We start from the raw sequence: 46102 nt of genomic DNA, 5'->3' as shown, positions 1-46102 counted from the left end.
GTTCGATAGCTGGAATGTATATCTATCGTTGCTAATTCAATTTTACTTAAAAAATATGAGGCAATTAAAATAATTTTTATTCGGGTAGATTCCTTAACTAGAAAGACTTTTGGTCTTGAGATAATATTAGGTCGAGGTCTATTCATTATTTTCTCAATTTAACTGCCCGAATTGTTCCTGGTAACGAGCCAACAAAGCTTCTAGTTCTAGAACCCGCTGCCGTTCTCTTTCTGCGCGTTGAGCTTCCTGCTCGGCGCGTTGGGCTTCCTGCTCGGCGCGTTGGGCTTCCTGCTCGGTAGGAGTCAGTATCCAATTGCCGTCTCGTCCGTACCAGCGCAGCCACAACCGCTCAATGCCTTGACAATTTCCTGCCCAAAGTCCCAATCCCAATTGTACTTCCTCTAGCCACAACTGCTGGTTTTCTAGTCTTAAAGGCTGATATTTTCCTGATTTTAAGGTAAATGCCTGCAATTGGTTGCTGTAGCGATCGAACACCACGTAGTAGGGAATGCCTAAAATTCGTTCGTAAACTTCCCACTTGGTGGGAGGTTGGTTGATTCCCCGCACGGTACGCCCTAAATCTTCTGCTTCCGTTCCAGGAGAGAGTAATTCGATGGCGATGAAGGGAACAATTTCTTCCTGCCAAATCACATAACTCAGGCGCAATTCCTCTCCTTGGTACAGCCGCGAGACTCCCAAAGCGGCAAACCAGTCTGGCCGCTTGTACCATTGGGGATGGTAGGGGTCGTAGTAGAGATTTAGATCGCTGGCGATAAATATTTGTTCGGCAGGATAGTTAGAAGGTCGAAAGGTCTGGCGCAATAATTCGGGTTGGAAGAGATGAAATTCGTCAGGCAAGCCAGGTTCCTCCAGGTTTTCGCTGGGGAGGTCGTACATGGTTGGTAACATTTCTTTGGGTGGAAGGGACGGCGTTCTCTGGTACATGGGGGGAATGTTGCTAGTTTGGTGTTTAGTTTAGCAAGACAATAGGGCATTCATGTCAATTTTAGACCCCTGAACGCCGCAAGCCTTGATGCACAATAAATCGGAACAGTCGTCAATTCCTCGTTCTCCATTGGTGAAAATGCCGATTCAAAAATGAACTACCCCACTGGGGGAGTCTTACCAAAATCCGCCCAGAGGAAGTTAGAGACTTTCGGGATTAATCCCCAATTCCCTGAGTTTAGCCGCCAATCGCTCGGCTTTTTCTTCGGCTTCCTCAGCTTTCTGTTGTGCTTCCTCAGCTTTCTGTTGTGCTTCCTCAGCTTTCTGTTGTGCTTCCTCAGCTTTCTGTTGTGCTTGCTCAGCTTTCTGTTGTGCTTGCTCAGCTTTCTGTTGTGCTTCCTCAGCCAACTCTCGCGGGGTTGGTAACAACATTCCATCTAAAGTTGCCCAGCGAATCCAGACGGTTGTTACCCCTCTATATTCTCCCTGCCAACGAACTAAAGCTAATCCCAAACGACCACTGATTAGCCATCCTTTCTCGTTGGGTTGCCGCGGTTCATATACACCATCAACCAAGACAAATTCGGCAAAATCTTCAGGGTTAAAAGGATCGTACCAGAAATATTCAGGGACTCGTAACTTATCTTGATAAATCTGTTTTTTCTCGGTTTTGTCTATTTGGTCGGTACTTTCTGAGAGTAGTTCAATCACTACATCGGGGGCTTTTCCCTCCTCCCAAGTAACCCAACTTTTTCGCTCCCCTTTTGGTACACTTAAGACGGCAAAAAAATCAGATCCTTTGAAGTCTTGATTTTTTAGTTGTGCTGTACTGAAATAGACAAACATATTGCCACTGGCATAACCATCTTCTCGTTGGTCTAGCCAAGGTGATATAGTGTCTATTAACAGATCCATCTGCCATTTATGCCTTTGAGTTTCCATGGGTACTCCATCATCGCAGGGAAGTTCATCTTGCGTGGGTAATGCAGTTAACTGCATCGGTTGACTAAGCGTCAGAGTTTCCATATTTATGTCCTATATTTTGGGTTTAGTTATTTAGATTTCCTAGATTTTTTGCCCTCTTTCAGGCAAATGTTACTTTAATTGACTGGCTATAGCAATTCTAAATGAGTCGTGAACAGGCAGGGGGCTTAAGCCCCTTGTTCAGCTACCTGTTGTCAATGGTTGAGGGTATTACTATATGTTACATCACAATTCTAGGCTAAGACTCATTTAAGTAGAAATCATCATCCAAGAGCTGCTCAATTGAAAAAGGACAGGTGATTGGATACTCATTTTCTAATGGTATGCGAACGCCAAATTTAGCTTTTTTTCCATCTCTAATTGCCAGCTGGCGAGCGTCTGGATAGACTGAGGAAACTGCTGTTGACAGATAGGGATTGAGAGATGGAGTATCTCGTAAGCTTTTTTGAACTCGCTGCCGGTGTTCGTTGATTGAATCATACCAACTGCCTGTCATAGTCTCAGGCGCATCGCCTTGTATCTTGAGCTTGAGTAAATGAGCCAACAACACCATTAAGTTACTTTCTAAGGCTCTTTTTTCTGACTTGCCCAAGTCTTGTAATTCCTCAATTAAGTGTTCAACGTCTAGTCGTTCAAATTGACGATCTTTTAATTGTTGAATTGTCTGCTCAATCCACAAGTCAAAATCAGAATCATATAAAATAGGGGACATTTCTAGCAGTTTTATTAATGATATACATTGGTCAACCTTAATATTAACAAATATTGTCCTTTTTGTCAATTAGCGATCACCTGATAATTTCCTTGTACTATTTATCTTCCTTAACCTTCCTTTTATTAACTGACTTCTACATCTCTTGCAGAACTATAAACTTCTATTCCTAAATTTTTAGCTATTTCCTGCGCCTTGAAATCTACCGTCAGTGAAATAACTATCTTGCAGTTGGATTCTTGTTGGTGTCGCTGCTGATAAAATTGTACTTTTACTTATAGAGGATTGGATTTCGCCAATTATCAACAGTCCATTTTTGATTAACAAATCCAATTCTATCTGGTCTGGCCTGCCAAAGACTTCGCCTTCGTCATCATATTCAGTAACATTAATCACCTGCACTCCGAAAGACTCTTCTAAAATTGCTTTCAGAGCATCGCCGAAAGATTCCTCCGAGTGCTTTCCCCATATCGCTCCCAAAGCACCAACACCACTGTCGTAATCGTCCCGCATTTCCCTATCTTGGGGAATTTCGGGTATTTCTTGGCGGATAATTGCTTTGATTTCTTCTTGTGTCATGACTTTTAGATCGCAGGCAGCATCTTTAATCCTATTATATCAAAGGCGATCGCGGCTCTCAGTGCCAGATATAGATGCCAAGTTTATCAAACATATCTTCTGCACTTTGACAACTTACCATCTCTTCTTCTCGGTCGGTCTTTTTAAAGGTTTCCTCGGTTATTTTGTTGGGAATGTTATATCATTTTTCAAAAGTAATGACAGACTTAGTTGATCATTTCAAAGCGCAATCCCTCTCGGAGAAAGGAATTGCACTTTCAGATGTTATAGCCATTTCAAATAAGTCTGATACAAGTAAAAAATAGGGTAAAATAAGGAGAAACAAGCAACCCATACAGAAAAATGTCCTATAGCCTAGACTTGAGAAAAAAAGTAATTGATTATGTAGAGAATGGAGGAAGCATAACCAAAGCCGCCGCTATATTTAATATAGGAAGAGCCACAATATATAGATGGCGTTCGTAGCGAAAAACTGGAAGCAACAAAGGTAAAACACCGTCAGAGAAAGCTGGACTGGAAAGCACTGTCAAAAGATGTCCAAGAAAATCCCGAGGCAAGATTAAGAGACAGAGCCGAGAAGTTTGGAGTGAGACCAGGTGCCATTTGCTATGCCTTAAAAAAAATGAAAGTTACCAGAAAAAAGAAGGAACTTCGTTATAGAGAAAGAAACCGAGAAGAAAGAATGAAATACTACAGAGTGCTGAGAGAATTGATTAAAATATATGGAAGTGAAAGCCTTGTATTTATTGATGAGTCAGGGTTTGAAGAATTTCAAGCCTGTTTTTATGCTTGGTCAAAAAAAGGGAAGAAAGTCTTTGGAGATAGACAAGGAAAACGAGGAAAAAGAGAGAACCTTGTCGCTGGGAGAAGAAAGGGAAAAAGACTTTATTGCACCGATGGTATTTACGAGAAGCCTGAATGCCGAAGGTTTTGAAGGGTGGTTATCTTTATATTTGTTGCCCTCTCTAACCATAACATCAGTATTAATTATGGATAATGCACCAATTCATCGGAAGACAGTCATTAAACAACTGGTAGAGGAAGCAGGTCATCAGGTCGTGTTTTTGCCAAAATACTCTCCTGATTTAAATGATATCGAACATGATTTTAGTGCATTAAAGAGGGCAAGAATGTATGCTCCTGTGGGGACACCCCTTGATGAAATTATTCGTACTTATTGTGTCGCCTAGTGTCTCGTTCTTATTTGAAATAACTATAGAAGCAATAAGACTCGCTTCCACAATTAAACTGGCTAATTCTAAAGATTCTCGCAAAGCCGCCGCGAGGAGGGGTTGTAGGGTGCTTTCCACTGGTTCATCAGGGAGGACAAAATCCGCTGGCAATTTCTCCCAGGTAATGGGGGGTAAAGTATCAGAGATGCGAGGTGCTAATGGGATTGTCATTTAGGCTCTCGTGTGATGGTGGTTATGGCGGTTTAGCTTGTTATAAGAGCAAATGAGTATTGCCATTGGCAGGATAGCACATAATTTGTAACCGTTCAGGGGGGGGTATATCAAGCAGCCAGTGGCATTGACTAGGTTAAACGCACCTTATTTGGTAATTACTGGAAAAACTAGGGTTGTCATTGTAGCACGGTGTTATGATTGAGCGGTGACTAATCGAGCCAGATTGCCACCGGAAAATCTTTTAATACAGTTATCCCTTGACTATTTGATTAATGATGAACAATCAACAAAATGGGGCTTTAAAAACCCAAAGTCAAGCAAATCTGCCAGTTTTTGCCCAACCGGCTTTTATCCCCTCCCCGACGCAGGAAGAAGAGGAACTGAACCTGCGTCAATTCTTTTCTGTCATCAAGCATCGCTGGTGGGTAATCGCTAGCATCACCCTAGGGGTGACGGGTGCGATCGCTGCTTATACTTTCTTAAAAACCCCTATCTATCAAGGTAAATTCCAGCTGCTCATCGGTCAACCCATTGAGGAAAATAAAAGTTCTTCCAGACTGGCAGCTCAAGATATTCTACCTCAGTTAGGTGGTGAAGACATCGATTATGATACCCAAATCGCCGTTTTAACCAGTCCTCAACTTCTTAACCCCATCCTTAGTAAAATAACCCCTAAGTATCCCGATTTTACCTACAGTGATTTAATTAGTGAAACTGGCAAATCTGATCTCGAAATTAGTCAATTAAAAGAGACGAAAGTTTTAGAAATTTCCTATCAAAATGAGGAACTGGAAAAAATTAAGTTGGTTTTAGACAATTTAGCTCGTCATTACCTAAACTATAGTTCTCAGGAACGCAAGACCGAAATTAATCAAGGCTTAGATTTTGTTAACGCTCAATTGCCTGTGCTGCGGGAACGAGTTAATTCTCTACAAAAACAAATGCAGCAATTCCGGCAGCAATACAATTTCCTCGATCCCGATAAAGAGGCGACTCGTTTATCACAACAGTTAACCAATACTGAACAAGATTATCGGGCAGCCCAAGTTGCCCTTAACGAAATTAACTCTCGCTATCAAGCTTTACAGCAACAGGTGGGATTAGCCCCTAATCAAGCAATTATCGCTACTTATCTCAGTGAATCTCCCGGTTATCAAGATTTGCTCAAGCAGCTGCAGGAAGTAGAAGTGGAATTGGCGAAACAATCGGCAGTTTTCGGGAAAGATAGCCCGATAATTGCCACCCTAGAGGAAAAAAGAGCCAATTTACTGCCCCTACTGCAAAAAGAGGCCCAGAGAACTCTAGGAGAAAAACTGCCCCAGACAGTGGGTAATTCCCCGGCTTTGGTATCTCAGAGCGCTCTGCGGGTAGAATTAACCCAACAATTGGTGGAAGCCGCTAACAGTCGCCAAACCCTAGAAATTAAGGTAGAATCCCTTGCCCGGGCCCTCGAACAACAGAAAGACTCGGTCAAAAATCTTGCGGCTTTGGCCCGTCGTTATACGGATTTACAGCGAGAATTGGAAATTGCCACCACCAGCCTTGACCGTTTTCTGGAGCAACAGCAAAAATTACAGCTACAGGTGGCACAACAGGTCGTGCCTTGGCAAATAATTTCCCCTCCAGAGGTAGGGGAAAACTCTGTTTCTCCTAAACCCGTGCGAAATCTGGCTTTAGGGGTTATCGGTGGTCTGTTACTAGGCCTAGGGGCGGCCTTTTTAGCTGAAAGATTAGACCCCGTTCACCACAGTGCAGATGAAATAAAAGAAGATACCAAACTACCCCTTTTGGGCGCAATTCCCTGGCAAAAAGACCTCGGTATGATCGAAAAAGTGATCACCGCGGCCCTACCTCAGTTAACAGTCGGCGATCGCAAAATTACTATCCCTAATACTACCCCGAAATCAGCCAACGAAAACCCCTCCTACTATAACTTCTCCCCCTTCTCGGAAGCTTTCCGCACTCTTAACACCAATATTCGCCTCCTCGGTTCCGATTCCCCCCTCAAGTCCCTCGTGATTAGTTCTGTATCACCGGGAGATGGTAAAACCACCATATCAATAAATATCGCTAAGGCTGCCGCTAGTATGGGAAAAAGAGTCTTACTGGTGGATGCCGACCTGCGACGACCCCAGGTTCACCTGCGACTTAATCTCGATAACGACCACGGCCTTAGTAATGTCATCGCCGAGAATCTCGATTGGAACGAGGCAATTCAATCCCTACCCCGCTACGAGAGTTTATCGATTCTTACCGCCGGTTCAATTCCCCCAGATCCAACCCGCTTGCTTTCTTCCCAGAGAATGCAGGAGATGATCTCGCAATTACAGCAAGACGACGTTTTCGATCTAATTATCTACGATCTACCACCGATCGCCGCTTTTGCCGATGGGAAAATTCTCGCCGCCATAGCCACTGGCCTAATTCTCGTCACTAAACTGGGCAAAACCGATCGCTTTGTGCTTAAAAATCTGCTCGAAGATCTGAGATTATCTCACATTTCTGTGTTAGGTTTAGTGGCTAATAATGTTAGTCGGAAAGACCACAATTATCGTTACTATGGCCATTACTACGGGAAGAGATAATTACAATAAAGATATATCCCCCCTTAATAAGGGGGGTTTCGATCCCCCCTTAATACCTCCTTAATAAGGGGGGTGTCTGATGGTTTTTAACACCTAACTACTTATTGATCGGTTATCAACTTTTAATTGATGTTAAATGCGGGTTTTAATCTGGTATCGCAATGATCTGCGGGTTCACGATCACGAGGCAATTTATCGAGCCATTCAAGAACAATTAGAGATAATTCCCTTTTATTGTTTTGATGAGCGTCAATTTGGTCTTACTTCCTACGGGTTTCCAAAAACTGGCAAGTTCCGAGCTAAATTTTTATTAGAAAGCGTAGCAGATTTGCGACAATCTCTGGAAAATTTAGGCGGTAATTTAATTATCCGACGGGGAAAACCAGAAGAACTTATCCCGCAATTAGTTCAAGAATTGCGGATAGCGAAGGTTTATTATCATCAAGAGGTAACAGCAGAGGAATTAGCGGTAGAAAAAGCTGTAAATAATGCTTTATCAAGGGTTCCCGTGCAGATAAAAACTTTTTGGACAGCCACTTTATACCATCCTGATGACTTACCTTTTACCCTTAATCACCTGCCGGAATTATTTACTAATTTTCGTAAACAAGTAGAACGTCATTGGCAAATAAGAACAACTTATCCCACGCCGAAAAAGTTGACAAAACTACCTAAAATAGATTTGGGAAACCTTCCTAGTTTAAACGATTTAGGCTTAACAGAACTAATTCTAGACCGAGGAGGTGTTTTGTCGTTTCAAGGGGGTGAAATGGCAGGAAAATCACGGGTTAAAGAATATATTTGGGATAGTGATTCCTTAAAAACCTATAAAGAAACCCGCAATGAAATGTTAGGGACTAATTATTCCTCAAAATTCTCAGCTTGGTTAAGTTTTGGCTGTCTTTCCCCCCGTTATATCTATGAGGAAGTACAAAAATATGAGCAAACAAGAGTAAAAAATGACTCTACCTATTGGCTAATTTTTGAATTATTATGGCGAGATTTTTTCCGATTTATTTGCAGTAAACACGGTAATAAAATCTTTTATAAATCTGGTTTGCAAGAACTTTATTTACCTTGGCTAGAAGATTGGGAAAGATTTAATCTCTGGTGTGAGGGAAAAACCGGTTATCCCCTTGTAGATGCTAATATGAGAGAATTAGCCGCTACAGGATTTATGTCAAATCGTGGCCGGCAAAATGTCGCTAGTTTTCTGACCAAAAATCTCGGTATTGATTGGTGTATGGGAGCAGAATGGTTCGAGTCATTATTAGTTGATTACGATGTCTGTAGTAATTGGGGTAATTGGAATTACACTGCTGGTGTTGGCAATGATGCGCGAGGATTTCGTTATTTTAATATCCCTAAACAGTCGAGAGATTATGATCCTAAAGGTGATTATTTACGTCACTGGTTGCCCGAATTAGCTCTAATAAAAGGCGATAAAATTCACGAACCTTATAAATTATCTCCAGAGGAACAAAAGCGTTATGGGGTGATTTTAGGGGTTAATTATCCTCGTGCCATTGTCGATTTTTTTCAATCGATCAAACACAACGAAAAAATTTATCTTCAGCATTTCAGTAATCAGTAATCAGTAATCAGTAATCAGTGGACTTCTACCTAATATTATCTCAAGACTAAAATTTTGTCTAGACAAGCAACTTACCCAAATAAAAATGATTTTAATGTCCCCAGATTTTTTCAGTTAAATTGAATTAGCAACGACAGATATATATTTCAGTACCGAACTACTAATTAGTACAGGTTATCAAAGCAAGCTCTGATTGGGTTATAATTTTTGCAGATGTCTAATCAACTGAAAACTCACATCTGATAACTGATAACTGATAACTGATAACTGATTAAGACATTTCTAACATTCTTTGAATCGGCAACAGTGCCTTAACTCTTAAATCTTCAGAAATAGTAATTTCTGGAGTTTTATCTCGCATACAGAGATACAATTTTTCGAGAGTGTTCAGTCTCATGTAGGGACACTCATTACAAGCACAGTTATTTAAAGCTGGTGCGGGTATAAATACTTTCTCTGGGGCGGATTTTTGCATCTGGTGAATAATCCCCGGTTCTGTGGCGACAATAAAGGTTTTTTCAGAACTTTTCAGAGAATAATTTAATAGTGCCGTCGTGGAACCAATATAATCGGCATGGCGTAAAACCGATGCTTCACACTCAGGATGGGCGATAATTTTTGCTTCTGGATGGGCAACTTTTAATTCTATTATCTTGCGTTCGGAAAAAGTTTCATGGACAATACAACTACCCTGCCAGAGAACTAAATCTCTACCAGTTTGCTGACTAACGTAACGGCCTAAATTGCGATCAGGAGCGAAGATAATCGGTTGATGGGCAGGGATTTGGTTAACTATTTTGACTGCGTTGGAACTGGTGCAGATAATATCACTCATGGCTTTAATTTCTGCACTGCAATTGATATAGGAAATCACGATATGATCGGGATATTGGGCTTTGAAACGAGCAAAATCTTGAGGATGACAACTATCAGCTAAAGAACATCCCGCATCTAAATCCGGCAGCAATACCAACTTATCTGGGTTTAAGATTTTAGCTGTTTCTGCCATGAAGTGAACCCCCGCAAATACGATCACATCTGCTGGCGTTCGGGCAGCCTGTTGGGATAAACCGAGAGAATCACCAATATAATCAGCTATATCCTGTATGTCAGAATTTTGATAGTAGTGAGCCAGAATAACGGCGTTTAATTCCCGTTTAAGCTCTTTAATTGCTGTAAATAGGTCATCAGGTAAGCTCGATCGATTTGCGGGTTGAACAGTTGTGAACACGGCGGCATTTATGGTTGTTTTTACCAAATACTAAATAGTCCCCTATATCATAGCAAATTTTTCTGAAGAGAGACCCCAAACAAAAAAAAGCTTGATGGAACAGCGATCAAACGACTGACAACCAAACCCCGATAATACCATTTTTCAAAAAGTAGGACTTACTTTTTGGAAAATGGTATCAGAGTTTATTGCTTTTGCACTGTCCCCCCTATCCTATCGAGAGATTCTTGGTCAAGGGTAAACCCTATTTTAGGGGTAATCACAATATCAGCTAAGAAAATTTCAGGCTTATTCCTATCAAATTTCTGGGGACACTTCGGCCGAACAAGATAAAATCAAGAAATCTTGGCAGGGTTCCGATTTGGTGCGCTCTCACTTGTATGCTCACGCTCTTTGCACTATTTGCCCGAATAAACCCGCTAAAACTGAGATTATCGCTAAAATCAAAGACTGTTGGTTAAATTCTGGAATTCACACCTATTTTACTTGAGTAGTTATTGGTCAACCTGGTCCGACGAGCGACACAAAAATCTGTCGGCAAACTTTAAGCAAATTCGATTTTACTTACCGTTTGTGGCTTAGTAAGGTTGAGAATTAGTGCGCTAATTTTAGAAGTAATAGAATGGGAGCAATCAGGGGAAGTAATTGACGTTATAATTAGCCATAGTTTTCCGTCAAAATTCGATTTTGTCTCTTTAAACCCTAATTAATCGGTTTTTAGAGCTAGTTTTGACTCTTGGTCTAATCTGCCTGTCTTCCTTGCTGTGACTGGCTTATAAATTTTTGGAGATGTCTAATATCTTGTTGACAATTTTTCCTCTATATCCTAGTCCTGTAAGTGCTATTTTGGGTCATGCCTAACGGCTAAAACAAAGCTTGTATTTTTTCAGGAGCAAATTCTTTCTGTGTGCGATAAGATTTACTCGCAAATCATTTCTGTTCTCCTTTTAGTGCTGAAAATCATTACGAACCTGTAGGCTATTTTCTTTGTTCCCAAAAAGCAGGACATCCTCGCGCTTTTGGCAAATTCAAGACTATTGAGCAGGGAAATTAACCGATAATTAATAACTTGTTGGGGTGCGTTAATTTAAGCAGCAACACACCCTAACTTTGTATTAATGCAAGAAATGACGAATGCCTGTTAAGACCATAATTAAACCTAACTCATTAGCGGCATTAATCGAATCCTGATCTTTTAAAGAACCTCCTGGTTGAACAATTGCCTCGATACCAAACTTGGCCGCCGTGCGAATAGAATCATCAAAAGGGAAAAAACCATCACTAGCTAAATAGCCACCTTTAGCCGCTTCTGCTGCTTGTTCAAGGGCAATTTTTACCGAACCAACGCGATTCATTTGCCCCGCACCAACACCTAAAGTAGTTTGATTTTTGGTCACTACAATAGCGTTAGATTTAACGTGCTTAGATACCTTCCAAGCAAACAGTAATTCCGCTAATTGTGCGGCAGTGGGTTGTTTTTCTGTCACCACGCGCCACTCCTCCGGGGTTTCCATCACATCATCGGCCGCTTGTACTAGAAAACCGCCAGCGATAACTTTTACTGTTTGTTTTTCTCCCGTGGTTAAGTCCGGCAGCAATAAAATCCGCACTTTTGACTTTTTAGCGAGTATATCCCGGGCTTGGGGGCTACAATCGGGGGCAACCACGCATTCTAGGAAGGTTTTCGTTAATTCTTTAGCGGTTGCTTCATCTATGGCTTGATTTAGGGCAACAATACCCCCAAAAGCCGAGATAGCATCGGCGTTAAAAGCTTTAGTATAAGCTTCCACTAAGCTACCACCGATCGCCACCCCACAGGGATTATTGTGTTTCAAGATAGCGGCGGCCGGTTTTTTACTGCCGAATTCGGCGATTAAACGGCGGGCTGCTTCCAAATCGACTAAATTGTTATAACTTAGTTCTTTTCCCTGTAATAAGGTCGCTTTTCCCCAACCGTGAGCCATTGTCCCGCTGCCGTACCAAGTGGCACTTTGGTGGGGATTTTCGCCGTAACGCAGGGTTTGTAGGGCATTTCCTGCCAAATGAAAGCGAGTCGTTTCCCCGTTTAAGCTGGCGAAATAGGCAGCGATCGCACCCTCGTAGGCATTGGTTAAAGCGAAGGTTTCCCCCGCCATTTTTTGACGGAATTCCAGGGAGATTTCGCCGTTATTTTGCCGTAATTGGCTTAAATACTGCTCGTAATACTTCGGGTTACTGATGACAGTCAAATGGGCGAAATTTTTAGCCGAGGCGCGTAACATCGCCGGACCACCGATATCGATTTGTTCGATCGCCTGAGCGGTGGTAACTTCAGGATTGGCGATCGTCTGTTCAAAGGGATAGAGATTAACCACCACCAAATCAAAAGGACGAATTTGATTAGCCTCCATTTCCGCTAAATCTGACTGCCAATCCCGTCTAGCCAAAATACCGCCATGGATGCGAGGATGGAGAGTTTTCACCCTTCCGCCCAAGATTTCAGGAGAACCTGTGTATTCTCCCACTTTAATCACGGGAATTCCCGCCGATTGCAGTGTTTTGGCGGTTCCTCCACTGCTAATAATTTCAAAATCAAATTCTTCTGTTAGCTGACGGGTAAAGTCAACTATTCCAGTTTTGTCAGTCACGCTGATCAGCGCTAAACGTCCCATAGTAGTGATCTATAAGCAACCATTTCAGTATATCTCAGTCCTAACCCGTTAAAAATTAAAAAAAAGTAGGTTAGTAAATAATCAGCTGCTTCTATATTTTCGTCTCTCAAATAGCAACTTATGCCAAGAAAAAAATTGCAACTCTTCCTGGAAAGATTTAGTCTGACTTGTTAAAAAATACAGGATTTTTCAGGGGGAACAAGTCCATCGAGATTGATGAAAATCTCTTGGCCACCGTTATCACTAAATGTTGTCAGATTACCATCATCTTTTCTTGTTCTTAAAATATTACCTAAGTACCTAAGCAAAATTAATTCCACAGATCTAACTACCTCTTGCCTCTTGCCTCTTGCCTCTTGCCTATCCTAACCAAGAAATTAATTTTGCACGACTACTTAATAACGTTTGTGATCAACTAATTGACTGAGAGTCACCACCTGATAACCTCGATCGTGTAATTTCGCTAATAAATTCTTCAGCACGATCGCCGTGTTTTCATCTCTTTCGGGAGACCCACCGTGAAGCACTAAAATCGCCCCGGGGAAAATAAATTGCGAGATATACCAAGTGGTAAATTGAGGGTGATTCGTTGCTTTTCCGGTATCTAAAGGGATCATGGAAGCGAGGGCAAATCGGGACTCATAGCCGGGGAATTTCCCCAAAAACGAGCGCATAGATTGATTATAGAAGGCTTGACCGGGACGATACCAGCGCGGTGCAAGACCGGCAAGACGACTTAAAATATCGTTAGCTTCCCGAAACTGACTAGCAAAAGCGTCGGCAGCCAGTTGACTGGTACGCAGATCTTGGGTGCCGTGATTAGCGATTTCGTGACCTTGGGCGATGAGGCTCTCAATCAAGGTGGAGTTAGGTTGTAGGTGTCCCGTGATCAGAAAAAAAGTCGCCTTGACGGCAGTTGCCGGGCTGGCTTTTTCTCGATTATGAGCGGCGATCGCTGCTAAAATGCGATCAGTGGATTTTCCTTCCGGATCGTTGGGAGTGGGTAGATCATCGATAGTAAGGGCGATAATTTTCTCTCCTGTCGGTTGATAGAAAATTGCCCCGGTCAAAAGTCGAGCGACGATCGAGATAATTAATTTGGCAATGCTCATTTGGGGGGTTAAGGGATGAGAGGAGAAGCAAAGATTAGCGATTACAGGCCAAAGATGATTTCTTTAGGAGATATTTCTGCATTTTGTTGAGTTTCTGCATAAGCCCCAAAACTGAGTCTAGCGACTCCTGGTAAAAATAAGGTGGTGGCCACGGATGACAACTACCAAACCTGTGAGCCTTTTCAAGGTAAAAATTAGACATATCCGCCCTTAGATTGGCTGATCATGGCTATTTACCACTGGTTCGGGGCTATCCTCGCCAATCCAAGCCCTGACTAACTCGTAGCAGAGACCGAGCAGAACCGGCCCGACGAACAAACCGATAATCCCGTAGGCGATCACTCCCCCAAACACCCCCAGCAGAATCACCACCATGGGAATGGGCAGACCGCGCCCCATTAAGATCGGTTTGAGGAAATTATCGATCAAGGTGGCCGGAATCATCCAGATGGTAAATAATAGGGCGGTGGGATGGGGTAGTGTTACCCAAGCGTGAATGAGCGCCCCCAAGACAATCAAACTGGGGCCAATTTGGAGAATGCCCAAAATTAGGGTGAGGAGAGTTAATAAACCGGCCGCAGGCGTTCCCACCGCCACTAAACCGATGCCGATCAAAAGACTCTGGATAATGGCAACACCGATAATACCGCGGCTAACATTGCGGACGGTGGAGGCGGTAAGACTGGCCAGCGCGATTCCTCGGCCTGGGGCGATCTTTTCTGCTAACCGGTTCATCAAGTGAGTCAGATTTTTAGCGGAGAGGGTGAGGGCTGCCGCAATCAGAATCGAGACGATAAATTTCAGCACCGTCAGACCGGTACTGGTAGCTAGGGAAAGGGAGATTTTCCCCAGTTCTTTTAATTGTGGCTCGAAGCGTTGAAGAAATTGACCCGTGTTATCCGATGCCTGCTGCCAGAGACCGGCAATCCTTTCGCCAATCAGCGGCCAGGTGGCCACATCGGCGGGGGGAGGGGGAATCACCGCCGCACCAGTATCGATATATTCGGCCAGCGTTCGCAGATTACCCGCCAGAACCGCTGCAATGCCACTCACCGGACCGATAATAATCCCTAGACAAAGTAGGGTGAGGAGAACCGCGGCCAGTTTCGCCCGGCCAGCGAGCAGCTTTTTTAACCAGAGAAAGATCGGATACCAAGCGATCGCTAGAATTGCTCCCCAGAGGATCATGGTTAGGAAGGGACGCAGCAGGGTAAAACCGGCAAATAACAACAGGCCGAGAAAAAACAGCCGGATGACGAGATCGATAATTTTAGCGTCATTTTTCATCAATAGCGATCGCCTTTTGGCTAGATGAGGACATTTCTGCAATTATGGCAGTTTTTCGTTATCGGTAGTGATTCGCTGGTAGTGGTGAGCCGTCTTGCTGATCTGGTGGGGATTGTGTAGAATGTTTTCTGATCAAAATAACTGCCCGATAAATCTTTAAAACTGATTCTTTCAGGGTAAATCTCCTGAGAAATATCTTTTTTTGGTCAGTGCAATGCTTACTTGCCATCGTCTTGATCGAGTAAAATCGACTAATTTAATCTGTTAACAAGGATGCAAGCAAATTTATTAGAAGTGCGCGCGGCAACCCGTCGATTTGGGGGATTAGTCGCCGTCGATGGGGTTTCCTTTCAGGTACAAAAAAACGAGATTTTTGGCTTAATTGGACCCAATGGGGCGGGAAAAACGACTTTATTTAATCTGATCACCGGTTTAATTCCCCTATCGAGTGGTGATTTAATTTATCAAGGCGACAGTCTGGCGAATTATCGTCCTCACCAGATCGCTCAGGCGGGAATTGCCCGTACTTTCCAGAATTTGCGCTTATTTGGCGAATTATCGGCTTTAGAAAATGTGGCGATCGCTGGTCACATTCACAATAGCTCCAATCTTTGGACGGGAATTTTGGGTTTACCAGTTTCGAGAAGGGAGGAAGAAAAAACCTACAAAAGAGCGGCGGAATTATTAGATTTAGTCGGATTAACCGACCAAAGCAATAGAAAAGCCTGTAATTTAGCCTATGGTGATCAAAGACGCTTGGAAATTGCCCGCGCTTTAGCTTTGCAACCCCAGTTATTACTGCTCGATGAACCGGCAGCCGGGATGAATCCCAGCGAAAAGGGGTCATTAAGTCAGCTAATTCGACAAATTCGCGATAATTTAGCTCTAACCGTCCTGTTAATCGAACATCATGTGCCTTTAGTGATGGGATTATGCGATCGCATTGCTGTGTTAGATTTCGGTAAGTTAATCGCTTTGGGAGATGCAGCTACAGTCAGGGAGAATCGCGCGGTGATTGAAGCTTATTTAGGGGATGAATAAGGATTTTAGATAATTACTCTTCAGGTTAATGGGAGATCAGTAGGTAGGGGTTAAAAATTATCAGACACCACCCTTATCAAGGGGGGACTAAGGGTAGGGTTGATTCATGAATCAACCCTACTATGAATCAACCCTAGGACTGAGGGGGGATCGAACCTAAAATCCATTTTTAATTTAATTATAACCAGCTACTTAACAATGATTATTTAATTACCAGAGATAGTCAAAAAAAGAGTTAAAGTTTCTCCCGATCAATATTTTGTCATAAGTACGGACGCACAATTATTTGTAGGATGGGTTAGCGGTAGCGTAACCCATGCTAACTCATCCAGTCGCTTAATTCCTTTAATCTTGTTAGCGCGTAACAACTCTCGACGCACCTCATAATCAGCAATTTCTGGAAGAATAACCCTAATACCTGCTTTAATTAGGGTTTGTAGCCAACAATTACAAGCTAGACTTTCAGGCGCTCGCTTAGGATTAGTAATTAAACCGATAATTCCCGTATCTAATAAAACTACTCTATTCACCAAGTTACTCCCTTTAAGTGAGCCGGAAATAAAGGACGCTCAGATAAACGATCTTGATCGAGTGCTTCGATTAAATATTCACCGGTTTCTTGTTGTTCTTGTTCATCTTCTTCATCAATCCAAGATTGAAGTAAATTAACCAGTTTGGTCTGTTTTTTTTGTTCTAAAATAGTATCTTTAAGTAGCTTGAGGACATAATCTTCTAGAGAAAGACCTTTCTCCGTCGCTTTTTGGCTGAGATATTGTTCGATTTCCGATGTTAAATTAAGAGTTAGTGGCATGGGCTTGACTTGAATCAATTTATCGTGTCTTTAACTATTATAAACAAAAAAGCGATCACCCTCTATCAATAGAGCGCAATTGCCCCTAATTTAAGACTTCAATTGTTGCTGAATTTGCCATTTTTCTATTAAAAACTAACTAGCAAAGTCAAATACTGGTGTTTCAATTACCCGTTTTGGTCGCTTATTTTCCCAGATAATTTCCTGCAAGCGTTCGACAGTTTCTGGTGCAAAAAAACGCTCTCCTGTTTCTACACAGACTCTAGCGGGGACATTTTCTATAATAAAAAAATTGCCATTGATTTCAAGGGTATAGGTAACTTCTTGTTCAATTAAGGTTTCTGGTCTAGAATTAGTTGACATCTGGTGTTCTCCTTGATTTAAAATCAATCCATAAATTTGGATCGGGTTCATATAGGGTAATAATTTTGAGCAAAGGGCGAGAGGGATAGCTACAATGAATGTGTAAGGCTCTATTAATTAGAGTAAATCCCAAAAGTAAACAGCTTGCACCATACTTATCAGCCGGATAATCTTCAATAATTTCGCTTTGTTCCATCGCCTCCCGTAATTCTTGAACACTGATCTGACGCAGGATACTTTGATTGACAGCGTGTTGAGAAAATTCCAATTGGTTTTGTCTAACTTTTTGACGAATTTCCTCAATCATTTCTGTCATAGCCGACTTTAATTTGAGCGTAAATATCCGTTGCTGTCATTTCGCCAAACAACTGATCTTTAATTTCTAAATAATTTAGAGGTTGGTATGCTGTTTCTCTTAGAAAGAAAGCCGCTTTAGCAATTCCCAATCTCTCTACGAGAGCTTTAACTCCCTCTTTTCTAATTTCCTCAATCTCAGGAATCGTTAAATCTGTTGGAACTTTCATAGTAATTTTTCTCAATTCAAGCGTCGAAATAGATTTTCAATTTTGCTTCATTCATCCACACTCCTACCATCATAACAAAAAAGCGATCGCCCTCTACAAATATAGCGTGATCGCATCTAATTCGAGACTATAGCTTTATTCGCCATTCGCTTCGCTTTCTTATAAATACTCAATCCCGCCCTGCATTTTGTCAGGACTCAGCCTTTAGGTTAGCCTGTACTGTAGAAGCAAGAGTTTTGTTATCTCGCATTACTCTGATCAACAATCTTAAGGCTTCGTTAACCGCATCAGCAGTGGGAAACATTTCTGCGACATCAGGCTCCAAGCGCACAGTGACTCCACCAAAGCTTTTTCTTCCAGAGCCTAACTTTCTAACTCGGAGGTGCTTCAAGTCATACTCTGTCCGTAAATCATCTTCCATTTCTGGCTCATCCCTCTTCATAAGCTTCTCGTTCGGTTTGCGTCACTTCCCTTGCACTAATGAGTCGAATTACATCTCCTCTTTCAGTATAGGATACAATTAACAATCGCCCTCGATCTGACTCGCCAACAATCAGATATCGTTCCTCGCTCTCAGAATGCTCTGGATCATCGAAAATTTTGTATCAGCAATTTTTTGTTATCATCACAAGTACGGGAGAGCCAATTTTGCTTCATTCATCCACACTCCTATCATTTTGACACAAAAAGCGATCGCCCTTTCAAAATATAGTGCGATCGCCCCTAATTCGAGATTTGAATTATTGCTTCTGCTCTCCTATAAATACTCAATCCAACCTCGCATTTCGTCAGGACTCAGCACTTCGTAAATCAAGACTAAACTACGAATGATTTCCCGCAGCGAACGAGTATTCTTTTTGCAAAAAGCAACCCCCCAATGAGCCGCATTTTGACTAGCCAGCCTCAGAAAATCCGTGTCATGGGTGACAATTACTCGTCCCTGCTGACAAGCAAACGCTAACTGAACCTCATCCGGTTGTCCAAGTAGTCCCATCTCACGAGTCACCGTCACATCAATCCCCTGACGGCGCAAAGCCAAAGCCACGTCTGGGTCAACATTTTCATCTAAGTGAAAACGAAGGCGCTCACTCACCACGTAACTCCTTCAGCTTTGCTTGCAACCGAGAAGGATAATTGCTTTGCAACGAGTCAGCAAATGCTTCATCCTCTCGCATACTTTGCTGGATTTCATCTTGATGGTCATAGTAGTATGCCATCGCTGCATAAACTGAGGCTAAAGGGAGGTGATATTTCCCAGCAATCAAATCTAGAGACTGTCCCATCCGTAGATATAAAGTGGCAATATCAGCAACCGTCATGCGAGTACCTGCAATACGAGGTTTTCCGCCTCTAATCCCTGGTGTAATGTCAATATACTGATTCAGAGTAATTTCCATTGATAACTATGAGATGACATACAAAGTCTAAATCAATTCCACAAGCTACTTTCAGATTCTAACACAAAGGAAAGTGTAAATCCTCAAAAAAAGCGATCGCACTTTATCGATAAAGTGCGATCGCTGCTAATTTAAGGCTAGATTGACCAGTTTTTCATTTTAATTTGCGCTTCAAGGCTGAACCAGCACCAAGAACACCAATGGTGAGTAAACCTAAGACTGAAGCAGGTTCGGGAACAGGCTTAGCCAAGCGAAGCTGTCCTACGGCAAAACCTACGCTACTGGAAACTGTGATTTTGTCAATCAAATCTCCGCCTGTGCCGTAGAAGCCAAAGTACTTGGCTCCCGCATTACCATTTACAGCTTGTGTCAGACTTGTCGTAGTGCCATCCTGAGCAGTTACAGTAATATCGAAGATGTCGAATGGATCTGGCTGCACATACAGGTCAAAAGCAGCAATACTAGCGGGCAGGTCAATCTCAATCGATGTTGCACTGTTGGAAAAATACACCTCTCCCGTGTAGCCGTTACTCCAGCTTCCCCAACCACTACCAATCTTTCGGTAATTTACACTTGGAGTGAAAGTTAAGTTACCTAAAGGCGAGGATAGAGTTGTAACATTTGTGAAAGTTGCTAAGCCAGGATCGGGAACAGTAACCATGTTAAAACCTAAATTGGTTAGCGTGTTCGTCCCCGGTGAAACCCATGAATTGCTATCATCCAAAGCGACAATGGCTGCATTGGCAGCAGTTGTATGGGCAAAGGTGACTCCTAGAGCTACAAAGGTAGCTCCAGCCGCCGCCATTGAAAATTTTTTCAGCACAGTCGAAGTTTTCATATTCAGAAACTTTCCTCAAAACAAATAAACAAATGTTCTGACTGCCCTTTAAAGGAGAAAATCTCGAATTAAGCGACATTGGCAAGGGAGAAAGATGGGTTTTTTCAAAATTGCCAATCACTAAATTTTAAGCTAGTTCCTCAATGACAAGACAGAGCAACAACGGGATTCTACCCCCTCCCGATTTTGTCAAGCCTAAACCAACAGAAATTTACAAAAATTTATAATTATTGTTACCCTTAAGAGTAGGGTAGTAAAAAAATCTTGGGTGCATCTCAATTTGGTCGAAATATCTATATTACAGAGCGCACGCAGTTCGATAAACTCACTGACCACAGTGCGCCCCTACCATTGGCGCAATAATATTATTGTAGGGGCGAATTGCATTCGCCCTCTTTGATCCCCCCTTAATCCAAGGGGGGTATCTGACAATTTTTAACCCCTACCTAATTAACAGCCGATCCCTAATCTCTCAATAACAGATATTCGCGAATCTCAAAAAAGTTATCCCAAGGAATATAGGGTTGATTTTCCGCTTGCAGATAATCGATTAAACGATCCCTAGCAAAAACTAGATCGGCCCTTCTAGCCATGGTAATATCGGTAACGGAATCACCGATCGCAATAGTTTCTACTCCTGAATATTTGGCCATAATCAAGGCTTTAGCCACTAATTCCGTCTCATTTTCCCAATCGGAGTGAACTTGCAGATATTCCCCTTGAGTATGAAGATTGACCCCATAAATTGCCGTTACCTTATCTAATAGTCCCTCGCGTTTTAAGACCGTTTCAATCATGCCTTGGATGCCACCGGAGATAATAATAAAAGGGATGGATTGCTCCTGTAAAAAAGCGAGGAATTCGGCTAATCCGGGGCGAATTGGCTTGCTTTCGGCATAGGCGAGAATATCGGCGTATTTTTGGCTCGGTATCGACTCTAAAAGTTGACGGACACCCTGGCGCAGACTGAGAGTGCGGGCGTACATTTGGGGTATAATTTGGGCCGATAAATCGGGGGCGAATTCTTTGAGCATACCCGCAAAAGTTTCCACGGCGGTGATAGTGCCATCAAAGTCACAGAAAACAATTTTACTCATGGGGTGACAAAATATCTGAAATTGGATATAATCGAAGGTTATGATTAATTTTACAGAGATTATCTGACTCTAGAGCTTCAACCCCCATGAAATCCTATCTCGCCGCCGCCATTCAAATGACCAGTCAGCCGGATTTAGAGAAAAATCTCGCTGCCGCTGAAGAGTTGATCGAACTTGCCGTGGGTAAAGGGGCGGAATTAATCGGTTTACCGGAGAATTTCGCTTTTATGGGGGCAGAAACCGATAAAATCGCCCAGGCCGAGACTATTGCTCTCAAAGCCGATAAATTCCTCCGCACCATGGCCCAACGGTTTCAAGTGACCATTTTAGGGGGTGGTTTTCCCGTGCCGGTGACGGGTATTCCCGATAAGGCTTATAATACGGCTATTTTAGTCGATGGCAACGGTGCGGAATTAGCCCGTTATCAAAAAGTCCATCTCTTTGATGTCAATGTCCCGGATGGTAACACCTATCAGGAATCGAGTACAGTCATGGCAGGGATCGATTTACCGCCGATTTATGGCTCCGATAGCTTGGGCAAAATTGGCCTCTCGATTTGCTATGATGTGCGTTTTCCCGAACTCTATCGCTATTTATCGCGGCAAGGAGCCGATGTTTTATTTGTACCTGCGGCGTTTACAGCTTTTACAGGGAAAGATCATTGGAAAGTTTTGTTACAAGCGCGAGCGATCGAGAATACTTGTTATATAATAGCTCCTGCTCAAACGGGGAATAATTACGCACGCCGTTACACCCACGGTCACGCTATGATTATCGATCCTTGGGGTGTGGTTTTAGCCGATGCGGGGGAAGAAGCGGGAGTGGCAATTGCCGAAATTAATCCCCAACGTCTGCAACAAGTGCGACGACAAATGCCTTCCCTGCAACATCGTGTTTTTGTTTAAAATTCGCTCTGAAAATTAGTTCCCAGGTACGGTTATCAATAGGGAACAGAGCCTCACTTCTGTGTTCTCCAAACACTTAAGTAGGTAGGCATTAAAAATTATCAGATGCCCCCCTTATTAAGGGGGGATCCCCCCTTAATCCCCCCTTATCAAGGGGGGTAGGGGGGATCGAACCTAAAATCCATTTTTAATTTAATTATAACCAACCACTTAATAATAACTTTTTAGCAAAATCGATCGCTTCCTGAAAAACTGTAACTTTGCCTTCAATTTGGGCAATTTGTACCTCGGTTAATAACTTACCAATAATCGGACTAGGTTTCAGGTGTAAATGGTTAATTAAATCATCGCCCCTTAATAAAGGTCGGGGATGGGCGATAATATTATGGGGATCGAGATAGGAAGTCAACAGAAAAGCGACGATATTTTTGTTAATCCCCATCGATAGAGCAAAAAGGGCAAAGATAGGAAATACTTTTCCCGTATTTAGATAAATAAAATACTGTTCCCGCAGACTTAAATTATCTGCCTCCTTGAGGGGAGGTAAACACTTAATCACCGTGATTACCGTGCGAATTTCCCCACGGGAATACTTGAGATCGATTAATTCTTTTTCCGCTTCTGCTAAAATATCCGATACCAATAGGGCTAATTTTGTCAACTGTAACTGAGAAGGGGAAAAGATAAATTTTTCCGGTGACAAAGATTCTAAAAATCCCGCTGCCGCTTCCACCCCCATAACTCGCTCCATTTTTGCGGGGGTAATCCGACGCAACCAGAGAGATAATAAGCCATCTTCCCAAGCACTTTTTAGCCATTTATTGCCACGGGAATTGAGCAAAAGGTAATTCAACTCGGATTGTACCCTTTCGGCGGCTACAAGGCGCAATAAAGGGGCAAGAGAACGAATAGTTGCACGGGTATGGGGTTCGATCTCAAAGTCCAATTGAGCCGCTTGTCGATAGGCCCTTAATAATCTTAGGGGATCATCTTGGAGATTTTCGCGGGAAATCATCCGCAGAGATTGGCAGCCTAAATCTTTTAATCCCCCTAAAGGATCGAAAATTTCTTGGGTTTGGAGATTATAAGCGAGAGCATTAACGGTGAAATCCCGTCTTTTTAGGTCTATTTCTAGAGATTCTCCCTCCTGTTGTGCGAAATCAAGCGTACCCTGCGGAAAAACGACGCGAGCAATTTGACGAACGGCATCTAAAACCACAAAACCGGCTTTATACTGATGGGCAATAGTTTGAGCAATTTCGATCGCTTTTTCGGGAACCACAAAATCTAGGTCAATATAGTCTTTCTGACGGTTTAATAAAGCGTCTCGCACAGCACCACCGACTAAATAAGCATTTTCTGGCAATTCTTGCCGATTAATCGCAAAAACTTCTTTAACTAAACTATCTAGGTTTTTTTGACAAGACATCGAGAAGATAAATTTACAAAAATATAATTTTGACCGGCCCCATTTGGAGAGAGACTAAGCTAGATTAACGGAAAAGACCTATAGAGTTAAACTTATGTGTATTTGTGTTAACTGCTATTTTGTTGATCGCTGTCTCACCTATCATGCCGTAGAAACACAACATCAGGAACGTCATCTCACCGAGACACCGGACTTTGAAGCGAAGAACCCTTCTATTAACGTTAACATTCGCACCAAAGAAGATTATATCGAAATGGAATGGGATGTGGTGGGTTGCGAAAGCTTTTTACGCGAAACTGGTAAATGGTCTAGTTTGCGACCGGGTGAACCAATTCCCACCTAAAATACCTGAACTTCCCCCATACATATATACTACAAGAGCCAAAAACCCTTATCCAGCAATGGATACAACCTTTGAATTTTCTTGATGTACCCGTGGAATGGTGGTCATGTATATAGAAAAAGTTCCTAACCGTTGTGTCTGGAGTGGTTTTTATCAATGAGCATTGCTTAAAAGCAAATAATTCATAATTTAAGTAGGTAGGCGTTAAAAGTTATCAGATCCCCCCGCCTATCGGCACCCCCCTTATCAAGGGGGGCAGGGGGGATCGAACCTAAAATCCATTTTTAATTTAATTATAACCAGCTACTTAAGAGCGAGGTATTTATGGGTAAAGAAGAAGAACTACTTGAACAATGGCGAGAACTGACTCCGGAAAAGCAACAAAAAGTTTTACAATTTGTTCAAATACTTAAGTCTAAGTCAGAAACAACAGCACCACAATCTAATTTTATTCCCCAAACACCATTAAGCAAAAAGTTATGGGAAATCCGACATCGGGCGATCGCAGCTGGATTGCAACTGCTCAATGAAGATGAAATAGAACAAGAACTTGCTGCACGTCGAGGAGGGTGCAGTGAGTCATAAGAAAGCCTACATAGACTCTGGCGTACTCATTACTGCTTTCCAAGGCATCCAATCAGCCAGTATCAAAGCCTATCAAATTCTCAACGATGAAAATCGGCAGTTTGCCTCAAGTCGATTTGTTCAGTTAGAAGTATTACCTAAAGCAACTTTTAACAAGCAACAAGAAGAAATAGAATTTTACGAAACATTTTTTCTGGCTGTTAATTACTGGGCAACTGACTTAGAAAAAATTATACAGAATGCTCATGAAATTGCTGGCACTTACGGTTTAGCGGCGATGGATGCACTTCATGTTGCTGCTGCGCTGCAAATTCAAGCTGATGAACTAATCACCACCGAAAAGCAAACCAAACCAATGCACCGAGTCAGGGAAATTCAGATTGTTTCAATAGACATCTCTTTTGCATGAGTAGAAAACGGGTTTCTCGGAGAAACCCGTTTTCTGTGCGTTAACTAAGAGTAAGGAGACCAGGGACCGATGACGGTTTCTCCTCGCTTCTCTTTTTCTGCTAATTCCAGGTTTAAGGTTAATAGTTTCTCTAAGATGTCGTCGTCAGCTTGGAAGTGATAGGCTTCCATCACTAGCTTGTCTAATTTCTGATGGAGTTGATACAGTTGGCTACTGGGTTCGTTAAAGAATTGGTTATATAGTTTAGTGATTCCCCATTGTTTTTTCTCCATCTGTTGGCTGCGGTATTCGTGTAATTCCCCGGCGGTTTGACGGATTTTTTCGACAAGTTCCTGTGAAGGTGTCTGGGGAAAGGGGAAGGTTTCAAAACAGGTGTTATGAGTGTAGGCTGTTGTGTGACCCAGGGTAGATTTTTGAGATTGCATCCAAGTTCGGTGAATGTTAGATAAAAGAATACCTAAGATATAATAATCATCGGAAGCAACTACTACGGATTTATCTCCAGGAAGCCAGTTAAGGGGTGCTGGAATAAAAACCGCCCATTTAGAGACTCGTGGAACAGCAAAGTAGCATGAAATGGAAGTAATTGCTGTTCTCATTGCTGGTCTTTTTTCACCATATTTCCACCAGTTTAGTTTAGTAACTTCTCGTCTATTTTGCTCTCTTTCTGGCTTAACATTTACTTTAATATGCTCAAAAGGTAGTTTATATTCACTAGCATCCTCTAAACTCATATTATTGAAATCAATAATCCAGCGGCTAGGTTTTCCATGAGGATTGTCAGTTAAATCACCAGCAGAGGATGATAATTTTAAAACCTCTTTATTCTTAAGAGCATTTTCGATCCATTTTTCCGCTTGCTCACTCTTAATATAAAATCCCTTACCAACTGGTATCACTCCTTGAAAACTAATATTTTTGTTGGCTAATAGTCTAACTGCTTTTGAAACATCTACTGTCGTCGTCAAAGAAGAATTAATCTGAGAAACTGGATGATTATCTAAATAATAACTTACCGGTTCAATTTTACTCCAATTGACAATACTAACATGAACAGTAGCCTCACCAGACCAAGGCTGAGTAGAAATCGCCTCATGAATGCGTCCACCATTGTGAGTAATATAATCCAACGCTGCTACACGACTTTTTCCTTGACTAATAGAATTAGTTCCGACTAAACCCGCTCTTCCTTTCTCATCTAATTGATTATGTGCTAGACGAAACCAATAGGAACAAAAATCAACCGAGTCTTTAACCTCAGAAAACCTCGCAAACACTCTATTAACATAATCATCACTGAGATTTAATCTCATGTGTTTCCCTCCCAAAAATGGAGGATTGCCGATAATTGCGTCTGCTTTTTGCCAATCCGTAAACAAAGCATCAGCACAGATAATATTACTATCCAAAGTATCCAAAGGTAAAGAAGCTTCCGTCAAATTAAACTTATCAATCGCCACCTTCCGGGCAATCATTAAAGTCACCCGCGCTAATTCTACAGCAAAAGGATTAATATCCATACCATAAAACTGTTTAGGCGTAACAAAACTAATCTGTAACTGCTCACTAGCAGAACGACGACGTTCAGCAATCTTTTCAATTAATAACTGTTCAATGCGCTTTAATTCTTGATAGGCGACATAGAGAAAATTACCCGAACCGCAAGCAGGATCTAATACCTTATACTGCTGTAATTCTAACTGAAGTGTATTTAACTCCCCAATCGTCCCAGCTTGCTCAATTCTTTCCTCCCAGTAACGGCTAATAGTTGGGCGAACAATTTTCATAATATCCGCTTCTGAGGTAAAGTGCATCCCGTAGGTGTGGCGTTCTTCAGCATTAGCTGTCCCTTCAAAAATATTACCAAAAATTGCCGGACGGATCTTACTCCAATCCTGACGCGCCGCCACATCCAGAAACTCTAATTCTTTCTGATTTAATTCAATTGGATGAATTATACTAAACAGTCCCCCATTAAAATAATCCACTCCCTGATACTTACCAACGGGGGTAATTCCGGGTTGGTTCATCTGTTGAAATAATCCTCCCAAAACATCATAAGAATTGCCACCATTTAGACATTCTTGTACACAAGAAATAAATAAATCTCTTGGTAACAATCCTCGATCCTCGGCAAACATTGCCAAGACACACTGTAAAATAAATCGCTGCGCCGTCAACTGATCAAAACCGCTTTTCTGACTGCGTTTTTTTAACAGTTGAAACAACTCACCCATCCGCCGCGCTGCCGTTTCTGTAATCTCGACTTGATTATTCTGAAAGATAGGGGTACGATTCCCTGCTTCCATAAAATTGAAGGCACTCACCCGATTTTTCAAATCGTTGAGATTGACTCGATCTACTGGTTCATCTATTTGAAGATCAAAATCAAAAATCCAGAACTGATCAAAATTACATAATAAGACATAGCGAGGGCGATTAGGAACCAATCGACTCCAGTATTCAAAAGCTTGGGGATAGTGTTTATTTAAATCTTCTCCTCGCTTTTTCATTTCAATTAAAACACGAGGTTTCCAAACTAAATCAGCAAATCCCGTTTTACCTTTCTTGCTACCTTTAGTAATCGCCTCCTCATAAGTTGCACCCGCTTCTAACGCACCTTTATGACCAAAAGCTCGAAAGAAACGGTCTAGGAAAATCTGAGCTTCTTTCCTTTCTTTGCCAGTAATATGCTGTTGACAAAAATCAATAAATTCCTGTAAGCTTTCAAGAGTAGTAGTCATCTTTTGCCTTTCCATTGGAGTAGGGTGGGCGTTGTAGTGCGATCACCATCTTACACAATAATTCATCATTCATAATTCCCCCCTCCCTTCTCCTGTCTCCTGTCTCCTGTCTCCCGTCTCCTCAGCTTAACGGGTTACTCCATCCACCACCGGACGGATATCGCTGCCCTCAAAATAGCCGGGGTTGCCTGTCCAGTTGAAATCCGACACGCGGATGTTGAGTATTCCCAACTGCAGCACTGGGTTATAGCGCAAAATTAAACTATAGGTGCGACGACTCCATTCGAGAAAATATTCTGTACTGATTTCCTTAGCTTGATCGATACTATAAATGCTCTGAAAACCCACACGGATCGGACCATATACCTGTTGAGTTATACCATAGGACATTGTTTGTTGATCAACAAAGCGATCAAAGAAAAAGGGTGATTGTCCGTTAACTAAACCCTGACTAAAACTAATATTAAACCCGGTATAGTCGAAAAAATTGCGGGAAAAACGCCCAAACTGCCCTAATAATCCCACGGTTCCCGTGACGGAGTTTTGCGTCTCTCCATTGGTGTAATAACCGGTGACACCGGTGACACCGGTGACAATAGCAATATAGGGTTGAACGGGAAGAGGAGAAAATCTTAACCCTTGGTCGGGGGTCGGTGGTAAAGTGGGAGCAGACCAGAGTAAAAAACTGCGATTGAGGGAGACAGCGCCCTGAAAACGGCTTAAATTAGTAACATTATCCGTTGCATTGGCCGCTAAGAGATTACTGCGATCGGTGGGTGCGTTGATATTCTGAACAGAAGCTTGATAACTGAGTCTAATATCCGTATTCGGGATGACAATCACCGGTGAGGTCAAAATTGCCCCAAAACTGCTATTAACCGTCTGAAACCCTAAAGAACCGTTAAAGAGACGATCGCGATAATTGTACTCCACATTGAGCAGATAGGGATCCTGCAACTGTCCGATCGTCTGTTGAAAGCGAATTTTAGAACGAACACTATTTTCGATCTGTTCCAAATCTAAATTAGAAAAAGAAGCTGTCGCCTGAAAAAACGAGCGCTCCCCGAAATTAGTGGCAAAATTCCCCAATAAACCAAAAGCTTTCGGACTAAGGGGCGAAACTTCCCCACCTCCGGGGTTAGCTGAGGGAAAAGCATCGGGATTAAGGACTTTTTGAATTAAATATTGCGGTGTCAACTCAAAAATAGTCTTCGGTGTCTCCACTAAAGTTAGGGGACTTTCTACGAAAAATCCGCCCCGATCCTCCCCATCATAGCCCGGGGCAATTAAAAAAGGACGACGACGACGGCGATCAAACGTAAGACTATTAATAAAAGTCGGTGCCACTACCCGTTGATCGAAAACCAACTGGGAATTACTCATCCTTAACTCATCGGTAAAGGGGCCGGTACTGCGAAAAGTTGCGGAATTAGCCCGAACTTCCAATTCAGGAGGGGAAAAAGGGTCATTCGTCAGACGCACATTAGTGGCATTCCACACCTTACCATCAAAATTCAAGCGCTCGGCCTGAAAACGGACACGATTAATCGTTCCCCCCGATGGACTACTAATATTCTGTCGATCGCGCCGACTGGGATCCTGTCCCCCGACGACAAATTGAAAACCCTCTCCCGTGGTGATTCTCTGCAAGGGTTGATTTAATGCCAAACGATCGGTTAGGGTTGCAAAAGAACTACCGGCCCCCACATCCGTGGGCAGCGTTTGCCCTAAATCCCTAGCGGTGCTGGGTTGAAAAATCTCCCCATTAGCATTAAATACCACACCGCTATCCTGGACGAAATAATATTCAAAGCGATCGCCGCGCAGGATTTGATCTCCCCGGGTTAGGATCACCTGGCCCTCCGCTACCGCTAACTTTTCGGGAAGATTAATCTGTAAGCGATCGGCCGTTAGTACACTTTGGGCAAAACGCAGGGTGACATTACCTCTAGCGGTGATAATCTGCCGATTTTGGTCAAATTCCTGCTCATCGGCCACTAATTCTAGGGGTCTTTCCCCTTCTGGATTAGCGGACTGATCTAGGCTGTTATTGAGGGAAATCAAGTATTCTTGGCCGGTTTTTTCGCCTTTTTTCCGCACTAATAGCCGAGTTGAGCCATTTTTCTGGTTAAGAGCTTTTTGATTTAATCCTGAAACTATCTCGGTTTCGGGATGAATGGTGACACCAACGGCTGCGGGGGGTGGAGAATTCTGAACAGAAAGGGGTTTTCCTAAAGCTGCCGCGTCACCCGCACTGCTAGGTAAAGGTTCTAAGGGAATACCCTCATCGGGAACCAAGGGTTTTACCTCGACGGTTTCCGCAGGAGGAGTGACGGTGAGGGGAATAGAAACGCTCTCTTCTGAAGGCTTTTTTGCTTCTAGAGGTGCTGGGGTGACAGGGAGGGGAACTACAGACGTGGGACTATTTTCAGAAACTTGGCGCTCCTCCGTTTCGGGGTCGGCTACAGTATTAATTAGGGCAGGTGGTTCAACAGCTAAGAGAAAAAAAGACATGACTGCACGAGTCGGCGATCGAAATAGAGGACGAGCGAACCTCAATGATACTACCACGATCATTATTTCTAGGGAGACAGGGAAAGTTCGATAACTTGTTCCCTGTGTATCTACCCTAGAACCAGTTTGATAATTGTCTTCTACTCAAAGTCTTTGCGTCCGGGGTTACGAGTAGGATCGCCAGAAAGGAAGCCAAAGATAAAAAGTAAGACAAAGAAGGAAACAACGATATAAACGGCGATTTTTAGGGTTAACATTACTAAGACGTTCTCCTTAGACTAGATTAATGCAATAACAGGGTTAGCATACCTTGACCTACTTTACCCTATTTGAGTGATCCCTGAACAGAGAAAAGCGATCAATCTTCAGTTATCAGCCTACTGTTTACTGTTTACTGATCACTGAAAAGACGACTAAATAGCCTATTTTTAGCCAATTTATGAATAATATCGGTAAATTATATGTGGTGGGAACGCCGATCGGCAATTTAGACGATCTGACTTTCCGCTCCTTGGCAACTCTCAAAAAAGTCTCTCTAATTGCTGCCGAAGATACCAGACACACGGGCAAATTATTACAGCATTTTGATATTCCAACCCCTCAAATTAGTTACCATGAACATAATCGCCTTTCCCGTCTCGATGAGTTATTAAATATTCTCAGCCAAGGTGAGGATATCGCTTTAGTTACTGATGCGGGAATGCCGGGGATTTCTGACCCAGGTTATGAGTTAATTAAAGCTTGTATAGAAGCTCAGATCGAAGTGGTTCCCATCCCCGGAGTAACGGCGGTAATTACTGCTTTAGCGGTGTCGGGATTACCCACGGAAAGATTCTGTTTTGAAGGATTTCTTCCGGGTAAGGAAAAGCTGAAACAAGAGCGCTTAGAGGGTTTAAAAACCGAAACAAGAACGATGGTTTTTTATGAAGCACCTCACAAACTTATTAAGACTTTGGAGGATTTACGCGAAACTTTCGGACCCACGAGAAAGATAGTTTTAGGTCGGGAATTAACCAAGCTTTACGAAGAAATTTGGCGAGGAACTATCGCTGAGGCGATTAATTTATATCGGGAGAATAAAACTCCTAAAGGGGAATTTACAATCGTAGTTATGGGCAACGATCAGGCCGGTACTATCCAATTATCCGACGAGGAATTAAAACGGGAATTAAAACAAATTATCGAAGGAGGAGTTAATCGATCGCAAGCCAGCAGACAATTAGCACAAGTTACTAATTTATCCCGCAGTCGTTTATACAAATTAGCCCTAGAAATTTGATGATTATCAATTTTTATTCCCACCGCTAAACCTCGATTACTTAGCCGATTGAAGTAACAAAATTCCCCCGGCAGTTAATCCTAAAATGTTGGGCAACCAAGCGGCCATCAACGGGGTTAAAACTCCGCCAATGCCTAAGGAACTGGTGACAAAAGATAGGAGATAATAGGAGAAAATTAGAACAATACAAATACCGAAACTGGTGGCTTTATTAGAATTTTGGGGACGCAATCCCAAGGCTGCCCCAATCATCCCAAAAACTAAACAAACAAAGGGTAAAGATATTTTCTGCTCGATTTGAACCTGCAATTTTCTAATTTTAGTGGGATTGCCGCTTAATTGCAGTATTTCTAGGTATTCCCGCGCTTGTCTCAGGGTCATTTCCGAACCATCTCGCGCCCGAAAAGCTAAATCTAAAGGGGTACGCGGTAGGGCTAATTGTTGATGTTGAAAGCGGACAATATTACGATAGGAACCATTAGGATCAATTAGATAAATTGTACCGTTATAAAAATCCCAGATATTTTTTTCAATATTCCAAGAAGCTGATTCTGAGGTAATAATTTGATTAACTTCCTGCTGGCTGCGATCGAGAATGGTTAAACCTAGCATCTCTTGACCGTTAAATCTTTCGGCATAAAATAACCTTCTTAATACCGTTTGCGGTTCCCCTCCATCCGGCCGCCGCACTTTGCCGTATTCAGGATAAATAATATTATCTTCAATAAAAGATTTGCGATTTGGTCGTAGGGCTTTGGTCATGGTAGCATTAGCTTCATAACTGGCAGCTGGAGCCACATAATCGTTAAAAACGTAGGTTAATCCCGTCACTATTAAACTTAGCACAATGGCCGGAATTATTAGGCGATAAACACTAATTCCAATACTTTTCAAAGCAATTAATTCGCTATCACTGGCTAAACGACTGTAGGCCATTAAAGCCGCTAAAAGTATCGACATGGGAAAGGCTAAAACGATAAACTCTGGCATTTTTAATAAGAGAATTTTTAAGGCCAAAGCAAAAGGTAAACCCGATTCAGTAATCCGTCGCACTAAATCAAATAAAGTACCGATCGCCACTCCCAAAGAAGTGAATAAACCCATACCAAATAAAAAGGGCAATAATAACTCGACAAAAATATAGCGGTCTAAGATGCTAAATCCGGGTATTCTACTTAAATTTCCTTGCCAATTGCTAACTTTCATGATATAATGCAGCGATTTTTTTTATTAATAACAATTATCGGAAAAAATTATCACCCAAATAATACTGACGCACCAGAGGATTATTATAAAGTTCTTCGCCACTTCCCGCCGCTAAAATCTGCCCTTCGCGCATAATATAAGCCCGATTAGTGATAGCCAAAGTTTCTCGCACATTGTGATCAGTAATTAAAATTCCCATCTGACGATCCCTTAAACCAGCGATCATCGCTTGAATCTCGGACACAGCGATCGGATCCACCCCGGCGAAAGGTTCATCTAATAATAAAAATCTCGGTCCGTTGACTCCCACCGCTAAAGCGCGAGCTAATTCTGTCCTTCTTCTTTCTCCTCCGGAAACGTAGGCTCCTTTAGTGCGAACAATCTTATCGAGGCGAAATTCTTTTAATAAATCATAGAGACGATTTGCCCGTTGGGAAAAGGGAACCCCCGACTGTTCTAGGGCTAACTGAATATTTTCTGATACAGTTAAATAACGAAAAATACTGGCCTGCTGCGTCAGATAGCCAATACCCAGACGCGCCCTTTGATTAAGAGGTAATTTGGTAATTTCTTTTTGATCGAGCCAAACGCGTCCTAGATTCGGTTTAATTAATCCCGTGGCAATATAAAAAGTCGTGGTTTTCCCCGCACCATTTGGTCCTAATAAACCGACAATTTCCCCCGGGGCAACAGTAATACTCACCCGGTTAACTACGAGCCTTTTACCGTAGGATTTATGGATATTTTCTAATACTAAAGTCATCTTTATCCGGTGTTGGGAATTATGAATTATGAATTATGAATTATGAATTAGGAAGTGGGAAGTGGGGGGAGTGGGAATTATGAATTATGAATTATGAATTATGAAGTGGGGAAATTGAACTAAAACCCCAAAACCCCAAAACCCCAACCCCCAACACCTAAAACCTGTCTCCTGTCTCGGAGTCTCCTGATTCCTGACTCCCCATCACTGCGGGTTAATAATTGGGGCAGCGGGGAGGGAAGGGGAAGGTATGGGCGCGGGTGTCGGGGAAGCAGCCGGTTGGGGGGAAGTTTCGTTATCTTTGACTAAATAAATTGACTCCACCTGCTGACTGGTTTGGGGAGTAGCGATAAATCTGCCCTCATCGACTAGATAAGTCATCGTTTCGGCGCGGATACTGTTGCCTTCCTGCAAAACGTAAACGTTACCCGTCATCACTAAACGACGTTCGCGGCTAAAATACTGAGCTTGGGCGGAAGTGGCCTGCATTTTGCGGGCAGGATAGAACACTTGTACGTTACCCCGAGCAGTAATTACCCCCGTTTTTGAGTTCGCCTCCTGAATATCCGATCGCACTGTCATGGCATTACCAGGTACAATATTCTGCTGTGCTTTGACTAGGGGAGAATTGCCCAATCCCACCATTAAGCCAGCAGAAACGAGGGAAACTAGCCATCCTCTGATTTTTGTGTATCTTGCTCTCATAGAAATGTCACCTATAAATAGAGTATTTTATCCCCCCTTTATCCCCCCTTTATCCCCCCTTAATAAGGGGGGTGCTGACAATTTTAACACCCACCTACTTAGAGGTAATTGTATTGACTAACTAATCTGGCTGTTTAGACAAGGGGATGACTTTTGAGAATTTTCGGCAGAGAACAGATAGATCGATCGAGGTGGGGATGAGGATGTTCCTGATTGCTTTTCATCGCTTCTAGCACTGCCGGTAAAGCTTGGGGATCGAGATTCTGTAAAAAGTTTAATAGATCCAAACTCTCCCCCACCAAGTGCGTCACGTTGATCCCCTCGTAATCGGGTTGATAGTGTTGTAAACGTCTAACCCCTTCTCCCAAAAGAATTACCGCCCCGCGCCAGTTATTATTTTCTAGATGGTAACAAGCGACAGCAATCTGCAAAATGCCTTGATAAAAGGTTTTTTCAGGCTCTGCGGACTCCATCCACAAAGCCTCTAGGGTATCATGACAAGCATAGAATTGCTGCCGATTAAATTCGTCGATTCCTTGCCCAAAAGCGCTGGCTGTCATTACCCTATACTAATGCCCCTTCATCGATTCGCGGACTTCTTGGATATAGTCGAGGGAAATTACCTGTTCTTCCCCAGCAAACTCGTTATCGGGGGTAATAAACAGCATACAGTGACATTCTTTCCGTTCCCGCATCGGCACACAGGGACAATTCCAGAAAGTATTTTTTACCTCCGCTTCTTTGTCTTCGTAGTGACGACAGGGACATAAAGGAGCGCCTAATTCGTCCTTATGACGGGCTAATCCCTCAATTACTACCGCTGTCACCGAGAGATCGCTACAGAAGTAAGTATCTGTGCGTCTAGCGTACTGTTCGGCAAAATTCTTCATCGCCTCAAGACTCTTATCTGTGTCCGTGATCTGACTCATAGTTATCTGATCCCCTTAGCTTTCTACAAAAAAACTTTTTACTATCCTATCTCGATCCGCTTCCCCTTGGCTGAGGGGAATTTTTAGAATCTCTTTTGATTTTGCGACCGATCCCCTTGTTAATCTAATACGATAAAAAGACTCTCTTTGGCCAAAAGCTCGACTTTTTGGCCGGCAAATGGGAATTATGGGGGCAAAGTTTCTCAAAACCTGTCCTTGATTCCTGCAATCCCCGTACCCTATCACTACCAGAACATGATTTTATCTTTCTTAGAGACAAATAAAATTTCTGACGATAACACGCCTTGGTGGCTGAAAATTACCTCCCTTTATCCCCACTGTATTTACTATTTTGGTCCCTTTGCCTCCTTTGAGGAAGCACAAGAGCATCAGGGGGGTTATCTCCAAGATCTAGAGTCCGAAGGAGCGCAAGGAATCAGTCTTTCGATCGAGCGGAGTAATCCCCATTATTTGACCGTTTTTGACGATGGAAATCAGCATCTAGCTAAAACTTTTGCTTCCCATGCTCGAACCTTTTCTCGGTTTATTTCTTAAGTCTCCCTGTCCTCTTTGTCAACGGCAGAGCGATCAAGAGCTTTGCCGTGATTGTGGGCGACAATTACAGTCCTATCGTCAGAATAACCCGCTTTTTCTCTGGCGTGGTTCTATTCCCCTGTTTATCTGGGGACGCTACGAAGGTAAATTAAAACAGGCGATCGCTAAAATGAAATATGATCGCCATCCCGCTCTCGGCTCTTTGCTAGGCAGTTGCATGGGGGAAACTTGGCTGCTTCGTCCTCCCCTCACCGATAAACGTTTGACGGTGATTCCTATCCCTCTCCACCCGGAAAGGTTAAGGGAAAGGGGTTTTAATCAAGCAGAAGTCATTGGCGAGGGTTTTTGTCGTTTAACCGGTTATCATCTGGCTAGTCGCGGATTAATTCGGATTAAGAACACGGCAGCTTTATTTAGTCTGGCAGCCGAGGCGAGAAAAAAGACGATGCAAGCGGCTTTTCAACTGGGGAAAAATTTACCGAAATCAGTGCCGATTCTCTTAATCGATGATATTTATACCACGGGAACCACGATCGAGGAAGCTGTGCAGGTTTTACGCACAGAGGGATATCGGGTAGTCGGTGCGATCGCTCTTGCCAGTTCCAAAATTAGCTAAAATGCCCAGACGGAATCGGTCTAGGCATTTAGGGTTAAATTAAATTAAGTGCGTTTGATCTTGTCGTATTGACTGATGAAAATCAAACCGATAGTGGCAGGGATCAGGACGATAACCGCACCTAAAACAAGGCTCCAGAGAAAGTTAGCTAAAGAGGGTGTCATGATAGATAAATCCTTTGTCATATTTTCAAAGACTTAGTTTTTTATCTTATCACCTTGGGCGAGAAGACCCCCAGTTCCACAGTCAGATAAATGCGATCGCAAGTTTTATATGTATCTAAGCACAATTAATTACACATCTAAGCCACTACTCCGTCAGACTTCTGCGGTGATGAGCAAACAGAGAACTGAAAACTCAGCTCTCTTATTCTTTGTGTGATAAGTTTAACTTATATAGTAGCGATCGGTCTTTGTGTCCTCTGTGTCTCTGTGGTTCATTCCACTCACTTGCTCGTAAGACTGTATCTTAGAATACATTTTACCCACCAAACTTAAGAGAGCCAAAACTCAAATCCGATCCCTAATAGCTGTATCCCGTCTCCTGTCTCCTGTCTCCTGTCTCCTGTCTCGACTAGGAAATTAATTTTGCACGACTACTTATGTCTTCAATCCCTCAAAATAAAATCTCCCTTGACTTCTCAAGGAGATAGGGATGTTTGACAATAGGTGATAGTTACAAAAGTTCACACTAGATTGGCAAAGATTGTTATGGCTACTGACGATCGCAAACGGCGCATTCTCGATCATCTCTCCAGAAGTACCACTGGTGCTGACTATATTCCCCAAAAACCGCTGCCAATTGTGGAAACTCCTCCGGTGGCAGCGGAACCTGTGGCAGCGCCGCCTCCAGTAACTCCTTCACCGGAATTAACTGCTAAAGAGCGCAAAAGAAAGATAATGTCCCATCTTTCCATGAGTAGTCAAGATTTTGGCGAAATTACTAGCACTACCCCCGAAGAAAAGCGTAAACGCCAAATTAACGACCATCTGCGCCAAAGCCAAGGATAAATAGTAAGGAGTGAGAATTTGCAACTAGGCATCTTCTAGACTGTTCTCACTCCCTTATTTTCTGCTGTCGATGGGAATAGTGACAGTTGTTGCAAATCAGTTCCTCGCTCTGGCAACAAGGGAATGTTAAAGTTAGTAATGAGCGCTTCGGTGATCGGATGACGCAATTTTTCTGTGGAACCCACATGATAAAAATGCTGTTTAGTATAGATATAAAACTTATCAGCACTCCAATTTTTTTTAATTAAAGGATTGCTTCTAAACTGATTACTGTGCCAAGTAGACAAAATAAACCGACAAGAAATATCCTTTAAAATAGTCACCAAACAATCTTCATCCTCTTCAGACCAAGAGTTAAAATAATCGACGTGTCTCCCTAAATAAGGAGGATCGAGATAGATCAAGTCTGTTTTTTGCCAATCAGATAAAGTCTCTCGAAAGTCAGCCACTTGAAAATTATAATCAGTTTTAATAAGAATATTTTCTAGGGCAATAACTTGATTGACTATTTTGGTAATATATGCTTGAGAAAATCGTTCTGATTTATGACAGTAAGGTACGTTAAACTGTCCCTTACGATTGAATCTCATCACGCCATTAAAACAGGAGCGATTGAGAAATAAAAAATCTAGAGAATTAGGAGCTTGATTAAATCTTTCTCGTACTTGATAATAATAACTTTCTCCCTGCTCCTTAAGAACTTGACCATTTTCTTGCAAAAAAAGCTTCACAGTTTTACTGGTAATAACTTGATTTTTTAGATTATTATAAAACTGGATAATATGAGTATTTGTGTCCGCAAGTAAAGCCTTTTTGGGATTAATATTAAAAGCCACCACCCCTGATCCAGCAAAGGGTTCTATCCAACGCCCAAAGCTAAGATCAGACACAATATTTTTAATATCTTTCACCAATTTAGTTTTAATTCCTTGACACTTAATCGGTGGCACAAGTGGCGTTAACTTCACTAAACACTCTCCTCATCAATAGTAATCTCTATCCACAGCAAACTTAGCTCCTGTTGGCTCGTGAATAAGGGTCAAATCAGGGTAAAAATTTTGTTGAGATACTAACTCTATCTTTAATTGGTTACATCTAGCAAAATTATCAAATATGGGAAAAAGAAGCAATTCTAGGATTTTGGAGATGATTTTCGTATCAATAGATATAGTATATAATTCTAGGCAGTTTAAATTCAGTACAGCTTATCCCAGAAACCATGAGACCTTGTTAGAACACATGAACTAAAAAAATCTCTCGTCACCATTCTTGTCAGAATTATGAGAATTACGTTACATTTAGTTAAGATTTAATTGGCTGCGGGGATTAATATCGAAAAAATAACGTAAAATCCTTGACAAAAACAGCTAAATGAGTTAAGCAAAAATCTTTATCCTAGAACCACTAAACAAACATGAAACTATCCTGGAAAACGATTTTACTGTGGACATTGCCCGCCCTCGTGGTCGGTTTTTTCCTCTGGCAAGGCACTTTTGCCACCGCCACCAGTAATATCGGCAATAACACCGCCACTACCCGGATGACCTACGGACGCTTTCTAGAATACCTAGACAGTGGTAGGGTTGTTAGCGTCGATCTCTACGAAGGGGGCAGAACTGCGATCGTACAGGCCCTAGATCCAGAACTAGAAAACCGAGTACAACGCCTACGGGTCGATTTACCGGCCAATTCCCCGGATTTGATCGCCCGTTTACGCGATTCTAAAATTAGTTTCGATGCTCACCCGATGCGGAATGACGGTGCTTGGTGGGGATTCCTCGGTAATCTACTTTTCCCCTTTTTGCTGATTGCCGCTCTCTTTTTCCTGTTCCGCCGTTCTAATAATATCCCAGGCGGTCCGGGTCAAGCGATGAGTTTTGGTAAATCAAAAGCCCGTTTCCAGATGGAAGCGAAAACCGGCATCACCTTTGATGATGTGGCGGGAATTGACGAAGCGAAGGAAGAATTACAGGAAGTCGTCACTTTCCTCAAACAACCGGAGAAATTTACCGCCGTCGGTGCCAAAATCCCCAAAGGAGTCCTGTTAGTTGGCCCTCCGGGTACGGGTAAAACCCTGTTGGCTAAAGCGATCGCCGGTGAAGCGGGTGTACCTTTCTTCAGCATTTCCGGTTCGGAATTTGTGGAAATGTTCGTCGGTGTCGGTGCTTCTCGCGTGCGCGATTTGTTCAAAAAAGCCAAGGAAAATGCTCCCTGTTTAATATTTATCGATGAAATTGACGCGGTAGGTCGTCAACGGGGTGCCGGTATCGGTGGTGGTAACGATGAACGGGAACAAACCCTGAACCAATTATTGACAGAAATGGACGGTTTCGAGGGGAATACGGGAATTATCATCATTGCCGCCACTAACCGCCCCGATGTTCTCGATTCCGCTCTCATGCGTCCGGGCCGTTTTGATCGCCAAGTAACCGTCGATGCACCCGATTTTAAAGGTCGTTTAGAGATTTTAGACGTTCACGCCCGCAATAAAAAGCTGGCCAACGACGTTTCCATCGAAGCGATCGCCCGTCGCACCCCGGGGTTCAGTGGAGCAGATTTAGCCAATTTACTGAACGAAGCGGCAATTTTAACCGCCCGTCGTCGTAAAGATGCCATTACCCTCCTGGAGATAGATGACGCGGTAGATCGCGTTATCGCCGGTATGGAAGGCACTCCTTTAGTCGATAGCAAGAGCAAGCGCTTAATCGCTTACCATGAAGTGGGCCATGCGATCGTGGGTACGCTCTTAAAAGATCACGATCCCGTCCAGAAAGTGACTCTGATTCCCCGGGGACAGGCCCAGGGTTTAACTTGGTTCACTCCCAACGAAGAACAGGGTTTAACCACGAAAGCGCAGTTAATGGCCCGGATTTCCGGTGCTTTAGGTGGTCGGGCAGCCGAGGAAGAAATCTTCGGCTATGATGAGGTGACTACCGGTGCCGGTGGCGATTTACAGCAAGTTTCTGATATGGCCCGTCAGATGGTGACTCGTTTCGGGATGAGCGATTTGGGTCCTTTGTCCCTAGAAAGTCAAGGGGGTGAAGTGTTCCTCGGTGGCGGTTTGATGACTCGTTCCGAGTATTCTGAGAAGGTCGCTACTCGCATCGATGATCAGGTGCGATCAATCGTGGAACACTGCCATGAAATTTCTCGGCAAATTGTCCGCGATCATCGCGAAGTGATCGATCGAGTGGTGGATCTGCTGATCGAAAAAGAAACGATCAATGGGGAAGAATTCCGGCAAATTGTGGCTGAATACGCCTACGTTCCCGAAAAAGAACAGTTTGTACCACAGTTATAGGTTGATTTCAATCCATAGGCGATCGGGTGGGTTAAAGCTCACCCGATTTTTTTATCCTAGGAATTTAGTTATCATCATCGTCATCGTCTTTATTCTGGTCATTATCACCGTCTTTTTGCTGCTTTTCCCCGTCTTTATCGCTATCTTCGTCTTTTTGGGGGGATTCCACCGCAGGAGAGCCATTTTTCGGTTCTTCGCCTTGTTTTCCTCCCTGACAAGCGCCTAAAACCGTAGTCAAGGTTAACAGAATCAGCAAAACTAAGGATTTGATTTTCATGGTCTTTCTCCCCACTCGATCGATAAATATAACAATTTTAAGACTTTTGGGCGGTGGATAGCTTGGCCAATGCCAAGAAAGTACATTCCCAGACTAAACGGGGTTGAACGTAGGCTAACAGCTGCCGGCGGGTTTTTTCCAAGATTTCTAAAATCGATCGCTCTCGTCGTCGTTGCCAATCCTCATACTGAAGATAACTCACATACCATAATTGGGTTTCCGTGTCAAGAGTTTGGGCGATAATTTTGGCTAATTCCAGTGCTTGGGAAAGTTTTAGGGGAAATTTGCCGGAAGATCGCGGTAAATCTTGGGGGAGACTGTCGAGAAATTCTAAAGCGGCGATCGCTTCTCCGGGGCTACCTTGGGCTAAACCGAGAATTGCCGGATAATTGAGAACGCGAGCTTGTCCGTTAGAGCGCAGGACTTGAGCGAGATTTTCTTCCGAAAGACGCTGAAAAGGGATCTGTTGACAGCGAGAAACGAGAGTCGGTAGTAAAGAGGAGGGACTGGGAGCAATCAGGATTAAAGTGGCTTTTCCCGGTTCCTCAAGCGTTTTTAAGAGCGCATTTGCCGCCGATTCCGTCATGGTGTCTGCTTCCTCGATCACCACCACAGAGCGGGCCGATTCCAGGGGAGGACGACTTAAAAAGTTAGTAATCTCGCGAATTTGTTCGATGCGGATTTGCGGGGGAGCTTTACGCTTGAGATTGCTTTCCTGTGCTTCTTTTGCGGTGAGCAGTTTGCCTTGGTGTTGATAAGTGGGTTCAATCCAGAGTAAATCGGGATGATTGCCCCCTAAAAAGCGTTTCAGGATTAATTCCCTTGTTTCCGGCGATCGATCTCTAGTTAACAAGTCTTGACAGAAACATTTTGCTGCTAGATTGCGTCCAATCCCCTTAGCGCCGGCGAATAAGTAAGCGGGAGCGATCGAATTGACTTCAAGCGCTCTTTGTAGTAGTTCAATGGCCTGATTTTGACCGATTAACCTTGACCAATTTATCATCTTTTCCCTGCCATGGCTCGCTATTGCTGTTCCTATTTTGTCGGGATTTCTCCTCATCAGACCGGGTTTTTATACGATGATATATTAAGTTTGGGTGAATTTGAAATCATCAAGCGCCGGACCGATGTCTTGCTTTTATCGGAAGTTCCTAACGATGCTTTCTTTCCCCAGTTAGTGAAAGTGGAATTGTTTATTCATCCTCCCACTAGCTCGGAACTTCAGATCGATTTATTGGTAAAAAATCATGAATTGCCCCTGAGAACTAATAATCGTTGTCGGCGATTTTTTGAATCTATTCACCAGATTATTACCAACAATTATCAAGGTCAATCCCTGACCAGAATTACCGCTTAACCGGATTTGTTCCTGTCTCCGTCAACTGACAAAGACAGGGACAAAATGCCATCTTGGCTCTCTTGGGTAACGAACCACAAAGACACAGAGGACACAGAGATTGATCGCTCCTGTATCAGTTAAACTTATCGCACAAAGAATAAGAGAGTCGCTCTTTTTGGTGCTTGATAGATTGATCGAGAAAAAATCGGTAATTGCTTTAGTTTTTGCCTTCCTGCGTCGATTTGAGCGGAGGAAATTGACGACGTAAAAGCAAGGAATTACTCACTACCATAACCGAACTAAAAGCCATCAAAGCTGCTGCTAGGGCCGGACTGAAAGCTAGACCCCAATGGGGTAGTAATAAGCCACCGGCAATGGGAATAGCAAGGGTATTATAGCCCAAAGCCCAAAAAAGATTTTGTCGGATTTTTTGCCATGTGGCCAGACTTAAATGCAGAGATTGCACCACATCCTCCAGGCGATCGCTAATTAAAACGATCCCAGCCGTTTCCATGGCCACTTCCGTGCCACCGGCCAGAGCAATACCGATGTTAGCCTGTCCTAGTGCAGGAGCGTCATTGATACCATCCCCGACCATAGCGACGATTTTGCCTTCTTTTGTCTGTAAGTCAGCAATTAAGGCGGATTTTTCGGCGGGAGCAACTTGGGCATAAAATTGACTAATACCTAAACTATTAGCGATCGCTGTCACCACTTCTTGGCGATCACCACTGAGTAAAATCACCTCTAAACCGAGTTTTTGCAACTGATTAACGGTTGTTTGAGCATCGGGACGCAATCGGTCCTGAAAAGCGATCGCGCCGAGTAATTGTTCTTCCATCCCCAGATAAATCACCGTTTTACCCGCTTGTAAAAGCTCTTGAATCCCCCAGATAGTTTCATCGATTTTAATGCCGTTCTGTGCCAACCATTGCCGATTTCCCAGAACAATTTTCGACCCCTGCACCCTTGCAGAAACTCCCAATCCGGCCACAGTTTGAAAATCTTCCCCCGTCAGGTTAGTAGGAGGAGTAACCGCGTCTAAAATCGCCCGAGCAAGAGGATGATTAGTACCACTCTCCACTACTGCCGCTAATTGCTGAATTTCCAGGGGATTAAGCTCAGAAAAACTCAAACAATCGGTAATTTCTGGATGACCTTGGCTAAGGGTTCCCGTTTTGTCAAAAACCACCGTTTGCAGTCGCGAGACGGTTTCCAAAACATCACCCCCTTTAATTAAAATACCCCGTTCGGCTGCTAAACTGGTTCCCACCAGTAGGGCCGTCGGTGTGGCTAAACCGAGAGCGCAGGGACAAGCGACCACAAGCACAGAAATCGCTAATTTTAGGGACAAAAGTAGGGGAGAAGTGGGTTGAATCATCTCGTGGTGTCCTGTGGTTGACCCTAACACCTCTGGAAAGAGCCTAGTTCCCCAAAAATACCAAAAGAGCAGCACAATTAGGGCAATTATCATCACTCCGTAGGCAAAATAACCCGCTACCCGGTCCGCTATCTTCTGTACCGGGGCCTTGCGAGTTTGGGCTGATTCCACAGCTGCGATAATCTTAGCTAGGGTGGTATCGGTCCCCACCTGACGAGTTTGTACGGCGATCGCACCGGAGAGATTGAAACTGCCAGCAATGACTAGATCTCCCATTTCCTTGACCACCGGCAGCGATTCCCCCGTCAATAAAGCTTCATCTACCGTGGTTCTTCCCTGAATAATCTCCCCATCCACGGGAATTTTTTCCCCGGGTAAGACGCGCACCCATTCCCCGACGCGCAGCTGTTCCACCGGAATCGCCACGCCCACACGGTCATCTGTACTACCAATCAGGTGAGCCACTGCCGGTTGTAGGGAGGTAAGCGCTTCTAGGTCTGCGGCTGCACGATGACGGGAATGCGCTTCTAGAGTCCGTCCGAGGAGAATAAACCCTAACAGCATGACCGGTTCATCGAAAAAGCACTCTAGACCGAGATTAGGGAAGATAAGAGCCAAACAACTGGCTATATAGGCGCTACCTGTGCCTAAACTAACGAGAGTGTTCATATTTGGCATCCCGTGCCGTAATCCGCGCCAACCATCGATGAAAATATCGCGGCCGGGGAATAAAATGGCTAGGGTGGCTAAAGTCCAGTGAAAAGCAATACTTTGAAAGATGGGGATTTCTGGTCCCCCGATGTGGTGTAAGTGACCAATCAGGGAAAAAACCAGTAAACAACAAGCGATCGCTAATCGGTATAATTGTTGTTGCCGTTCTTTTTGTTGGTTTTGCAGCCGTTGATTTTGTTGAGAAAGGGGAGTCGATGAGCTGCGCGGTTGGGTGGGGAATCCAATCGCGGTTAATTTTGCGGCTAACTGCTCTGGTGCGATCGCATCCGGTTGGTATTCAATCACGGCAATTTCCGTGATTAGGTTAACTTGGGCCGATTTTACCCCTTGATTTTGGCTGAGTTGTCGTTCTACGGCACTCACACAGCCGGCGCATTTCATGCCTTTTACGTCTAGAGTAGCGGTTTTTAGTCCAGTTTCGGCGGCTAGGATCATAGAAAAAGTAGGCAAGGATGGTCTTTACTTCTATCCTAGAAATTCTCGGCCGATTTTTAAACTATTTTGGCGTGTAGGGTTACAGATAGATGAAATTTTAGCGCGATCGCCGATCTTGTAGGGTGCGTTAATGAAATGTAACGCACCTTATCTAATGTTCAAAATTCGTGCGTTACGCTGACGCTAACACACCCTACTGGACTGACACAGCTAAAATAGGGCAATAGATAGGCTCAAATGAGGACATCAATCATGGGAAGATGTAGGCGAGATAAAGTTTATCTGACAGTCGCACAACGAGAAAACTTTGAACAAATCAGTGGGGGAGGGTTCATAACAGAGTACGCTAATCGCCATAACAAGCTTATCGTAATATTATACGGAAAACTTCTTGCGATTACTCCATTTGAGCGTAATATACGGAAAGATTCTTAAAAAAATGTAGTGGATTGTTTCAGCTAAAATAGGGCAATAGATTTCGGCTTAAAGTCTTAGATTATAGAATTTATAGCATTTTTCTAATACACCAAATTAGCTGAAACAGTCCAGTAGATATGTTGCGATCTGCGGAAAACTTCTGTACAATACTCAGTTAGTCCGAAGCTTCATACAACTATCCAATAACCAAAGGTAAGCAAAATGGCTGATACATATCCATTGTCAAATCCAGGTAGTGAACTGAATCCCGGTCCCGATGGCAACAAAGTCCAGTTTAACGTTAGCGATGGAACTCCTGGGAAAATCACATTCTGCCTAAGTTCGGCTAATAACATCACATGGTGGAAAGGAGTCAAGGTCTTTGGTGACGATTCATGGAACGCGATCGGATTAATAGAAACCCAGGATTCCTCCCACGGGCCAGTCTGCATTACACTTGATGTTGGCCAATTTCAAGAAGAAAAATCGCGTCTTGAGTTTTGGAAGGCCAAGTTTGCTGGCGCTCACACTGACATGATTCACTACTCATTCAACCCATTCCAGTATGCAGGCAAGCAACTTAGTTTTATCTGGAAGACTGACTAAAAAGGGCTGCGCTCGCTCCGCATATCGTTTGAACAGTGCGATCGCAATCGCCGTAGGGTGCGTTCCCTAATGCAGTGTGATCGCCGATCTTGTAGGGTGCGTTAATGAAATGTAACGCACCTTATCTAATGTTCAAAATTCGTGCGTTACGCTGACGCTAACACACCCTACTGGACTGTTTCAGCCTCGCCCGTAGGTTGGGTTGACGCAAGGAAACCCAACATCAATCAACTCATAACAGAGTGCGATGCCGAAGGCACTGCGTAGCAGCACGCCGATCTTGTAGGGTGCGTTAATGAAATGTAACGGTGCGATTCGTTTCTGGGGGAATAAATAGCCTAGAGTAGCCTGTAGGTTGAACTTCGGCCGTGAGCTTTTGCCGAACGGTTGACGCAAGGAAACCCAACCATATCAAGTTTGCTGTGAGGTTCCGCTGTTGCTACAATTTGATCCCACATCCATAAT

General features: G+C 43.2%; 51 protein-coding genes and 1 pseudogene. 17 read left to right on the top strand and 35 right to left on the bottom strand.

All coding sequences use genetic code 11. The features are described 5' to 3' along the window. Nucleotides 1-153: 153 nt before the first annotated feature. The 4 genes from IM473_RS08340 to IM473_RS08325 form a co-directional block, all read right to left on the bottom strand. Nucleotides 154-945, bottom strand: a complete 792-nt coding sequence (locus IM473_RS08340; RefSeq protein ID WP_287658423.1) for a Uma2 family endonuclease — start codon at nucleotides 943-945, stop codon at nucleotides 154-156. Between the two features lie 201 nt (nucleotides 946-1146). Next, complete coding sequence (locus tag IM473_RS08335; RefSeq protein ID WP_287658422.1) at nucleotides 1147-1971, bottom strand: Uma2 family endonuclease; 825 nt, start codon at nucleotides 1969-1971, stop codon at nucleotides 1147-1149. A 196-nt stretch (nucleotides 1972-2167) separates the two neighbouring features. Next, on the bottom strand, nucleotides 2168-2641 hold the full coding sequence (locus IM473_RS08330) for a DUF29 domain-containing protein (protein WP_287658420.1): 474 nt from the start codon (nucleotides 2639-2641) through the stop codon (nucleotides 2168-2170). A 177-nt stretch (nucleotides 2642-2818) separates the two neighbouring features. Then, a complete protein-coding gene (locus tag IM473_RS08325; RefSeq protein ID WP_287658418.1) occupies nucleotides 2819-3220 on the bottom strand; it encodes a DUF3782 domain-containing protein in 402 nt (133 codons plus the stop codon). 342 nt (nucleotides 3221-3562) lie between these two features. On the opposite strand from IM473_RS08325, the gene IM473_RS08320 reads away from it, so the two are divergent. The 3 genes from IM473_RS08320 to IM473_RS08310 are packed head-to-tail and all read left to right on the top strand — an operon-like array spanning nucleotide 3563 to nucleotide 4410. After that, the gene (locus IM473_RS08320) at nucleotides 3563-3685 is read left to right on the top strand and encodes an IS630 transposase-related protein (RefSeq protein WP_287658417.1); all 123 of its coding nucleotides are present in this window, start codon (nucleotides 3563-3565) and stop codon (nucleotides 3683-3685) included. Continuing rightward, a complete protein-coding gene (locus IM473_RS22695; RefSeq protein WP_407069712.1) occupies nucleotides 3669-4154 on the top strand; it encodes an IS630 transposase-related protein in 486 nt (161 codons plus the stop codon). The genes IM473_RS08320 and IM473_RS22695 overlap by 17 nt, the downstream gene beginning before the upstream one ends. Beyond that, on the top strand, nucleotides 4036-4410 hold the full coding sequence (locus IM473_RS08310; RefSeq protein ID WP_407069711.1) for a transposase: 375 nt from the start codon (nucleotides 4036-4038) through the stop codon (nucleotides 4408-4410). The genes IM473_RS22695 and IM473_RS08310 overlap by 119 nt, the downstream gene beginning before the upstream one ends. On the opposite strand, the pseudogene IM473_RS08305 reads toward IM473_RS08310, so the two are convergent. Next, nucleotides 4375-4623 (bottom strand): annotated as a pseudogene (locus IM473_RS08305) (hypothetical protein); the annotation flags it as partial. The gene IM473_RS08310 and the pseudogene IM473_RS08305 sit on opposite strands and share 36 nt — an antisense overlap. A gap of 275 nt (nucleotides 4624-4898) precedes the next feature. Here IM473_RS08305 and IM473_RS08300 point away from each other — a divergent pair. Next, nucleotides 4899-7211, top strand: a complete 2313-nt coding sequence (locus IM473_RS08300) for a GumC family protein (protein WP_287658413.1) — start codon at nucleotides 4899-4901, stop codon at nucleotides 7209-7211. Between the two features lie 136 nt (nucleotides 7212-7347). After that, entirely contained in the window at nucleotides 7348-8805 is a 1458-nt protein-coding gene (locus IM473_RS08295) for a DASH family cryptochrome (RefSeq protein WP_287658412.1), read from the top strand. A 271-nt stretch (nucleotides 8806-9076) separates the two neighbouring features. On the opposite strand, the gene nadA is transcribed toward IM473_RS08295, so the two are convergent. The 4 genes from nadA to IM473_RS08275 form a co-directional block, all read right to left on the bottom strand. Next, nucleotides 9077-10036 carry a quinolinate synthase NadA gene (gene nadA / locus IM473_RS08290; protein WP_287658411.1) on the bottom strand — a complete coding sequence of 320 codons (960 nt, stop codon included), beginning with the start codon at nucleotides 10034-10036 and terminating at the stop codon, nucleotides 9077-9079. 1115 nt (nucleotides 10037-11151) lie between these two features. Continuing rightward, nucleotides 11152-12687 (bottom strand): bifunctional phosphoribosylaminoimidazolecarboxamide formyltransferase/IMP cyclohydrolase, encoded by a 1536-nt coding sequence (gene purH, locus IM473_RS08285; RefSeq protein ID WP_287658410.1) that lies wholly within the window; start codon nucleotides 12685-12687, stop codon nucleotides 11152-11154. Between the two features lie 395 nt (nucleotides 12688-13082). Continuing rightward, a complete protein-coding gene (locus IM473_RS08280; RefSeq protein WP_287658408.1) occupies nucleotides 13083-13799 on the bottom strand; it encodes a polysaccharide deacetylase family protein in 717 nt (238 codons plus the stop codon). Nucleotides 13800-14009: 210 nt separating this feature from the next. Next, complete coding sequence (locus tag IM473_RS08275; RefSeq protein ID WP_287658407.1) at nucleotides 14010-15086, bottom strand: AI-2E family transporter; 1077 nt, start codon at nucleotides 15084-15086, stop codon at nucleotides 14010-14012. A gap of 273 nt (nucleotides 15087-15359) precedes the next feature. On the opposite strand from IM473_RS08275, the gene IM473_RS08270 reads away from it, so the two are divergent. Further along, nucleotides 15360-16127: an ABC transporter ATP-binding protein gene (locus IM473_RS08270; protein ID WP_287658406.1), complete on the top strand. Its 768-nt coding sequence runs from the start codon at nucleotides 15360-15362 to the stop codon at nucleotides 16125-16127. Nucleotides 16128-16378: 251 nt separating this feature from the next. Here the strand turns inward: IM473_RS08270 and IM473_RS08265 are convergent, their stop codons facing one another. The 11 genes from IM473_RS08265 to IM473_RS08215 form a co-directional block, all read right to left on the bottom strand. Beyond that, a complete protein-coding gene (locus tag IM473_RS08265; protein ID WP_002803028.1) occupies nucleotides 16379-16657 on the bottom strand; it encodes a hypothetical protein in 279 nt (92 codons plus the stop codon). After that, nucleotides 16654-16938: a hypothetical protein gene (locus IM473_RS08260; protein WP_287658405.1), complete on the bottom strand. Its 285-nt coding sequence runs from the start codon at nucleotides 16936-16938 to the stop codon at nucleotides 16654-16656. The genes IM473_RS08265 and IM473_RS08260 overlap by 4 nt, the downstream gene beginning before the upstream one ends. Before the next feature lie 135 nt (nucleotides 16939-17073). After that, nucleotides 17074-17352: a YgiT-type zinc finger protein gene (locus tag IM473_RS08255; protein ID WP_128575172.1), complete on the bottom strand. Its 279-nt coding sequence runs from the start codon at nucleotides 17350-17352 to the stop codon at nucleotides 17074-17076. Further along, nucleotides 17291-17608, bottom strand: coding sequence for a DUF4258 domain-containing protein (locus tag IM473_RS08250; protein ID WP_002755280.1), 318 nt, complete (start codon nucleotides 17606-17608; stop codon nucleotides 17291-17293). Before IM473_RS08250 ends, IM473_RS08255 begins: the two co-directional genes overlap by 62 nt. Further along, nucleotides 17601-17825: a hypothetical protein gene (locus IM473_RS08245; protein WP_287658403.1), complete on the bottom strand. Its 225-nt coding sequence runs from the start codon at nucleotides 17823-17825 to the stop codon at nucleotides 17601-17603. The genes IM473_RS08250 and IM473_RS08245 overlap by 8 nt, the downstream gene beginning before the upstream one ends. A gap of 190 nt (nucleotides 17826-18015) precedes the next feature. Then, nucleotides 18016-18267 (bottom strand): hypothetical protein, encoded by a 252-nt coding sequence (locus IM473_RS08240; RefSeq protein WP_002793757.1) that lies wholly within the window; start codon nucleotides 18265-18267, stop codon nucleotides 18016-18018. Next, the gene (locus tag IM473_RS08235) at nucleotides 18254-18424 is read right to left on the bottom strand and encodes a BrnT family toxin (protein ID WP_502705821.1); all 171 of its coding nucleotides are present in this window, start codon (nucleotides 18422-18424) and stop codon (nucleotides 18254-18256) included. The genes IM473_RS08240 and IM473_RS08235 overlap by 14 nt, the downstream gene beginning before the upstream one ends. A gap of 158 nt (nucleotides 18425-18582) precedes the next feature. Beyond that, nucleotides 18583-18918, bottom strand: a complete 336-nt coding sequence (locus IM473_RS08230; RefSeq protein WP_287658401.1) for a DUF5615 family PIN-like protein — start codon at nucleotides 18916-18918, stop codon at nucleotides 18583-18585. Beyond that, nucleotides 18911-19222 carry a DUF433 domain-containing protein gene (locus IM473_RS08225; RefSeq protein ID WP_287658400.1) on the bottom strand — a complete coding sequence of 104 codons (312 nt, stop codon included), beginning with the start codon at nucleotides 19220-19222 and terminating at the stop codon, nucleotides 18911-18913. The genes IM473_RS08230 and IM473_RS08225 overlap by 8 nt, the downstream gene beginning before the upstream one ends. A 154-nt stretch (nucleotides 19223-19376) precedes the next feature. Beyond that, complete coding sequence (locus IM473_RS08220; RefSeq protein ID WP_287658398.1) at nucleotides 19377-20060, bottom strand: PEP-CTERM sorting domain-containing protein; 684 nt, start codon at nucleotides 20058-20060, stop codon at nucleotides 19377-19379. 464 nt (nucleotides 20061-20524) lie between these two features. After that, nucleotides 20525-21157 carry an HAD-IB family phosphatase gene (locus IM473_RS08215; protein WP_287658396.1) on the bottom strand — a complete coding sequence of 211 codons (633 nt, stop codon included), beginning with the start codon at nucleotides 21155-21157 and terminating at the stop codon, nucleotides 20525-20527. Nucleotides 21158-21243: 86 nt separating this feature from the next. Between IM473_RS08215 and IM473_RS08210 the strand changes: the two genes are divergently transcribed. After that, a complete protein-coding gene (locus IM473_RS08210; protein ID WP_271954378.1) occupies nucleotides 21244-22062 on the top strand; it encodes a carbon-nitrogen hydrolase family protein in 819 nt (272 codons plus the stop codon). 196 nt (nucleotides 22063-22258) lie between these two features. Here IM473_RS08210 and IM473_RS08205 read toward each other — a convergent pair whose 3' ends face one another. After that, complete coding sequence (locus IM473_RS08205) at nucleotides 22259-23491, bottom strand: tRNA nucleotidyltransferase/poly(A) polymerase-related protein (RefSeq protein WP_287658394.1); 1233 nt, start codon at nucleotides 23489-23491, stop codon at nucleotides 22259-22261. Between the two features lie 94 nt (nucleotides 23492-23585). Between IM473_RS08205 and IM473_RS08200 the strand changes: the two genes are divergently transcribed. The 3 genes from IM473_RS08200 (at nucleotide 23586) to IM473_RS08190 (ending at nucleotide 24828) form a co-directional block, all read left to right on the top strand. Then, nucleotides 23586-23834 (top strand): Ycf34 family protein, encoded by a 249-nt coding sequence (locus IM473_RS08200; protein WP_287658392.1) that lies wholly within the window; start codon nucleotides 23586-23588, stop codon nucleotides 23832-23834. Nucleotides 23835-24158: 324 nt separating this feature from the next. Beyond that, entirely contained in the window at nucleotides 24159-24419 is a 261-nt protein-coding gene (locus IM473_RS08195) for a hypothetical protein (RefSeq protein WP_287658390.1), read from the top strand. Further along, nucleotides 24409-24828, top strand: coding sequence for a type II toxin-antitoxin system VapC family toxin (locus tag IM473_RS08190; RefSeq protein ID WP_287658388.1), 420 nt, complete (start codon nucleotides 24409-24411; stop codon nucleotides 24826-24828). Before IM473_RS08195 ends, IM473_RS08190 begins: the two co-directional genes overlap by 11 nt. Before the next feature lie 44 nt (nucleotides 24829-24872). Here IM473_RS08190 and IM473_RS08185 read toward each other — a convergent pair whose 3' ends face one another. The 3 genes from IM473_RS08185 to IM473_RS08175 all read right to left on the bottom strand — a co-directional run bounded on the left by IM473_RS08185 (nucleotide 24873) and on the right by IM473_RS08175 (nucleotide 30343). Next, nucleotides 24873-27572: a DNA methyltransferase gene (locus IM473_RS08185; RefSeq protein ID WP_287658387.1), complete on the bottom strand. Its 2700-nt coding sequence runs from the start codon at nucleotides 27570-27572 to the stop codon at nucleotides 24873-24875. A 126-nt stretch (nucleotides 27573-27698) separates the two neighbouring features. Further along, nucleotides 27699-30086 carry a DUF3769 domain-containing protein gene (locus tag IM473_RS08180; RefSeq protein ID WP_287658425.1) on the bottom strand — a complete coding sequence of 796 codons (2388 nt, stop codon included), beginning with the start codon at nucleotides 30084-30086 and terminating at the stop codon, nucleotides 27699-27701. A 140-nt stretch (nucleotides 30087-30226) separates the two neighbouring features. Continuing rightward, the gene (locus tag IM473_RS08175; RefSeq protein WP_002732356.1) at nucleotides 30227-30343 is read right to left on the bottom strand and encodes a photosystem II reaction center protein I; all 117 of its coding nucleotides are present in this window, start codon (nucleotides 30341-30343) and stop codon (nucleotides 30227-30229) included. 182 nt (nucleotides 30344-30525) lie between these two features. Here IM473_RS08175 and rsmI point away from each other — a divergent pair, with 182 nt between their 5' ends. After that, entirely contained in the window at nucleotides 30526-31365 is an 840-nt protein-coding gene (rsmI, locus tag IM473_RS08170) for a 16S rRNA (cytidine(1402)-2'-O)-methyltransferase (RefSeq protein ID WP_287658385.1), read from the top strand. Between the two features lie 36 nt (nucleotides 31366-31401). Here rsmI and IM473_RS08165 read toward each other — a convergent pair whose 3' ends face one another. The 5 genes from IM473_RS08165 to IM473_RS08145 form a co-directional block, all read right to left on the bottom strand. Continuing rightward, a complete protein-coding gene (locus IM473_RS08165; RefSeq protein ID WP_287658383.1) occupies nucleotides 31402-32571 on the bottom strand; it encodes an LptF/LptG family permease in 1170 nt (389 codons plus the stop codon). 34 nt (nucleotides 32572-32605) lie between these two features. Beyond that, nucleotides 32606-33334 carry an LPS export ABC transporter ATP-binding protein gene (lptB, locus tag IM473_RS08160; RefSeq protein WP_002782446.1) on the bottom strand — a complete coding sequence of 243 codons (729 nt, stop codon included), beginning with the start codon at nucleotides 33332-33334 and terminating at the stop codon, nucleotides 32606-32608. Between the two features lie 204 nt (nucleotides 33335-33538). Further along, nucleotides 33539-34039 (bottom strand): LptA/OstA family protein, encoded by a 501-nt coding sequence (locus IM473_RS08155; protein WP_286825210.1) that lies wholly within the window; start codon nucleotides 34037-34039, stop codon nucleotides 33539-33541. A 134-nt stretch (nucleotides 34040-34173) separates the two neighbouring features. After that, nucleotides 34174-34599 (bottom strand): DUF309 domain-containing protein, encoded by a 426-nt coding sequence (locus IM473_RS08150; protein ID WP_287658382.1) that lies wholly within the window; start codon nucleotides 34597-34599, stop codon nucleotides 34174-34176. Between the two features lie 9 nt (nucleotides 34600-34608). Next, nucleotides 34609-34968, bottom strand: coding sequence for a ferredoxin-thioredoxin reductase catalytic domain-containing protein (locus IM473_RS08145; protein ID WP_287658381.1), 360 nt, complete (start codon nucleotides 34966-34968; stop codon nucleotides 34609-34611). 255 nt (nucleotides 34969-35223) lie between these two features. On the opposite strand from IM473_RS08145, the gene IM473_RS08140 reads away from it, so the two are divergent. Together IM473_RS08140 and IM473_RS08135 are read left to right on the top strand one after the other, a co-directional pair. Further along, complete coding sequence (locus IM473_RS08140) at nucleotides 35224-35523, top strand: DUF1816 domain-containing protein (RefSeq protein ID WP_104397822.1); 300 nt, start codon at nucleotides 35224-35226, stop codon at nucleotides 35521-35523. Next, a complete protein-coding gene (locus tag IM473_RS08135) occupies nucleotides 35492-36139 on the top strand; it encodes a ComF family protein (RefSeq protein ID WP_287658380.1) in 648 nt (215 codons plus the stop codon). The genes IM473_RS08140 and IM473_RS08135 overlap by 32 nt, the downstream gene beginning before the upstream one ends. Before the next feature lie 44 nt (nucleotides 36140-36183). On the opposite strand, the gene psbX is transcribed toward IM473_RS08135, so the two are convergent. Beyond that, nucleotides 36184-36303: a photosystem II reaction center X protein gene (gene psbX, locus IM473_RS08130; RefSeq protein ID WP_002733679.1), complete on the bottom strand. Its 120-nt coding sequence runs from the start codon at nucleotides 36301-36303 to the stop codon at nucleotides 36184-36186. A 546-nt stretch (nucleotides 36304-36849) separates the two neighbouring features. Here psbX and IM473_RS08125 point away from each other — a divergent pair. Continuing rightward, a complete protein-coding gene (locus tag IM473_RS08125; protein WP_002793832.1) occupies nucleotides 36850-37149 on the top strand; it encodes a hypothetical protein in 300 nt (99 codons plus the stop codon). Nucleotides 37150-37184: 35 nt separating this feature from the next. On the opposite strand, the gene IM473_RS08120 is transcribed toward IM473_RS08125, so the two are convergent. Together IM473_RS08120 and IM473_RS08115 are read right to left on the bottom strand one after the other, a co-directional pair. Next, the gene (locus tag IM473_RS08120) at nucleotides 37185-38117 is read right to left on the bottom strand and encodes a DNA adenine methylase (protein WP_287658378.1); all 933 of its coding nucleotides are present in this window, start codon (nucleotides 38115-38117) and stop codon (nucleotides 37185-37187) included. 15 nt (nucleotides 38118-38132) lie between these two features. Further along, entirely contained in the window at nucleotides 38133-38318 is a 186-nt protein-coding gene (locus IM473_RS08115) for a type II restriction endonuclease (protein ID WP_287658424.1), read from the bottom strand. Nucleotides 38319-38563: 245 nt separating this feature from the next. Here IM473_RS08115 and ftsH2 point away from each other — a divergent pair, with 245 nt between their 5' ends. Then, nucleotides 38564-40450: an ATP-dependent zinc metalloprotease FtsH2 gene (ftsH2, locus tag IM473_RS08110; protein WP_287168432.1), complete on the top strand. Its 1887-nt coding sequence runs from the start codon at nucleotides 38564-38566 to the stop codon at nucleotides 40448-40450. A gap of 64 nt (nucleotides 40451-40514) precedes the next feature. On the opposite strand, the gene IM473_RS08105 is transcribed toward ftsH2, so the two are convergent. Further along, nucleotides 40515-40727 (bottom strand): neurohypophysial hormones like protein, encoded by a 213-nt coding sequence (locus IM473_RS08105; RefSeq protein WP_287658376.1) that lies wholly within the window; start codon nucleotides 40725-40727, stop codon nucleotides 40515-40517. A 37-nt stretch (nucleotides 40728-40764) separates the two neighbouring features. Continuing rightward, nucleotides 40765-41730, bottom strand: coding sequence for a DNA polymerase III subunit delta' (holB, locus tag IM473_RS08100; protein ID WP_287658375.1), 966 nt, complete (start codon nucleotides 41728-41730; stop codon nucleotides 40765-40767). Nucleotides 41731-41742: 12 nt separating this feature from the next. Between holB and IM473_RS08095 the strand changes: the two genes are divergently transcribed. Then, nucleotides 41743-42084, top strand: coding sequence for a hypothetical protein (locus IM473_RS08095; protein ID WP_002734498.1), 342 nt, complete (start codon nucleotides 41743-41745; stop codon nucleotides 42082-42084). Nucleotides 42085-42283: 199 nt separating this feature from the next. On the opposite strand, the gene IM473_RS08090 is transcribed toward IM473_RS08095, so the two are convergent. Continuing rightward, complete coding sequence (locus IM473_RS08090) at nucleotides 42284-44614, bottom strand: heavy metal translocating P-type ATPase (RefSeq protein WP_287658374.1); 2331 nt, start codon at nucleotides 44612-44614, stop codon at nucleotides 42284-42286. A 639-nt stretch (nucleotides 44615-45253) separates the two neighbouring features. On the opposite strand from IM473_RS08090, the gene IM473_RS08085 reads away from it, so the two are divergent. After that, nucleotides 45254-45637, top strand: coding sequence for a hypothetical protein (locus IM473_RS08085; protein ID WP_287658373.1), 384 nt, complete (start codon nucleotides 45254-45256; stop codon nucleotides 45635-45637). Nucleotides 45638-46102 lie beyond the last annotated feature (465 nt).

This window comes from Microcystis sp. M015S2 (assembly GCF_020245945.1).
Taxonomy (GTDB): domain Bacteria; phylum Cyanobacteriota; class Cyanobacteriia; order Cyanobacteriales; family Microcystaceae; genus Microcystis.
Note: the sequence above shows the minus strand (reverse complement) of the source record. Positions and strands in the feature narration are given on the sequence as shown.

Bases quoted from the DNA above. Each gene is read 5' to 3' on its own strand.
- IM473_RS08340 (WP_287658423.1), bottom strand. From the start codon at position 945: ATGTACCAGAGAACGCCGTCCCTTCCACCCAAAGAAATGTTACCAACC.
- IM473_RS08335 (WP_287658422.1), bottom strand. From the start codon at position 1,971: ATGGAAACTCTGACGCTTAGTCAACCGATGCAGTTAACTGCATTACCC.
- IM473_RS08330 (WP_287658420.1), bottom strand. From the start codon at position 2,641: ATGTCCCCTATTTTATATGATTCTGATTTTGACTTGTGGATTGAGCAG.
- IM473_RS08325 (WP_287658418.1), bottom strand. From the start codon at position 3,220: ATGACACAAGAAGAAATCAAAGCAATTATCCGCCAAGAAATACCCGAA.
- IM473_RS08320 (WP_287658417.1), top strand. From the start codon at position 3,563: ATGTCCTATAGCCTAGACTTGAGAAAAAAAGTAATTGATTATGTAGAG.
- IM473_RS08300 (WP_287658413.1), top strand. From the start codon at position 4,899: ATGATGAACAATCAACAAAATGGGGCTTTAAAAACCCAAAGTCAAGCA.
- IM473_RS08295 (WP_287658412.1), top strand. From the start codon at position 7,348: ATGCGGGTTTTAATCTGGTATCGCAATGATCTGCGGGTTCACGATCAC.
- purH (WP_287658410.1), bottom strand. From the start codon at position 12,687: ATGGGACGTTTAGCGCTGATCAGCGTGACTGACAAAACTGGAATAGTT.
- IM473_RS08280 (WP_287658408.1), bottom strand. From the start codon at position 13,799: ATGAGCATTGCCAAATTAATTATCTCGATCGTCGCTCGACTTTTGACC.
- IM473_RS08275 (WP_287658407.1), bottom strand. From the start codon at position 15,086: ATGAAAAATGACGCTAAAATTATCGATCTCGTCATCCGGCTGTTTTTT.
- IM473_RS08270 (WP_287658406.1), top strand. From the start codon at position 15,360: ATGCAAGCAAATTTATTAGAAGTGCGCGCGGCAACCCGTCGATTTGGG.
- IM473_RS08260 (WP_287658405.1), bottom strand. From the start codon at position 16,938: ATGCCACTAACTCTTAATTTAACATCGGAAATCGAACAATATCTCAGC.
- IM473_RS08255 (WP_128575172.1), bottom strand. From the start codon at position 17,352: ATGAACCCGATCCAAATTTATGGATTGATTTTAAATCAAGGAGAACAC.
- IM473_RS08250 (WP_002755280.1), bottom strand. From the start codon at position 17,608: ATGATTGAGGAAATTCGTCAAAAAGTTAGACAAAACCAATTGGAATTT.
- IM473_RS08245 (WP_287658403.1), bottom strand. From the start codon at position 17,825: ATGAAAGTTCCAACAGATTTAACGATTCCTGAGATTGAGGAAATTAGA.
- IM473_RS08240 (WP_002793757.1), bottom strand. From the start codon at position 18,267: ATGAAGAGGGATGAGCCAGAAATGGAAGATGATTTACGGACAGAGTAT.
- IM473_RS08225 (WP_287658400.1), bottom strand. From the start codon at position 19,222: ATGGAAATTACTCTGAATCAGTATATTGACATTACACCAGGGATTAGA.
- IM473_RS08220 (WP_287658398.1), bottom strand. From the start codon at position 20,060: ATGAAAACTTCGACTGTGCTGAAAAAATTTTCAATGGCGGCGGCTGGA.
- IM473_RS08215 (WP_287658396.1), bottom strand. From the start codon at position 21,157: ATGAGTAAAATTGTTTTCTGTGACTTTGATGGCACTATCACCGCCGTG.
- IM473_RS08210 (WP_271954378.1), top strand. From the start codon at position 21,244: ATGAAATCCTATCTCGCCGCCGCCATTCAAATGACCAGTCAGCCGGAT.
- IM473_RS08205 (WP_287658394.1), bottom strand. From the start codon at position 23,491: ATGTCTTGTCAAAAAAACCTAGATAGTTTAGTTAAAGAAGTTTTTGCG.
- IM473_RS08200 (WP_287658392.1), top strand. From the start codon at position 23,586: ATGTGTATTTGTGTTAACTGCTATTTTGTTGATCGCTGTCTCACCTAT.
- IM473_RS08195 (WP_287658390.1), top strand. From the start codon at position 24,159: ATGGGTAAAGAAGAAGAACTACTTGAACAATGGCGAGAACTGACTCCG.
- IM473_RS08185 (WP_287658387.1), bottom strand. From the start codon at position 27,572: ATGACTACTACTCTTGAAAGCTTACAGGAATTTATTGATTTTTGTCAA.
- IM473_RS08180 (WP_287658425.1), bottom strand. From the start codon at position 30,086: ATGTCTTTTTTTCTCTTAGCTGTTGAACCACCTGCCCTAATTAATACT.
- IM473_RS08175 (WP_002732356.1), bottom strand. From the start codon at position 30,343: ATGTTAACCCTAAAAATCGCCGTTTATATCGTTGTTTCCTTCTTTGTC.
- rsmI (WP_287658385.1), top strand. From the start codon at position 30,526: ATGAATAATATCGGTAAATTATATGTGGTGGGAACGCCGATCGGCAAT.
- IM473_RS08165 (WP_287658383.1), bottom strand. From the start codon at position 32,571: ATGAAAGTTAGCAATTGGCAAGGAAATTTAAGTAGAATACCCGGATTT.
- lptB (WP_002782446.1), bottom strand. From the start codon at position 33,334: ATGACTTTAGTATTAGAAAATATCCATAAATCCTACGGTAAAAGGCTC.
- IM473_RS08155 (WP_286825210.1), bottom strand. From the start codon at position 34,039: ATGAGAGCAAGATACACAAAAATCAGAGGATGGCTAGTTTCCCTCGTT.
- IM473_RS08150 (WP_287658382.1), bottom strand. From the start codon at position 34,599: ATGACAGCCAGCGCTTTTGGGCAAGGAATCGACGAATTTAATCGGCAG.
- IM473_RS08145 (WP_287658381.1), bottom strand. From the start codon at position 34,968: ATGAGTCAGATCACGGACACAGATAAGAGTCTTGAGGCGATGAAGAAT.
- IM473_RS08140 (WP_104397822.1), top strand. From the start codon at position 35,224: ATGATTTTATCTTTCTTAGAGACAAATAAAATTTCTGACGATAACACG.
- IM473_RS08135 (WP_287658380.1), top strand. From the start codon at position 35,492: ATGCTCGAACCTTTTCTCGGTTTATTTCTTAAGTCTCCCTGTCCTCTT.
- psbX (WP_002733679.1), bottom strand. From the start codon at position 36,303: ATGACACCCTCTTTAGCTAACTTTCTCTGGAGCCTTGTTTTAGGTGCG.
- IM473_RS08125 (WP_002793832.1), top strand. From the start codon at position 36,850: ATGGCTACTGACGATCGCAAACGGCGCATTCTCGATCATCTCTCCAGA.
- ftsH2 (WP_287168432.1), top strand. From the start codon at position 38,564: ATGAAACTATCCTGGAAAACGATTTTACTGTGGACATTGCCCGCCCTC.
- IM473_RS08105 (WP_287658376.1), bottom strand. From the start codon at position 40,727: ATGAAAATCAAATCCTTAGTTTTGCTGATTCTGTTAACCTTGACTACG.
- holB (WP_287658375.1), bottom strand. From the start codon at position 41,730: ATGATAAATTGGTCAAGGTTAATCGGTCAAAATCAGGCCATTGAACTA.
- IM473_RS08095 (WP_002734498.1), top strand. From the start codon at position 41,743: ATGGCTCGCTATTGCTGTTCCTATTTTGTCGGGATTTCTCCTCATCAG.
- IM473_RS08090 (WP_287658374.1), bottom strand. From the start codon at position 44,614: ATGATCCTAGCCGCCGAAACTGGACTAAAAACCGCTACTCTAGACGTA.
- IM473_RS08085 (WP_287658373.1), top strand. From the start codon at position 45,254: ATGGCTGATACATATCCATTGTCAAATCCAGGTAGTGAACTGAATCCC.